This is a genomic window from Mammaliicoccus sp. L-M44, assembly GCF_022386355.1.
Classification (GTDB): Bacteria; Bacillota; Bacilli; order Staphylococcales; family Staphylococcaceae; genus Mammaliicoccus; species Mammaliicoccus sciuri_A.
In genome coordinates this window covers 1-57671 of the sequence record NZ_JAJNIU010000013.1, presented here as the reverse complement: position 1 = coordinate 57671, position 57671 = coordinate 1, and the positions used below count along the sequence as shown (strand labels likewise).

The 57671-nt window shown below is 31.0% G+C and carries 48 protein-coding genes, 1 pseudogene and 1 riboswitch (1 of these 50 running past the window's edge); of the genes and pseudogenes, 15 read left to right on the top strand and 34 right to left on the bottom strand.

Annotation, left to right across the window (positions count from 1 at the left end):
* A protein-coding gene (locus tag LQ611_RS08645) for a class I SAM-dependent rRNA methyltransferase (RefSeq protein ID WP_107565721.1) crosses the window boundary here: on the bottom strand, window positions 1-1171 show its 5' portion. 2 nt of this gene lie to the left of the window's left edge; the window shows 1171 of its 1173 coding nt (coding positions 1-1171); the start codon lies at window positions 1169-1171; the stop codon is cut by the window's left edge — 1 of its three bases falls inside, at window position 1.
* Between the two features lie 347 nt (window positions 1172-1518).
* Complete coding sequence (gene auxA / locus LQ611_RS08640) at window positions 1519-2817, bottom strand: lipoteichoic acid stability factor AuxA (protein ID WP_107572797.1); 1299 nt, start codon at window positions 2815-2817, stop codon at window positions 1519-1521.
* 147 nt (window positions 2818-2964) lie between these two features.
* On the opposite strand from auxA, the gene LQ611_RS14140 reads away from it, so the two are divergent.
* The 4 genes from LQ611_RS14140 to LQ611_RS08625 all read left to right on the top strand — a co-directional run bounded on the left by LQ611_RS14140 (window position 2965) and on the right by LQ611_RS08625 (window position 6242).
* The gene (locus LQ611_RS14140; protein ID WP_255201038.1) at window positions 2965-3090 is read left to right on the top strand and encodes a hypothetical protein; all 126 of its coding nucleotides are present in this window, start codon (window positions 2965-2967) and stop codon (window positions 3088-3090) included.
* A 184-nt stretch (window positions 3091-3274) separates the two neighbouring features.
* A riboswitch (TPP riboswitch) is annotated at window positions 3275-3379 on the top strand.
* A gap of 91 nt (window positions 3380-3470) precedes the next feature.
* On the top strand, window positions 3471-4046 hold the full coding sequence (locus LQ611_RS08635) for an ECF transporter S component (protein ID WP_025905194.1): 576 nt from the start codon (window positions 3471-3473) through the stop codon (window positions 4044-4046).
* Window positions 4047-4057: 11 nt separating this feature from the next.
* Window positions 4058-5461 (top strand): ABC transporter ATP-binding protein, encoded by a 1404-nt coding sequence (locus tag LQ611_RS08630; protein ID WP_119493940.1) that lies wholly within the window; start codon window positions 4058-4060, stop codon window positions 5459-5461.
* Window positions 5451-6242: an energy-coupling factor transporter transmembrane component T family protein gene (locus LQ611_RS08625; RefSeq protein WP_119493939.1), complete on the top strand. Its 792-nt coding sequence runs from the start codon at window positions 5451-5453 to the stop codon at window positions 6240-6242. The genes LQ611_RS08630 and LQ611_RS08625 overlap by 11 nt, the downstream gene beginning before the upstream one ends.
* A 92-nt stretch (window positions 6243-6334) precedes the next feature.
* Here the strand turns inward: LQ611_RS08625 and purD are convergent, their stop codons facing one another.
* The 11 genes from purD to purE are packed head-to-tail and all read right to left on the bottom strand — an operon-like array spanning window position 6335 to window position 17565.
* Entirely contained in the window at window positions 6335-7588 is a 1254-nt protein-coding gene (gene purD / locus LQ611_RS08620; RefSeq protein ID WP_107590766.1) for a phosphoribosylamine--glycine ligase, read from the bottom strand.
* 9 nt (window positions 7589-7597) lie between these two features.
* Entirely contained in the window at window positions 7598-9076 is a 1479-nt protein-coding gene (gene purH / locus LQ611_RS08615) for a bifunctional phosphoribosylaminoimidazolecarboxamide formyltransferase/IMP cyclohydrolase (RefSeq protein WP_107572801.1), read from the bottom strand.
* 18 nt (window positions 9077-9094) lie between these two features.
* Window positions 9095-9661 carry a phosphoribosylglycinamide formyltransferase gene (gene purN, locus LQ611_RS08610; protein ID WP_025905199.1) on the bottom strand — a complete coding sequence of 189 codons (567 nt, stop codon included), beginning with the start codon at window positions 9659-9661 and terminating at the stop codon, window positions 9095-9097.
* Window positions 9658-10692 (bottom strand): phosphoribosylformylglycinamidine cyclo-ligase, encoded by a 1035-nt coding sequence (gene purM / locus LQ611_RS08605; protein ID WP_107590765.1) that lies wholly within the window; start codon window positions 10690-10692, stop codon window positions 9658-9660. Before purM ends, purN begins: the two co-directional genes overlap by 4 nt.
* Window positions 10676-12172, bottom strand: coding sequence for an amidophosphoribosyltransferase (gene purF, locus LQ611_RS08600; protein WP_103361917.1), 1497 nt, complete (start codon window positions 12170-12172; stop codon window positions 10676-10678). Before purF ends, purM begins: the two co-directional genes overlap by 17 nt.
* Entirely contained in the window at window positions 12151-14340 is a 2190-nt protein-coding gene (gene purL, locus LQ611_RS08595) for a phosphoribosylformylglycinamidine synthase subunit PurL (RefSeq protein WP_239709527.1), read from the bottom strand. The genes purF and purL overlap by 22 nt, the downstream gene beginning before the upstream one ends.
* Window positions 14333-15004 carry a phosphoribosylformylglycinamidine synthase subunit PurQ gene (gene purQ / locus LQ611_RS08590; protein ID WP_025905203.1) on the bottom strand — a complete coding sequence of 224 codons (672 nt, stop codon included), beginning with the start codon at window positions 15002-15004 and terminating at the stop codon, window positions 14333-14335. The genes purL and purQ overlap by 8 nt, the downstream gene beginning before the upstream one ends.
* A complete protein-coding gene (purS, locus tag LQ611_RS08585) occupies window positions 15004-15264 on the bottom strand; it encodes a phosphoribosylformylglycinamidine synthase subunit PurS (protein ID WP_025905204.1) in 261 nt (86 codons plus the stop codon). Before purS ends, purQ begins: the two co-directional genes overlap by 1 nt.
* A 1-nt stretch (window position 15265) precedes the next feature.
* On the bottom strand, window positions 15266-15967 hold the full coding sequence (gene purC, locus LQ611_RS08580; RefSeq protein WP_107565711.1) for a phosphoribosylaminoimidazolesuccinocarboxamide synthase: 702 nt from the start codon (window positions 15965-15967) through the stop codon (window positions 15266-15268).
* A gap of 1 nt (window position 15968) precedes the next feature.
* Window positions 15969-17096 (bottom strand): 5-(carboxyamino)imidazole ribonucleotide synthase, encoded by a 1128-nt coding sequence (purK, locus tag LQ611_RS08575; RefSeq protein WP_107565710.1) that lies wholly within the window; start codon window positions 17094-17096, stop codon window positions 15969-15971.
* Window positions 17083-17565: a 5-(carboxyamino)imidazole ribonucleotide mutase gene (gene purE / locus LQ611_RS08570; RefSeq protein WP_107565709.1), complete on the bottom strand. Its 483-nt coding sequence runs from the start codon at window positions 17563-17565 to the stop codon at window positions 17083-17085. Before purE ends, purK begins: the two co-directional genes overlap by 14 nt.
* Before the next feature lie 206 nt (window positions 17566-17771).
* On the opposite strand from purE, the gene folD reads away from it, so the two are divergent.
* On the top strand, window positions 17772-18629 hold the full coding sequence (gene folD / locus LQ611_RS08565; protein ID WP_037587375.1) for a bifunctional methylenetetrahydrofolate dehydrogenase/methenyltetrahydrofolate cyclohydrolase FolD: 858 nt from the start codon (window positions 17772-17774) through the stop codon (window positions 18627-18629).
* 303 nt (window positions 18630-18932) lie between these two features.
* Here the strand turns inward: folD and LQ611_RS08560 are convergent, their stop codons facing one another.
* From LQ611_RS08560 to LQ611_RS08530, 7 genes are all read right to left on the bottom strand, one after another.
* Window positions 18933-20267 carry a GntT/GntP/DsdX family permease gene (locus tag LQ611_RS08560; protein WP_239709526.1) on the bottom strand — a complete coding sequence of 445 codons (1335 nt, stop codon included), beginning with the start codon at window positions 20265-20267 and terminating at the stop codon, window positions 18933-18935.
* Between the two features lie 53 nt (window positions 20268-20320).
* Window positions 20321-21046: a GntR family transcriptional regulator gene (locus LQ611_RS08555; protein WP_058611486.1), complete on the bottom strand. Its 726-nt coding sequence runs from the start codon at window positions 21044-21046 to the stop codon at window positions 20321-20323.
* Between the two features lie 6 nt (window positions 21047-21052).
* Window positions 21053-22069, bottom strand: a complete 1017-nt coding sequence (locus LQ611_RS08550) for a sugar kinase (RefSeq protein ID WP_107565707.1) — start codon at window positions 22067-22069, stop codon at window positions 21053-21055.
* Window positions 22062-22814: a 2-dehydro-3-deoxy-phosphogluconate aldolase gene (gene dagF, locus LQ611_RS08545; protein WP_374229785.1), complete on the bottom strand. Its 753-nt coding sequence runs from the start codon at window positions 22812-22814 to the stop codon at window positions 22062-22064. Before dagF ends, LQ611_RS08550 begins: the two co-directional genes overlap by 8 nt.
* Window positions 22811-23917 (bottom strand): DgaE family pyridoxal phosphate-dependent ammonia lyase, encoded by a 1107-nt coding sequence (locus tag LQ611_RS08540; RefSeq protein ID WP_107565705.1) that lies wholly within the window; start codon window positions 23915-23917, stop codon window positions 22811-22813. The genes dagF and LQ611_RS08540 overlap by 4 nt, the downstream gene beginning before the upstream one ends.
* Window positions 23895-24962, bottom strand: a complete 1068-nt coding sequence (locus tag LQ611_RS08535) for an amidohydrolase/deacetylase family metallohydrolase (protein WP_374229784.1) — start codon at window positions 24960-24962, stop codon at window positions 23895-23897. Before LQ611_RS08535 ends, LQ611_RS08540 begins: the two co-directional genes overlap by 23 nt.
* A gap of 169 nt (window positions 24963-25131) precedes the next feature.
* Entirely contained in the window at window positions 25132-26289 is a 1158-nt protein-coding gene (locus LQ611_RS08530) for a globin domain-containing protein (protein WP_119494821.1), read from the bottom strand.
* 187 nt (window positions 26290-26476) lie between these two features.
* Here LQ611_RS08530 and LQ611_RS08525 point away from each other — a divergent pair, with 187 nt between their 5' ends.
* The 7 genes and pseudogenes from LQ611_RS08525 (at window position 26477) to qoxD (ending at window position 32303) form a co-directional block, all read left to right on the top strand.
* Window positions 26477-26905, top strand: a complete 429-nt coding sequence (locus LQ611_RS08525; protein ID WP_107565702.1) for an RrF2 family transcriptional regulator — start codon at window positions 26477-26479, stop codon at window positions 26903-26905.
* Window positions 26906-27036: 131 nt separating this feature from the next.
* Window positions 27037-27348: pseudogene (locus LQ611_RS08520) on the top strand (immunoglobulin-like domain-containing protein); the annotation flags it as partial.
* Between the two features lie 120 nt (window positions 27349-27468).
* Complete coding sequence (locus LQ611_RS08515) at window positions 27469-27939, top strand: DUF5011 domain-containing protein (protein ID WP_258028110.1); 471 nt, start codon at window positions 27469-27471, stop codon at window positions 27937-27939.
* Between the two features lie 375 nt (window positions 27940-28314).
* A complete protein-coding gene (gene qoxA, locus LQ611_RS08510; protein ID WP_107565823.1) occupies window positions 28315-29418 on the top strand; it encodes a cytochrome aa3 quinol oxidase subunit II in 1104 nt (367 codons plus the stop codon).
* Window positions 29418-31412 (top strand): cytochrome aa3 quinol oxidase subunit I, encoded by a 1995-nt coding sequence (gene qoxB / locus LQ611_RS08505; protein WP_025905213.1) that lies wholly within the window; start codon window positions 29418-29420, stop codon window positions 31410-31412. Before qoxA ends, qoxB begins: the two co-directional genes overlap by 1 nt.
* Window positions 31405-32013 carry a cytochrome aa3 quinol oxidase subunit III gene (gene qoxC / locus LQ611_RS08500; protein WP_025905214.1) on the top strand — a complete coding sequence of 203 codons (609 nt, stop codon included), beginning with the start codon at window positions 31405-31407 and terminating at the stop codon, window positions 32011-32013. Before qoxB ends, qoxC begins: the two co-directional genes overlap by 8 nt.
* On the top strand, window positions 32010-32303 hold the full coding sequence (gene qoxD / locus LQ611_RS08495) for a cytochrome aa3 quinol oxidase subunit IV (protein WP_025905215.1): 294 nt from the start codon (window positions 32010-32012) through the stop codon (window positions 32301-32303). The genes qoxC and qoxD overlap by 4 nt, the downstream gene beginning before the upstream one ends.
* A gap of 431 nt (window positions 32304-32734) precedes the next feature.
* On the opposite strand, the gene LQ611_RS08490 is transcribed toward qoxD, so the two are convergent.
* The 12 genes from LQ611_RS08490 to LQ611_RS08435 all read right to left on the bottom strand — a co-directional run bounded on the left by LQ611_RS08490 (window position 32735) and on the right by LQ611_RS08435 (window position 49406).
* Window positions 32735-33016 (bottom strand): hypothetical protein, encoded by a 282-nt coding sequence (locus tag LQ611_RS08490; protein ID WP_103361564.1) that lies wholly within the window; start codon window positions 33014-33016, stop codon window positions 32735-32737.
* 146 nt (window positions 33017-33162) lie between these two features.
* On the bottom strand, window positions 33163-34488 hold the full coding sequence (locus LQ611_RS08485) for a glycosyltransferase (protein ID WP_107565824.1): 1326 nt from the start codon (window positions 34486-34488) through the stop codon (window positions 33163-33165).
* Between the two features lie 23 nt (window positions 34489-34511).
* Window positions 34512-35354, bottom strand: coding sequence for an ABC transporter ATP-binding protein (locus tag LQ611_RS08480; RefSeq protein WP_411814896.1), 843 nt, complete (start codon window positions 35352-35354; stop codon window positions 34512-34514).
* Window positions 35355-35412: 58 nt separating this feature from the next.
* A complete protein-coding gene (locus tag LQ611_RS08475) occupies window positions 35413-36624 on the bottom strand; it encodes a glycosyltransferase family 4 protein (protein WP_107565825.1) in 1212 nt (403 codons plus the stop codon).
* Between the two features lie 12 nt (window positions 36625-36636).
* Window positions 36637-37449 (bottom strand): ABC transporter permease, encoded by an 813-nt coding sequence (locus LQ611_RS08470; RefSeq protein ID WP_025905439.1) that lies wholly within the window; start codon window positions 37447-37449, stop codon window positions 36637-36639.
* 21 nt (window positions 37450-37470) lie between these two features.
* Entirely contained in the window at window positions 37471-39297 is a 1827-nt protein-coding gene (locus LQ611_RS08465) for a hypothetical protein (protein WP_107596807.1), read from the bottom strand.
* A gap of 30 nt (window positions 39298-39327) precedes the next feature.
* The gene (locus LQ611_RS08460; RefSeq protein WP_107565827.1) at window positions 39328-41961 is read right to left on the bottom strand and encodes a glycosyltransferase; all 2634 of its coding nucleotides are present in this window, start codon (window positions 41959-41961) and stop codon (window positions 39328-39330) included.
* The gene (locus tag LQ611_RS08455; RefSeq protein WP_025905442.1) at window positions 41961-42905 is read right to left on the bottom strand and encodes a hypothetical protein; all 945 of its coding nucleotides are present in this window, start codon (window positions 42903-42905) and stop codon (window positions 41961-41963) included. Before LQ611_RS08455 ends, LQ611_RS08460 begins: the two co-directional genes overlap by 1 nt.
* An 18-nt stretch (window positions 42906-42923) precedes the next feature.
* On the bottom strand, window positions 42924-44207 hold the full coding sequence (locus tag LQ611_RS08450) for a nucleotide sugar dehydrogenase (RefSeq protein ID WP_107565828.1): 1284 nt from the start codon (window positions 44205-44207) through the stop codon (window positions 42924-42926).
* A 210-nt stretch (window positions 44208-44417) separates the two neighbouring features.
* A complete protein-coding gene (locus LQ611_RS08445) occupies window positions 44418-46406 on the bottom strand; it encodes an acyltransferase family protein (RefSeq protein WP_119494841.1) in 1989 nt (662 codons plus the stop codon).
* A gap of 145 nt (window positions 46407-46551) precedes the next feature.
* Entirely contained in the window at window positions 46552-47718 is a 1167-nt protein-coding gene (locus LQ611_RS08440) for a glycosyltransferase (RefSeq protein WP_107565830.1), read from the bottom strand.
* 14 nt (window positions 47719-47732) lie between these two features.
* On the bottom strand, window positions 47733-49406 hold the full coding sequence (locus tag LQ611_RS08435) for a CDP-glycerol glycerophosphotransferase family protein (RefSeq protein WP_107565831.1): 1674 nt from the start codon (window positions 49404-49406) through the stop codon (window positions 47733-47735).
* A 135-nt stretch (window positions 49407-49541) separates the two neighbouring features.
* On the opposite strand from LQ611_RS08435, the gene LQ611_RS08430 reads away from it, so the two are divergent.
* Window positions 49542-50969 carry a glycosyltransferase family 2 protein gene (locus tag LQ611_RS08430; RefSeq protein ID WP_107566114.1) on the top strand — a complete coding sequence of 476 codons (1428 nt, stop codon included), beginning with the start codon at window positions 49542-49544 and terminating at the stop codon, window positions 50967-50969.
* A gap of 52 nt (window positions 50970-51021) precedes the next feature.
* On the opposite strand, the gene LQ611_RS08425 is transcribed toward LQ611_RS08430, so the two are convergent.
* The gene (locus tag LQ611_RS08425; RefSeq protein WP_107566115.1) at window positions 51022-54219 is read right to left on the bottom strand and encodes a CDP-glycerol glycerophosphotransferase family protein; all 3198 of its coding nucleotides are present in this window, start codon (window positions 54217-54219) and stop codon (window positions 51022-51024) included.
* The gene (locus LQ611_RS08420) at window positions 54216-55454 is read right to left on the bottom strand and encodes a CDP-glycerol glycerophosphotransferase family protein (protein WP_107566116.1); all 1239 of its coding nucleotides are present in this window, start codon (window positions 55452-55454) and stop codon (window positions 54216-54218) included. The genes LQ611_RS08425 and LQ611_RS08420 overlap by 4 nt, the downstream gene beginning before the upstream one ends.
* 485 nt (window positions 55455-55939) lie before the next feature.
* Between LQ611_RS08420 and tagD the strand changes: the two genes are divergently transcribed.
* Window positions 55940-56332, top strand: a complete 393-nt coding sequence (gene tagD, locus LQ611_RS08415; protein WP_107566202.1) for a glycerol-3-phosphate cytidylyltransferase — start codon at window positions 55940-55942, stop codon at window positions 56330-56332.
* An 87-nt stretch (window positions 56333-56419) separates the two neighbouring features.
* On the top strand, window positions 56420-57553 hold the full coding sequence (locus LQ611_RS08410) for a serine hydrolase domain-containing protein (RefSeq protein ID WP_204175553.1): 1134 nt from the start codon (window positions 56420-56422) through the stop codon (window positions 57551-57553).
* Window positions 57554-57671: the final 118 nt, after the last annotated feature.

The following is a 57671-nucleotide window of genomic DNA, read 5'->3' as shown; positions in this document are numbered from 1 at the left end:
AACCATTTATTTGTACGAATACGACTTTCAAGTATTTACTTGGTTTATAGTGTGGATGACTCTTGAAGTCTTTAGGTAATCCCATTACATCAGAGATTGTATAATCTACACCTAATTGATCTAATGTTTGATTAATCATTTTTTTGAATGCTTTTTGTGGAAAAGCACTTGAATTTGTACTTAACACTAAGTTACCATTCTCGTTTAATAATTCTAATGCACCTTCAATTAATTCAGGATAGTTTTTCTGAACACTAAAAGTCTTTTTCTTATTACGTGCAAAGCTTGGTGGATCAATAACGACAACGTCATAACTTAAACCATGTCTTAAAGCATATTTGAAATAATCAAATACATCCATAATAAATATATGGTTCTGATTAAGATCCATTGTATTTAAACCAAAGTTTGCTTCGGTTAATGGTCTAGCTCTATTAGCTAAATCCACACTTGTAGTTGAACGAGCATTTTCACTTGCTGCAACTGAAAATGCACCCGTATAACTAAATAAATTCAATATATCTTTATCTTGACTATAGTGGTCTCTTAATTTTTTTCTAACATCTTTTTGATCTAAGAAAATACCTGTCATAGGTCCGTCATCAAGATTAATATTATAGAACATATGGTTTTCTTCTATGACATATGGAAATTCTGGTGCTTCACCCGCTACGAAGTCTGACGCTGTTTCCATTCCTTTAAATCTTCTTTTCTCAAAAATTGATTTATAATCGAAGACTTCTTTAATTGCAGGTAATATTCTATCTTTCAATCGATATATCCCTACTGAGTACCACTGAACTAATAAATGACCATCATAATGATCAATTGTCAGTCCACCAATTCCATCGCCTTCAGCATTAAATAATCTATATGCATTGATACCATCTACATTTTCATAATATGCTCTATCATTTTTAGCTTCTTCAAATAACTTTACAAAAAAGTTATGATCAATCTTTTCAGTTGAGTCTAATGATAATACCCAGCCTATACCTTTATTTTGTTCACCATAATAAGCAGTTGCAATGAATCTTTTACCTGCATCAACAAGTGCAACTAATTCACCTTCATCCATTTTAGGCATATCAAAAACGTCGTCTTTTTCAACTAGAGGATACCCTCTTAAATATTTATCTTCTTTTCCTTTTTTGAGAATTAATTGTTTCATTATATATTAGCCATCCTTTCGAAATGTCTCACATATTATAACGTATATTATTCAAAACACCAAAAAACAGAGTATTCCCCTTTAGAATACTCCGTTAACCGAATTTTATTAATCAAAATTTCCCCCAGAAAGTTTTGATCCCCTTATATGTAAACGCTTACTAAAGTTAGTATAAAGGATAAGATTATTCCACGCAATACATTTTTTGAATAAATTCATTAAAATAGTTTACTTATTACATATTTAAACTTTTAAATACAGCAATTGCTCGTGCAAATTATAAAATAAAAGACACTTTATTAAGCGCATAGCGCTCAATAAAGTGTCTAATTATATCGTGTAAGATATTAAAATGATTTTTTCAAGTGAATGATAAATGCAGGTGTTACAAATAATAATAGTAAAAATGAAATTGGTGTGATAAATACGGAAAATTGTGACGTTTGAATTGCTGAAACAAAGAATGTCGTTGCAATTTCAAAGAATAATGCTGAAATAACAAACAATTTACCAAAATTATTTTTATTCTTATAATTTGTCGTGTAATTGAAGTATGCATATAAAATAATCAATAACATCATAATAAATAATGTTAACCATTCAAAAACATATTGAATTTGAGATAATTTCCATTCACCTGATAAGAATAAACCATTACGGTTATTAAACTCTATAAATGTAAATAAGAATAAAACTACAGTACTTATCCACTCTATATAGCTTTTCTTTAACCATTTCGGTCTTCTCATCCATCTTGGAATATCGTCTTCTTCGATTTTAATAATCTCTTTCCATTTTTCATTACGACGTTTTCTTTTAGCAATTGCCTCTTCAGAATTGAATTTTTCTAAAGTCGCTTGTTTGAAATTCTGTAATTTTTGGTAAAAACCTTCTGCTAAAGTATATATTTTTCTAGTTAAGCGGTTATTTTTAACTCTTGAATATCTTTCTTCATGAAATTGTTCAATGTCTTCATCACTTACTGGTAAAGATCTTCTTAAATATAAACTAATCCAAACTGACATTTGACTTAGACACCATAACAGAATGAAGAATAAGTTAACACTCATAACATCTAGAGGCTTTACATTTTGAGCATCGATATTATGGTTCATTGCAAATTGTGAAATGAAATAACATAATCCATATGAAATGATAATCCATAAGTAATGTTTCTTTCGATGCATTGGATTTAGCTCATTTTTATAAACGACATATCCCACATGAATTGCAAATGGAATAATAAATAAGAAAGATGCAAAACTATATACTTGGAACATGGTCATCATAATAACAATCATTAAAATAATTGTCAGTCCGATATAAAATACAGAAATATCATAATCGTAATGCGTCGTTCTTCTTAAAGTACGTCCTACTAATAATACAAATACACCAAATAGCAATACGATAATTGCTGCGATAACTGGAAAGTTACCAATATAATGGTGCAATATTCTTACTAATTCATCAAAAAAAGCTACAAAAAAGTCCCAAATGTTATTGATATGGATATTACTTGAATCCTTGATATTATAGTCTTTAATACGCGGCGCATTAAAAAGTATAAGTAATCCAGTAATCAAAAGAAATATACCTATAATTCGACTAAAATGAACTTCCCAGCTTTTTTTCTTTATAGCCATGTTCTTCACCTCATTGAACATTATAATTGTTTCATTTTCAATTGTCTTTAATTATATTGAAAATCAGTCCCAAGTACTAGCAAGAAGTTTAATACTTATATGTAGTTGGGTATATAATAATATCATACATTTTAAAGGAGTGTTATCATGACTCATAATGATAAGCATAAAGAAGAAGCAGAAAAAGCTAAAAAGAAAGAACAAGAAAATAAGCAAGACAACAACAAAGGTCAGGATGAAACAAAAGAAAATATACAAGACACATTTGAATAAATGAATTTCATTACCTATCCGGGAGCGAAATCGCAATGTATGAAAATTTGCGATTTCGCTCCCGATTTTATTTTGAATTTATTTTAATAACTTATAAATCATTTATTTAAGAAATTAATTTCAGTTTTATGATTTACTATTGACAAATAGATTAATAAGACTTATCGTATGGATAACAAATTAATAAATGCACTAGGGGTGTTTTGAAACTGAGACAGACATGAAAAGGTCTGAACCCTTTGTACCTGATCTAGATGATACTAGCGTAGGAAAGTGTTCGTAAATCATATAATATTCATTTTTAAATGATAACAATATTTTTGTGCGCTTCTATTTAGATATAGGAGTGCACATTTTTTTATTTAAAAGGAGAATTTAACATGTCAAAAAGATTAACCCTATCAGATATTTTAGTAACTGTATTAATTGGTGCTTTGTTTGCAATCATTTATAAGTTCTTATGGATACCTTATGAAATTTTAAAACCACTCGGTCTACACCTAGAACAATCTGTATACGGTGTATGGTTTATTGCAGCGATTGTCACTTATTTAATTATTCAAAAGCCTGGTGTTGCAATTCTTGCTGAATTTGCTGCCGGTGCTGGCGAAACGATTGTAATGGGTCAATTCGATATTCCAACATTTGTATACGCATTATTACAAGGTTTAGCTTGTGAAATCATCTTCTTAGCTGTTCGATATCAATCTAGAAAATTATCAGTTGCTGTTATAGCTGGTATGGCTGCAGGTATTATTACGTTACCAATTGATTGGTTCTATAATTACTTAGGTGACGTTGCTTTATGGAATGTTATTTTAATGTTTACGATTAGAATTTTAAGTGGTGCAATCGTTGCTGGTGCATTAGGCTATGCAATTGTAAAAGCACTTGACCAAACTGGTGTTACGAAATTGTTTAGACCAGCATCTAAAAAAGATTATGACTTATTATAGGAGTTATTCAATTGTTATCACTAAAAAATTTAAGACTAAAGTATCCTGATGATGAACGCATTATATTTAAAAATTTAAACATCAATATTAATGATAAAGAAAAAGTACTGTTACTAGGTCCAAGTGGATCTGGTAAAAGTACATTATTAAATGTATTAAGCGGTATTATACCGAGATCGATGGACATACCGATGAAAGTAGATTCAATCGATATCGATTCACTTCCGGGTGTTATTTTCCAAGACCCAGATACTCAGTTTTGTATGCCTGAGATTAAAGAAGAATTAGCATTTGTGCTTGAGAATATGAACATCGAACCTGATAAAATGGACGGATTTATAAAAAATGCCATGAAACAGGTAAATTTAAATGCTGACCCTTCACTTAAAATCAATCGTTTAAGTGGTGGTATGAAACAAAAATTAGCGATTGCTTCTATATTATTACAAGATACAAATACGTTATTTCTTGATGAACCGACAGCAATGCTTGATCATCAATCAACGACACAACTATGGGATTTGATTATGGAGCATTGGGATAATCAAACTGTTGTAATCGTAGAACATAAAGTTGATTATATTTGGAATTATGTTGATAGAGTCATTGTAATGAATGAAAATGGTGAAATCACACATGATAGTACACCTCAAGATATATTAGATCATCATACAGACATTTTAAATGAATACGGTGTTTGGCATCCTAACTCATGGCAATATGCCCCAAAATTATCTAAACAGACTGCTGAGCACAGTCCGTTGTTAAATATAGAGCAGTTAGATGTACTGCGTGGCTCCAAAAAACTAATTAGTTTAGATGAATTAGCGATTTCAAGTGGCGAATGGCTTACAATCACTGGCCCAAATGGAACAGGTAAGACAACATTTTTAGAAACGATGATGCAGCTCATTAAATATAATGGCCAAATATTTTACAAAAATAAACAGATCAAAAAAGTAAAAGATGCTTCTAAACATATGTATTTCGTATATCAAAATCCGGAATTACAATTCATCGAAACATCTGTATATAACGAAATATTTATCAATTATGCTTATCAAGATAAACAAACAGCTCATGACAAGACCCAAGACATGTTGACATTATTAAAACTTAATCATGTGAAAGACCAACACCCTTTCGAATTATCAATAGGACAGAAAAAAAGATTAAGTGTCGCAACTGCATTAAGTACGAATTCTGAAATTATTTTACTTGATGAGCCAACATTCGGTTTAGACAGTCACAATACCTTTGAACTCATCAAATTATTTTATGAACGCGTTCAACATGGTCAAACTATCTTAATGATTACGCACGAAAATGAGATTATTAATCGTTATGCTTCTAGAAGATTGACGATCAAAGACGAGCAATTACACGTAAACGGTGGTGAATCTCATGTTAACTAATTGGAAGAAATACCGTACTTTTATTGATGATGTGAATATTCTAACGAAACTTATATTAGGTATCACTCTATTTTTCTATGCGATATTTATTCATCAATTTGATTTCATGCTTTATTTAACGATTATTATGTTCCTTTATCTAATCTTCATGAGCGGCGTGAGATGGTTACCACTATTAATCGTCATTGCTATCACTTTATTTTTCGGACTCACCTCTTCCTTATTTATGATTTTTTATGGTGAAGGAAATGAAACAATTTTCAAGTTTGGTATTATTCATATTACAGAAGAAAGCTTTTTGAGAGGTATTCACGTAACCATGCGTACACTTGTCATTTCATTTTACGGCATGGTTATACCATTTACTTCGCAAATCATTTATGTGTTTTATAGTTTCATGCAACATTTAAAAGTAAAACCTAAAATCGCATATGCTTTCATGGCTTCTATACGCATGATACCTCTTATGTTTAGTTCTTTTATGCAGTTAAGACAAGCTTTAAAGATGCGTTATGCAGTTATAGATAAAAGTAATCGTAAAGGCTTAAAATGGATTCACCATTTACTCATTCCAACATTAAGTCAAAGTATAAGAAAATCTCATAGGTTAGCTGTTGCGATGGAAGCAAAAGGATTCATAAACGGCAAAAGAACTTTCTATTATAAAGTACCTTTCACTAAAAATGATTTATATTTCATCTTATTGACGATTGCACTCGTTGCTATCGCATATTTATTAAATGTTTATTTACCTATAACACACTTTTCAGATATTCGATAACATTGCGTTATATTTGACCATACCTTTCCCTAAAAGAATGAAATATAGCGCAATGAAAAGGCTGAGACAAACTTTGTTGTCTCAGCCTTTAATTATGATTTATATGCTTTTAATGCTTTATGTCCAATATCATTTCTATAGAATAATTGTTCACTTTTAATATGTTTGACTTGTTCATATGCATTTTTTTGAGCCTCTTCAATATTGTCACCTGTACCGATAACGATCATGACACGTCCACCATTATTTTCATACTTGCCTTCTGAATTCTTCTTCAGAGCACTCACAAAATATTGATCTACATGCTCTAAACCTTCAACTGAATATCCTTTATCATAGCTACCTGGATATCCTTTAGATGCTAATACGACACCTACAACACTTTCATCTTTCCATTCTAATGTTAAAGGTTCTTTATGATACACCTTGTTTAATATTTCAATAAAATCAGAATCTAATTTAGTCAATAATACTTGTGCCTCTGGATCACCGAACCTTGCATTAAATTCAATTACTTTTGGTCCTTCTTTTGTTAAAATTGCACCAATATAAATCAAGCCAAAATAGTTAATGGCTTCACTCACTAAAGCATCCGCAATAGGTTGTGCGATTTTTTGATTCGTTTCTTCCAATACATCGTCCGTAATATGAGGTACTGGACAGTATGCACCCATACCACCAGTATTCGGCCCTTTATCACCATCGAATGCACGTTTATGATCTTGGGCGATACAATCAAATGGAACTGCATATGATTGATTTACAAATGTCATAACTGAATATTCTTCTCCATCAAGAAACTCTTCGAATACGACTTTCTCATGAGGTGTTTGGTATAAAGTTTCTACGCCTTCTCTTGCTTCTTCACGTGTTAAAGCAACGATTACACCTTTTCCAGCTGCAAGTCCATCTTTTTTAAGTACAATAGGTATTTTACACTGCTCAACATAATTGATTGCTTCTTCTTTTGTTGTGATTGTCTTATATTCTGCAGTAGGTATATCATACTTTTCCATAATTTTTTTCGCAAATTCTTTAGAACCTTCTAATTGTGCTGCTTCTTTATTAGGTCCGAAGACTTTAGCATTTGTTTCCTCTAATACATCTGTCAAACCATCTATTAAAGGTTGTTCAGGTCCTATTATTACCCATTCAATATTGTTTTGTTCTACAAAAGATTTTATAGCTAAATGGTCATTTTCTTGAACATCCGATACGATTGTCGCAACTTCTTCCATTGCATCATTACCCGGAATGACAAAGACTTCATTTACTAATTTAGACGATTGACATTTTTGAGCTAACGCATGTTCTCTTCCACCTGATCCTATAACAAGTACTTTCATATTGACCTCCTAATGTTTAAAGTGTCTTATACCAGTAAATACCATACTGATGCCATATTTATTTGCCATATCTATTGAATCTTGATCTTTAATAGATCCACCTGGTTGGATAATTGTTTTAATACCTGCTTTAGCAGCTGTTTCTACAGTGTCACCCATTGGGAAAAATCCATCAGAAGCTAAGGCTACATTTTCATTCATTTCGATTGCACGTTCAATTGCTATTTTTGCAGAGCCCACTCTATTCATTTGTCCAGCACCTACACCAACAGTTTGGTGATCGTTCGCTAGTACAATAGCATTACTTTTAACTGAGCGGACAACTTTCCATCCTAGTTCTAAAGCTTTCCATTGTGCTTCAGTTGGTTCAACATCTGTAACGACTTTCATTTCTTCGCGCGTTAATGTTGCATTATCTTTATCTTGAACTAAGTACCCACCTGAAACTGATACAAATTCTTGTTCATCTTGCGTTTCTGTCATATCAATTTCTAGTAATCTAATATTCTTTTTCGCTGTTAATACTTCTAACGCATCGGCATCATAGCTTGGTGCAATAATAACTTCCAAGAAAATAGAATGTAATTTCTCAGCTAATTCCTTTGTAACAGGTCTATTTAAAGCGACAATACCACCAAATATAGATTGAGAATCCGCTTCATATGCATATTCGTATGCTTCTTCAATAGTTGCGCCTACACCAACTCCACATGGGTTCATATGTTTTACTGCAACAGCTGCAGGTTGTTCAAACTTTTTAATAAGTGATAACGTTGCATCGGCATCTTTAATGTTATTAAAGCTTAAAGCTTTACCATGTAATTGTTTAGCGCCAGCTAATGTATTCGGTTCATTAGAAGTCTTTACAAAAGTAGCATTTTGTTGAGGGTTTTCTCCATATCTTAATGTTTCTGATGTATTTCCAAAGAATTCAACAATCGCATTATCATAATCATTTGTATGTTTAAATACTTTTACCATTAATGATTTACGATAATCTTCATCTAATTTGTCAGAAGCAATACGTTCAATAACTTCATTATAATCAGAAGGATCTACGACTGTTGTAACAAATTTGAAGTTCTTAGCTGCTGCTCGTAACATAGTTGGTCCACCGATATCGATGTTTTCAATTGCTTCATCTTCCGTTACATCTTTTTTCTTAACAGTCTCTTTAAATGGATATAAATTTACGACTACTAAGTCAATTAAGTCGATGTCTTGTTCTTTCAATGCTGTTAAATGTTCAGGAATAGAACGATTTGCAAGAATACCTCCATGTACACCTGGATGTAAAGTTTTGACTCTTCCATCCATTATTTCTGGAAAGTTTGTTAATTCTGAAACTGAATAAACTTCAATCCCAGCATTTTCAAGTGCCTTTTTAGTACCACCAGTTGAAAAGACTTTATAATCATTTTCTATTAATTTGCTTGCGAAATCTTCTATATTTGTTTTGTCTGACACACTTAATATTGCATTCTTCATTTTGTAAAGACTCCTTTATTATTGAATAATTTCTTTCATAACACGTGGATATAATTCGTATTCTAAGTTCTGTATTCTTAATTGTAATGTTTCTCTCGTATCATCTGGATATACTTTACAGCTTAATTGATCGATGATTTCGCCAGTATCCATACCACTATCAACGTAATGAACAGTTGCTCCTGTAACACGTACGCCGTAATCTAATGCTTGCCCTACAGCGTCCTTTCCAGGAAAACTTGGTAATATTGATGGATGTATATTCAACATTTTACCTTCATATTGTTTTAATAATGTAGGACCAACGATTTTCATATATCCTGCTAAAATAACCCAACTTACACGATCTTGAGATAATCTCGTGAGTAGTGCTTCTTCATATTCTTTTTTACTATCATAAGTTCTTGGATCTATGATATAAACAGGTAAATTAAATCTTCGTGCTCTTTCTATACAAAAAGCATTAGGGTTATCTGTATACAATGCTGTTACTTCTATATGATCTAAATAACCTGCTTCGATATTTTCCATTATTTTTTCAAAATTTGATCCATTTCCTGATGCAAATACTGCTATTTTAATCATGATTGAACCCCCGTCAATTTGACCTGACCTGTTCCGTTTGAAATTTCACCAATTATATATGCTTCTTCATTTTGTTCTTTCAAGATATCTAATGTCTCTTGTGCATCTTCTTTATTAACGATAAGTACAAAGCCGATTCCCATATTAAACACATTATACATTTCCTCTGCTTCAATCTTTCCTTGCTCTTTTAACCAATGGAATATTTGTGGTACTTCATATGATTGAACATCGATATGCGCATCTTTATCTTCTGGAATCGCTCTTGGAATATTTTCAATAAATCCTCCACCAGTTATGTGAGACATACCTTTAACTTTTACTTTATCTAATACGGCAAGAACAGGTTTAACATATAGTTTTGTTGGTTCAAGAAATGTTTCTAAATACGTTCTTTCATCATCAAATGCATCATTTAAGTTAATTTGGCTTTCTTTAATTAAGTTTCTTACTAAACTGTAGCCGTTTGAATGAATACCACTTGAAGTAATACCAATTATGGCGTCACCTTCATCAACTTCACTGCCATCTATATAGTCCTCTTTTTCAACAGCGCCAACACAAAATCCTGCGATATCATATTCTCCCTCATGGTACATTTCGCCCATTTCAGCAGTTTCTCCGCCAATTAATGCACAGTTCGTTTCTTTACAACCGACAGATACACCTGAAACAATCGCTTCAATCGTTTCAGGATTTACTTTATTCGTCGCAATATAATCAAGGAAATACAAAGGTTCTGCGCCAGTCGTTAAAATATCATTCACACACATCGCAACTGCATCGATACCGATTGTGTCATGTTTGTTATAATCAATTGCGAGTTTAAGCTTTGTACCAACACCATCTGTTCCAGAAACAAGTACAGGTTTCTTCATATTTAATTGTGAAAGATCAAATGCAGCACCAAAGCCACCTAAACCGCCTAGAACTTCCTTTCTCATTGTGCTTTGAACATGTGACTTCATTCTATTGACCGCTTCATAACCAGCTTCTATATCTACACCAGATGCTTTATATGCTTTCGACATTAAGATTACCCTCTTTATCAAAGTATTGTTTATTACTAGCTAAATAAGCTTTTTGACGTGGACTTAAGTTTTGATAATATCTTTCTTCATAGTCATAAAGACCCGCTGGATAGTCACCAGTAAAGCTTTCTACACATAATCCGTGATATGGTACGTCTTTATCTAATCCTATTGATCGTATTAAACCATCAACTGATAAATAAGCAAGTGAATCTGCACCGATATAATCCCTTATTTCTTCAGGTGATTTATGTGCAGAAATCAGCTCAGCAGATGTTGACACATCAATTCCATAGAAACTTGGAAACATGAATTCTGGTGATGCGATACGTACGTGAACTTCATTTGCTCCAGCGTCTTTTAACATTCTGACGATACGTTTACTTGTTGTCCCTCTTACAATAGAATCATCAACAAGCACAATATTTTTACCATGTACGATATCTTTTACAGCTGATAATTTCACACGTACACCTTGTTCTCTTAATTCTTGTGTTGGTTGGATAAATGTCCGAGCGACATATTGATTTTTTACAAGCCCCATTTCATATGGCAAATGACTCTCTTCTGCATAACCAGATGCTGCTGAAAGTGAAGAGTTTGGTACGCCGATTACCATATCAGCATTTAAAGCTGGACTTTCTTGAGCTAGTTTTTTCCCAGATGCTTTACGAACTGCATGAACATTCTTACCTGCAATTGTAGAATCGGGTCTTGCAAAGTAAATATACTCCATCGCTGAAATTGCAGTCGTTGTTTCCGTTGTGTATGATTCAACTCTTATACCATCATCATTTATAACAATATACTCACCTGCATGAATATCTCTCACAAACTCTGCGCCAAGTACATCAATTGCACATGTTTCACTAGCAATGATATAAGCACCCGTCTTCATTCTGCCTACAGCTAAAGGTCTTATTGCATTTGGGTCAACTGCGCCATATAATGCATCTTTTGTTAATAAAGCAAATGTGAAACCACCTTTAACTGTATTCAAACTTTCTTTCAATGCTTCTTCGAAAGTAGGTGCTTTACTTCTTCTTATAAGGTGCATAATCACTTCAGTATCAGAAGAAGAATGGAAAATAGCACCTTCTTGTTCTAATTCTTTTCTTAAACTTTGTGCATTGACTAAGTTACCATTGTGGCAAACACCAACACTCATATCATAAAAGTGATATAAAAATGGTTGAATATTTTCAATTCCTTTATTACCAGAAGTTGCATATCTAACATGACCTATTGCATGTTGATTCCCTTTAAAACCTTCTAATTGCACATCCGTAATCGCATCAGATAATAATCCTAATCCTCTTTCACCTTTTAACTCGAAACCGTTTGAAGTTACAATTCCTGCACCTTCTTGACCTCTATGTTGTAAACTATGAAGCCCCATGTATGTGAGTTGTGCAGATTCTGGATGATTCCATATACCAAATACGCCGCATTCTTCATTTAAACTCTTGATTTCATGCATTGAGCTATTGCCCCTTTCAATTGCTCATTCAAATCAGATACATTGTATTTAATTTGAGCAGCATCATTTTTAATCGTAAATTGAGCATTATCAGTAACACGACCTATTTCAACGGCATCGTCAATATCTATAGATTGTCCTTCTTTAACGACAATAATATATCTACCTTGAGTTTCACTAAATAATTGAGCATTTGTTACTGGTAACGTCACATCTAATCCTAAGTTAAAGTGTGTAGCTATTTTTGCAAGTCCAATAGCAAGACCACCTTTACCAACAGCTTGTGTATGTGAAATTTTGCCTGAACGTATAGCATCTTTAATTTGTTCTCCACGTTTTACTTCTGCTGATAAATCAATTGAACTTGGTTCATGATTAACTTCTTTAAATAATAATTTTTCAATCTGACTACCACCAAAGTCATCTTTTGTTTCTCCAACTACGTATACACGATCATTTACTTTTGGTTGATAATCATTTAAATACGTCACATTTTCAATTAAACCAACCATACCTACTACAGGTGTAGGGAAAATTGAAGTCCCTTTTGTTTCATTGTATAAAGAAACATTTCCTGATACGACAGGTGTATTTAAAGCTTCACAAGCTTCAGCCATTCCTTTAGTCGAATCTGCAAGTTGTTGGTATATATCTTTCTTCTCAGGAGAACCATAATTTAAGCAATCTGTCATTGCTAATGGTTTAGCACCTACAGAAATTAAATTTCTATACGCTTCTGCAACAACCATTTTTCCACCTTCATATGGATTGTTATAAACATATCTCGCTTCTCCATCTATAGTAGAAGCTATCGCTTTATTTGTACCTTCCACTCTAACTACTCCAGCACTAATACCTGGCTTGATAATTGTATTGGCACCAACTTGTTGATCATATTGGTCATATGCGTAATTCTTAGATGCAATTGTTGGATGATTAATTAGTTTTTGGAATACTTCTTCTACTTTGATTTCATCATATTGATTATCATTGTGTTTAAATTCTTTTGCTTCACCTTCTAGAATATAAACAGGTGCTTCATCAGCTAAAGGTTCAACAGGAATATCAGCGTAGATTTCATCTTCATAAGATAAAACAAATCTATTTGTATCTGTTACTTCACCTATAACAGCAGAATCTAATTCATGATGATCAAATAAATCTAAGAATTTTTGTTCTGTACCTTTTTCAACTACTAATAACATACGTTCTTGTGTTTCTGAAAGCATCATTTCATATGGTGAGATGCCTTCTTCTCTTGTTGGTACTTTCTCTAAATGAAGATGGATACCACTTTCACCTTTAGCTGCCATTTCAGAAGAAGATGACGTTAATCCTGCTGCACCCATGTCTTGAATACCTACTAATTCAGGATAAGTAATTGCTTCTAATGTTGCTTCCATTAATTTTTTACCTACAAATGGATCTCCTATTTGTACAGAAGGTCTTTTACTTTCAGATGCTTCACTTAGTTCTTCAGATGCAAAAGTTGCACCGTGAATACCATCTCTACCCGTTTTTAATCCAACGTAGATAACTGGGTTTCCGATACCTTTAGCAGTACCTTTTTGAATTTTGTCATGATCTATAATGCCAACACACATCGCATTAACAAGTGGATTACCATCATATCTTTCATCAAATTCAATCTCACCTGCTACTGTCGGTATACCGATACAGTTTCCGTAACCACCGATACCTTTTACGACTCCACTAAACAATCTGCGGTTTGTCTTATTAGATAACTCTCCAAATCTTAAACTATTTAATAATGAAATAGGTCTTGCTCCGATTGATACGATATCGCGGATTATACCACCAACACCTGTTGCGGCACCTTGATAAGGTTCAATTGCTGAAGGATGGTTATGAGATTCTACTTTAAATACCACTGCTTGATTATCACCGATATCTACAACACCAGCACCTTCACCTGGACCCATTAAGACATGTTCTCCAGAAGTAGGGAATTGTTTTAAAAATGGTTTAGAATGTTTATATGAGCAATGTTCACTCCACATTACCGAGAATATACCTATTTCAGTAAAGTTCGGTTTGCGTCCTAAAATGCTTACGACTTTTTGATATTCTTCGTCTGTTAAACCCATATCTCTATATAAATATTCTTTTTCAATTTCTTCTATACTAGGTTCTAAAAACTTAGACATGTTGTTCCCTCCAACTTTCGATCATAGATTGAAATAATTTAACGCCACTATCTGAACCAAGTAATGTTTCCATGGCACGTTCTGGATGAGGCATCATCCCACAAACATTTCCTTCTTTATTCGTAATACCAGCTATATCTTTATATGAACCATTAGGATTATCATTGTAAGTTAAAATAATTTGATTATGATTCACAAGTTCTTCATATAATTCATCTGTACAATAATAGTGACCTTCACCATGCGCAACAGGATAAATGACAGTTTCATCTTTATCATACTGATGTGTGAATTTCGTTTCGTTATTTACGATTGTTAACGATTCATTTCTACTTACAAATAAATGACTATCGTTATGTAACAGTGCACCTGGTAACAAACCAACTTCTGTTAAGATTTGGAACCCATTACATACGCCAAGTACTGGTTTACCTTCACTTGCAAGTCTTTTTACTTCACTAATAATTGGTGCTACGCGTGCCATTGCACCTGATCTTAAATAATCACCAAATGAGAAGCCTCCAGGTATTAACACACCATCAAAACCTTCAAGAGAAGTTTCTCTATAGTCTACATACGCCGCTTCGACACCTGAACGTTTAGCAGCATTATACATATCACGATCGCAATTAGATCCTGGAAATACTAATACAGCTAATTTCATTATGCGTTCTCCTTATCTTCTAAGATTTTAAAACTATATTCTTCTATAACCGTATTGGCAAATAGCTTCTCACTTAAAGTATTAACGATATTCTTGATTGAATTTTCATCTGTTTCGTCAACAGTCATGTAAATCACTTTACCAACTCTTATATCATTGACTTGTTCATAACCTAAATCATGTACCGCTCTATTTAAAGCTTGTCCTTGTGTATCTAATACTTGACCTTGTAACGTAATATGCAATTCAATCTTTTTCATTTTATAGTTCCTCCAATTTTTTGTAGAAAGTTTCGTAAGTATCAATTAATGATCCTGTATCTTCTCTATATACATCTTTATCAAAGTTTTCTTTTGTTTCTTTGTCCCAAATTCTGCATGTATCTGGAGAAATTTCATCCGCTAATAAAATTTCACCATCAGTTGTTATGCCAAATTCGATTTTGTAATCTACGAGTATTAAATTCATGTCATTCATAATTTCACTTAATACTTTATTTACTTTTAATGCTTCTTTTTTAATAGTTGATAATTCTTCTGATGAAGCAATATTCAATAATGACACATGATCATCAGTGATAAGTGGATCATTTAACTCATCTTTCTTATAGAATAGTTCTAATAAAGGTTCTTTAAATTCATATCCCTTTTCAAAACCTAGTCGTTTACAAATTGAACCTGCAGCAACATTTCGTACGACAACTTCTAATGGGAAAATCTCTACAGCTTTAACAAGTTGTTCTGTTTCAGAAATTTGTTCTACAAAGTGACTCTCAACGCCTTTTTGTCGCAATATTCCAAATATTTTCGATGTGATTAAATTGTTTAAGCGACCTTTTCCAAGCATTTTATCTTTTTTAGCACCATTTCCGGCAGTCACTTCATCTTTATATTCGATTCTCAAAATACCTTCTTGATCTGTGTTGAATACTCTTTTAGCTTTGCCTTCATAAAGTAATGACATATTAATCGTTCCGCCCTTCAAATAATTGATTAAATTGGTTTTCATCTTTATTTAAATCTGTTGATAATTTCGTAATATGTCCCATTTTACGGTTTACTTTATTGACCTTTTTACCGTAAATATGAACGTGCCATTCAGGATGCTCACTAAATACTTCTTGTAAATTCAACACATCTTGTCCTAGCAAATTCATCATGATTGCTGGTTGTAATAAAGTAATCTTTTTCGGTAAATGCCATCCTGCAACTGCAAGTATATGTGTATCAAATTGTGAGTAATCACATGCTTCGATAGAGTAATGTCCTGAATTATGTGGTCTAGGCGCAATTTCATTCACATAAAGTTTATGATCTTCCGTTACAAAAAATTCAACTGTAAACGTTCCTACAAAATGTAACTTCGTCATAATTTTTTGAACTTCTTGAATAGCTTGTTCTTCTAAATCTACTCTAGCTGGAACGACTGTCTTATATAAAATTTGGTTTCTATGTTCATTTTCTTGTAATGGAAAATAAACTGTATGATCATATATATCACGTGTAGCTGTTATGGATACTTCTTTAAATAGAGGGAGATATTTTTCAACTACGCATGGTGTATCAGTAATTAAGTTCTTAGCTTCATCTAAATCTTCTTTAGATTGAATGACAAGCTGACCTTTACCGTCATACCCACCAAAGCGTGTCTTTATAATAAATGGATAGCCAATTGTTTCTATAGCTTCATTCAAGTCTTCTGTTGACTTAACTTCCATAAACGGTACAATTTGAACATTTGCACTTTCTAACGTTTGTTTTTCAGTTAAGCGATCTTGTAATAAAGCAACTGTTTGGCTCCCTTGAGGAATATTAAATTGATTGGAAAGTTTTTCTAACTGCTGTGCATCTATATTTTCAAATTCATAAGTTACAACTTTAGAGATGTCACCAAGCTTATTGAGTGCATCTATATCCGAAAATTCAGCGTTTATAAATTGGTGTGCTACAAATCTTGCAGGGCAATCTTCGTCAGGGTCTAAAACGGCAACTTGAAATCCCATTCTTTGAGCAGACTGAGCCATCATTTTACCTAATTGACCTCCACCGACAATACCTATCATGTCACCTGATTCTAGGTTATAATAAGTCATTTTGCATTTCCTCCACTTTATCGACTAAACTTTTTTCATAATTAACAAGTTGTTTTCTTACATTTTCATCTGTCATACCGATCATTCTTGCGGCTAAAATACCAGCATTTTTAGATCCGGCTTTTCCTATTGCAGTTGTCGCAACTGGTATCCCACCAGGCATTTGTACTATCGACAACAATGAATCCATACCTTTTAAGCTTTTTGATTCAATAGGTACACCAATCACTGGAACTGTTGTTAATGAAGCTACCATTCCTGGCAAATGTGCAGCCCCACCTGCTCCAGCAATAATAATATCTATATTACGATCAGTAACATTTTTCGCAAAGTCAACCATTTCTAATGGTGTTCGATGTGCAGATACGATCTTTTTCTCATATTGGATATTAAAAAATTCAAGCATATCGCATGCTTCTTTCATGATTGGCCAATCTGACGAACTACCCATTATAACTGCCACTTTCATGTAGGTCACCCTTTCAAATAGTTGAAATATTTAATCTTTTCTGTGTATATTACAGATATAGCATAACAATTGATCATGCTATTTTCAATGAAAAAACGAACATTTTATATATTTTTTACAAAAAAGTTTGATTTATGTTCGTATTAAGGGCATAATTTTCATTGTATCAATCAATATAGTTCGATTATTAATAGGAGGCAATTTTCATGGTAGCTAAGATATTAGACGGTAGAGAAATAGCGAAGACTTACAGAGCAGGTCTTCAAGCAGAAGTTGAAAAGTTAAAAGAACATAACATCGTACCTAAATTAACGGTCATACTCGTTGGTAATGATGGCGCAAGTCAAAGTTATGTTAATTCTAAGAAAAAAGCAGCTGAAAAGATTGGTATGATTTCTGAAATTGTACATATGGATGAATCATCTACTGAAGAAGAAGTATTATCTGAACTCGATAGATTAAATAATGACGATTCAGTAAGTGGTATATTAGTCCAAGTTCCACTTCCAAAACAAGTTTCTGAAGCAAAAGTATTAGAAGCAATCAATCCTGACAAAGATGTAGATGGATTTAATCCTATAAATATTGGTAGATTATATACTGGAGAAAGAACATTTATCCCATGTACCCCACTAGGTATAATGGAAATTCTCAAACATGCAGATATTGACTTAAAAGGAAAAAACGTAGCCGTAATCGGTAGAAGTCATATTGTTGGTCAACCAGTTAGTAAATTATTAACAGATCAAGATGCAACTGTTACGTTATTACACTCAAAATCAACAAATACAGAAGAAGTCTTAAAACAAGCAGATGTAATCGTAAGTGCAGTCGGACGCGTACACCTCGTTACAAAAGACTTAGTAAAACCAGGAGCAGTCATTATCGATGTCGGAAACACACCAGATGAGAATGGTAAATTAAAAGGTGACGTCGATTTCGAAGCCGTTAAAGAAGTAGCTAGTGCAATCACACCAGTACCAGGCGGCGTCGGTCCATTAACAATCACCATGGTATTAAACAATACATTATTAGCAGAAAAATGGAAAAACGGACTTGAATAAAAATATAATATAGAAAAAAAGCGGAACCCTATGACGGTTCCGCTTTTATTTATTGAGGTAGTTAGATAGGCGCTAACTTCCATTATTCTGAATTGTGGTAGTTAGAATCCGCTAACTATCATTATTACGAATTGTGGTAGTTAGAATGCTGTAACTTCCATTATTCTGAATTCTGGTAGTTAGAATCGGCTAACTTCCATTATTTCGAATTGTGGTAATTAGACGCGAACTCATTTACGGACATTTCTCGGAATTCTGTCCCTAACAACGCCATCTTCTCATCTACTTTATTGATTAAAATACTTATATGAAACTATTTAGTGCGAAGGCTATTAAGAAGGCAACTACTGATAACATCGTCTCCATAACGGTCCATGTCTTGAATGTTTCTTTCACATTAAGTCCTAAATATTCTTTTACCATCCAAAAGCCTGCATCGTTTACATGCGATAACATCAATGATCCTGCACCTGTTGCTATTACTAGCAGTTCTAAATTTACATCAGATATATTTTGAATAATTGGCGAAACTATACCTGCTGCTGTCGTTAATGCAACGGTTGCTGAACCTGTCGCAACTCGTATTAAACCTGCAACTAAAAATGCTAACAGTAATGGAGAAAGTGATAGATTTTCTGTCATTTGAGCAATCGTTTCTCCTACACCCGTTTCAATAAGAATTTCTTTAAATCCTCCGCCTGCTCCTATTATTAATATAATTGAACCTATTGGTAAAATACAATCTTCTACTAATCTTTTGATTGTATTTCTATTCATACCTTGCTTAAATCCAAGTAAATAGAATGCTACAAAGCATGAAATTAATAACGCAATGACAGGGCTACCAACAAATAATAAAGTATTTTTTAATAAGATTGGTAAACTACCTAAATACGGCGTGATGATTGATAATAGCATTAGCAATACTGGTAGTACGATGATAAAGAATGATACAGATACGCTTGGTAAACTCGTCGTTTCATTATTGACTTTTAAAATGTTTGGTGAATTTTCAGGAGTCAATCTCTTACTTATAAATTTACCAAGTATTGGTCCTGATATAATTGCAGTTGGTAAAGCAATAATGAGTGAATATAATAATACTTTTCCTAAATCTGCATCATAAATTCCAATAGCTGTCATGGCACCTGGATGTGGCGGCACAATACCATGAACGATTGATAATCCTGCTAATAAAGGAATAGCGATCAATAGTATATTCGTTTTCGTCGTCTTATGAATAGATATGACTAACGGTAATAAAATAACAATTCCAACTTCAAAAAATACGGGTATACCAATAATAAAACCAGACAACATCATTGCCCATGGTAATTTCTTAGGTCCCAATACTTTTATGAGATAATCTGAAATTTGCATCCCTGCACCTGAATCAGACATTAATTTACCTAAGATTGTCCCTAATGCTAGAATACCAACTAAATGACCAAGGACATCACCCACTCCAGATTCATAAGCAGTGACAATTTTTTCTGGGGACAAGCCTGCCATTATTGCCAAGAATAATCCAGCAACAGTTAAGCTAATAAAAGCGTGCCATTTCCATAAAGCAACTCCTAAAATAACAATTACAATTGACAGTAGCGTAATGATTAATAAATATATATTTGAATCCATTATTTTCCCCCCTATAATGTTAGCGCTACCATTAAATCACAAAAGTTAAAGCATCAATTGTTTAAGCTGATGCTATACTTTTTCAAATCACTATTATAATAGCCAATACTATATTCAACTGTTTCACTGTTATTATTAAAAGATTGACGTTCTCTAACTAGTAGTGATACAGATGGATCAAGTTCTAAATATTCTGAAGCCGTAATATCTTTTTTCACTGAAAAAGAATCTTCAGTATTGATAATTTCTATATTCGCTTCTTCTAATATTTTATATATAGACAGATCATTATTTTGTTTTTGCTTTTCATATTCATTCAAACTATGAAGTGGATATGGTAAATAATGATTAAATAATATATATGGTCTATTATTTAATAAGTACACTCTTGTAATTTTGTAGGCATTTTCGCCAAACATGTTATATAATTCACTATTTTTTAAATTGGATACGACAGCGATATCTTTAATAACTTTTTTAATTTCGTTACCTTCTTCAACCAATTTCTCTGTAAAGTTTTTATTTTTTGTAACTTTATTAAAAGGTTTATGGCTAATAACGCGCGTTCCTTTTCCACTTTTCTTTTCTAAATAACCTAATGCAACTAACTCTTTGATTGCTGCCCTAACCGTAACTTTACTCACATTAAATTCCTTTTCAAAGTCAGTTTCAGTTGGGATATTATTTCCAACAGTATAAATACCATGAATAATTCTATCTTCAATTATTTGTTTTATTTGTAAATATAATGGTCCTTTTTCTGATGATAGTACCGTCATAAATGATTACCTCTCAATATCGTTAATTTCGTTTTTCATGACTTTTATTATATCATCTACATTATATAAAGGGGTATCCCCTGATATTGTATGTGCTAATGCACAAGAAGCTGTTGAAAAATCTACGGCATCCTGTGGGTTCATGTTAGTTAATTCGGCATGAATAAGCCCACTTGTATATGCATCACCAGTTCCAATTCTATCTAATATCGTGACTTCATAATCTTTTGAGTAATACATTTGATTATTTTTGAATAAATAACCTTTGATAGTATTATGATTGCTACTATTAACGATTCTGTTTGTACCTGCAATAATAGGTATATGATATTTTTCTGATACTTTAGGTAATATATCCTCTAGTTGTTCTGCTTTTGTTTCTTTATCTGTCGTAATACCTAATGTATTAATTGCATCTTTTTCATTCATGAGAACGATATCCGCTTCATGTAAAATCGTCTCATAGTATGGTTTGGCTCTTTCATTTCCATCTTCACCCCAAAGAGATGGTCTAAAATTACAATCAAAAACGATTTGTATATTGTGTTCTCGAGCAGCTTTTACAATCTCAAGAATGTTCTGTCGCATCATTTCGTTCATTGCTAATGAGATGCCACAAATATGAAGAACATCTATATTTTCAAAAATTTCTTCTAAAGGATAGTCTGAAATATTTACTGTATTGAAACTACTTTCAGTTCTATTTGTATATGTCACACTACTTGAACGATTACCGAATCCTTCTTCTAAAAAGTACATTCCAAGATTTTGATTTCTTTTTAATATAAAATTACTATCTATTCCAAGTCTTCTAATCGCACTAATCGCAGCTGTACCGACTGAATTATCAGGAACAGCACTTATTAAGTTCGTTTCATATCCAAATTGCGCCATTAAACCTGTAACATTTACACCTGTTCCAGTAAAACTGTAATTTAATCTATCTGCTTGTCTTAATAGAAGATGATCCGGTACTGTTAACCGCATCATGATTTCACCATACGCAGCAATTTTCTTATTCATATGCATCAACTTTTTCTTTAATTTTATTATTTAACCATTCAACATCTTCTATTTTTGTCATACCTGTTTCTTTATCAATAATTGATGAATAAACATGTGGAATGATTTTAGGTACATTATTTTTTAATGCGATATCTAAAATTTCTTCAAAGTTATCTAATGTGATGCCACCAGTTGGCTCGAGTCCAAAATGTTCTTCACCACATGCTTTTGCAACAGCTTTATACTCTTCAATTGTTTGCAACCCATTCATAGGGAAAAATTTAATAGATGATCCTCCCATATCTTTTATTAAATTAATTGCTGATTTAATTGGAATGACAGCATGTTCTTCACCTGCACCACTAATTGGACCAGTAGATATATTTACATATCCAGGTTTACCAGAAGGAGATACTAATGAATTCACCCATGTTGTATTTCCAGAATTAGCAAATGTTTGGCCAACACTTGTAAATACTTGATTGATATGTGACCCTTGGTAATGTTTCGCAATTTCAGAAACGACTTTAGCTTGCTTGTTATCGCCTGCACCCAATCCAATTGAAATTGCATCTTCTACATTGCTTCCAAAGTCTTTCATTGCATTAACAGCATCATTTACATTATCAAAGTCTTTTGATAATACACCGATAACAACATTTCCTTCTGCCGTTTTATATATTTCTTCTATATTCTCTTTTCCTTTAGCCAAGACGTTCAAAGAAACGCGATTTTTATAAAATCTATCAAGTATTTTCATTATATTTCCCCTTCCAAAATTTGTACCATTGTATTGTAAATCGTATCTATTTCATTTTCTTTTAATGGTCTTGGATCTATATCAAAATGACCTTGTTTTACACCATAATCTCTTGTATAAATTGCTGTTTCAGCATTTTTTAATTTATTCACAACTTCTTCAGCAGTTAAATTAATCATTGAACTGTCTACTTTTATACGACTTCTATAAATCTCTCTCCCCGCTTCATCTTGTACAATACTGACGTTAATTCCATCATATTGATTTAAAGCATCTAGTTTTGTTAGCGTTTCTTTCTCTTCTTTTGAATGATCAACTTTTTCATAGTATTCATCTATCGCTTGTAACAAGCCAAAAACAGATTCTTTACCAACTTTCATACTTCGTCCAATAAAATGTAACTGTACTTTTACAGAATCAATCCATTCTTTTTTACCTGCGACGATTCCAGTTGTTGGTCCTTGTATCGCCTTTGACCCACTGTAAATTGCTAAATCAGAATGCTGAATGTATTTTTCTAAATCTTCTTCTGCAGCTGCATCGACAATTAATGGAATATTATTTCTTTGTGCAACTTCATATATTTCTTCAACTGATGCCATATTTTTTTGTACTGCATGATGAGATTTAACAAATAGTATCGCTGCAGTATTTTGATTAATGGCTGACTCTATATGCTCTTCTTTTCCTTCATTTGCATAGCCAACTTCTACTAATGACCCACCTCCTAAATAAACCATTGTTTCTATTGGTGCTCCGTATTGCACATTATGTCCTTTAAATAAGATGATTTCATTTTGCTCAATACTTTGATTGTGTAGGCGTTGACTTTTTCTTTTGTCTCCTTTAGTAACAACAGAAGCAACAGATAAAGCGATTCCACTTGATGCAGAATTTACGACCACAGCGTCTTCTGCCTTTATTTTTTGAGCAATGTATTGTCCAGATTTGTCTACTAAATCAGCTATTTCTACATAATTCTGTCCACCAAATTTCATAGCATCCATGACTGTATCTGTTGGTGATGAAACACCTAATATGCTCATTCTTCCACTAGCATTAATAACTTGCTTTAATCCGTATTTATAATTCAAAGAATTCTCCATTTGCTAATACGCCTCTTTCTTTAATGAGTTTTGTACCTTTTAATATTTTTCTATCTGAATCGATTAACTCCACTTCTTTATCCGCCACATCAAATATTGTTAAATTAGCAACTTGACCCTCAGTGAAGTCTGATAAATATTTTTTATTTATGATATGTGCTGGATTGATAGTTACTGCATTTATGACTTCTTCTAACGAATAACCTAAATTAATAAACTTTGATAAAACATTAGATAAACTAAATACGGGTCCTTCTAATCTGTTCTTCTTATATATATCAGTGCTTATAGTATTAAAATGAATGTCATGCTTTTTAGCTGATTTTGCAACTTCAAAAGAGAAACTTGCATTACCATGACCGACATCTAAATTCACACCTCTAGAAATTGCATCTTTTAAAACATTTAAAGGATTGCCATTATTGTCAAACAGATTATTTTCTTTACCATTCAAAAAGTGCGTAATAATATCGCCTTTCCTTAGTAAAGGAATAACATCTTCAATTTTAGGTGGTGCAGATCCTATATGCGTCATAATCGGCAATTTCAAATCATTACCAATTTCAACTGCCTTCTGTAATGGTGTAATGCCATTACCTTTTACAACACTACTGCTAATTCTTGCTTTCAAACCAATGATCATGTCTTTATATTTATGAACTGCATCATGACATGCTTCAATATTTATCCAATCTAAATTGGATAACTCATCTATTCTTTCCAAACCAATTCTTGAAATATTTAAAAATGAAAATACATTCGTCTTACTCGATTGAGCTCTGTTATATAGTTCATCTATTCTATTTGCACCACAGCTTCCTGCATCAACAATTGTTGTCACACCTTGTTTAATACCGATGTCGTCGATATTGTCACCATAAGGAGAAAAATCCGAAAAACCATGTACATGCAAATCAATCCATCCTGAAGAAATAAATGAATACTCACCATTAAACAACAATTCGCCATCAATTGAATTTGGTGCAGCAATTTTCTTTATAACCCCTTTTTCTATTAAAATATCTACTTTCTTACCACCAACCATTTCGATATTTCGTATAACACCTGTACTTTTCAAAATGATCACCTCTTTGAAAAAGATTATAACATTATAATGTTTAATAACGCAAACATTATAATGTTATAAAGTTTATATACAAAAACCACCACCCCATTATGCTGATCATAATGGAGTGGTGGTTTAAATTCCTATATTATACGTTTGTAATACTCATTTTTGGACCGAATGGTTCGAAATGAACATCTGCTTGGCCAATATTTAATTTTTCTAGTTCATCAAATATTGTATCCATAAATGTGATACCACCACATAAATAGATGTCGACGTCTTCATTAATCCAATTGCTTAATTCATTGCTTGTTAAATATCCGTCTCTTTCTTTTAAATGATAAGTAACTTCTACATTTTCGTTCATTGCATTTAATGCGTCTACTTCTTCTTTAAATGGTACGTCTTTTTCTGCTTCATTTACATGTACGAAATGAACATTTCTACCTTTATATGCTTCATCTTCTAACATTGCTAGCATTGGTGTAACACCTGCGCCTGAAGATAATAGTAATAATTTTTTGTCTTTATCTGATTCTACTTTGAAATCACCTGCAGGAGCTGAAAGTTCAATAGTATCTCCAACTGAATATTTATCATGTAAATCATGAGATACTAGACCTTTTTTCTCGCCTTCTCCTTCGCGTTTTACAGCAAATCTTATTTTACCGTCATTTTTTACAGAGTAAATTGAGTAATGTCTTAATGCTAAATTATCATCGTTTGTTGGTTTAATACGTACAGTGATATATTGACCTGCAACAAGTTCAGGAATTTTAATGTTATCTACCGGTTCAACTTCAAATGATTTCATTGAAGTACCTTGATCTTCGATATTTGTAATTTTAAATGATTTAAAGTCATCCCAAGCTGCTTGTTCGTACATTGCTTTTTCCATTTGGATAAATACGCCTGCAATTTCACCATATGCTTCTTCCCAAGCATTCATAATATCATCTGTAGCTGCATCGCCTAGAACTTCTTTAATTGCTTTTAGTAAGAATTCACCAACAATTGGATAATGTTCTTCTTTAACTTGTAATGCACGGTGTTTATGTGCAATTTGATTTACGTTAGGAACGATTGCTTCTAAATGATCGATATGTTTAGCTGCTGCTAAAACTGTTTGTGCTAAAGCTGTTTGTTGTTTACCTTGTTTTTGGTTAGATTTATTAAATATGTTCAATAATTCTGGATGAGCTTCAAACATTCTTTGATAAAAGACTTTTGTAATTTCATTTCCGTATTGTTCTAATACTGGTACTGTTTGTTTTACGATTTCTTTAGTTTGTTCTGATAACATCAGAAGTCCCCCTCTAAAAGATATATTTTAAATACATGTTTAATTGTAAATAATTTCACAATGTTTATCAATACAGTTCGCAAAAAGTTTACAAAGTTGTCACTCTTTTAAAAATACATATATTGATTGATTGTTTTTTAACCTTCAAATTAAGTATAATTAATATATTATAAGGAGGTTGAACTTTATGAAGCTCACCCAATACACGGATTATTCTTTACGTGTCCTCATGTATTTAGCTCAACAAAATAAACAATCTCAAATAGAAGAGATTTCAAACTTTTATGGCATATCAAAAAATCATTTAACAAAAGTCGTACATCAACTTGTTAAGTTAGGATACTTAAAATCTATAAGAGGAAGAAATGGTGGCATAATCCTCAATCAGTCCCCTAGTGACATTAATATAGGTAAACTTGTTAGACAAACTGAAGATCATTTTGAATTAGTAGAATGCTTTAATATGGAAACAAATACTTGTCCAATAGCATTAAATTGTGGATTAAAAGGTGCACTCAATCATGCTTTAATGGAATACTTACGTACGCTTGATCAATATTATTTAAGTGATATCATTCCTAAAAACACCCTAAAAGACACTGTTTACACTCTTTAAGTTGGGAAATCGGTCTAAAGGTCGATGTAAATGTGAAAATATTACGATAATATATCATTTAGTAAGGAAATGAAAAACGACACATGTTATTCTTTCCTTATAGCTTACAACAAAGGAGTACATAAAAAATGATGAATAAAATATTACAATCACTTACAGTACTTGGTGTTTCTGCTTCACTTGTTACACCTTCATTAACTGCGAGTGCTACTGGAAACAGCCTTCCACAAATTAAAGGTGTCGAAGGTGACGTTGTTGAAAAAGGTGCTGACTACGATTCATTAAAAGGCATAAAAGCATATGATAAAGAAGATGGAGACTTAACAGATAAGATTAAAGTAACTGGTGACGTTGATACTTCTAAATTAGGTAAATACAAAGTACAATATAAAGTCACAGATTCTGATGGCGCATATAGAACGAAATGGCATTATGTATATGTTGTCAAAGAAGGTTCATTAAATGGTTCTAAAGACAACGATACTAAAGATAAGAATAAAGATGAATCTAAAGCTGAAGTAGCATCTAACAAGAAGACATCTACTAAAGATTTAGATGAAAATATGCCACTTATTACAGTGCCAACTAAAGATTTAGTTTATCAAGGTGACCACTTCGATCCGATGAAAGGTGTTAAAGCATCTGACAAAAAAGACGGTGACATCACTGATAAAGTAACTGTTAAAGGTGATATTGATACTTCTAAAACAGGTTTACAATATATCACTTACCACGTTAAAGATTCTGATGGCTACTACTACACATACAAAAGAGGCGTTTACGTAAACGATGCAGATTTAGCACCTAATCCTGAATTATCAGGTATTAAAGATGTTACAATTAAAAAAGGTCAAGACTTTGACTTATTAAAAGGTATAAAAGCTAAAGATAAATCAGGTAAAGATTTAACATCTGACATTGTTACAAGTGGTGAAGTAGACACTAGCAAACCAGGTAAATATAAAGTCGGCTATGCAGTTTCTGATGCTGACGGTCATATCTCAGCTGAAGGTAGAACAATTACAGTAAAATAATCATATATAAACAAACCAAATGAAATCATTCATTTGGTTTGTTTTTTTATATTTATCAAAAGTGTAATTTTTAAATTTCCGTTTCATTTAAGTGCCTATTTAAGAATATTAAAAATATTTTGAACTATTCTTAATAACCTGAAAACTCAATGTTTTTAACAATTTAAAGATGTTTTTTCGTTTTTTTAAATATTTTTAAAATGTACACAAAAATTTAACAATTAGAAAAAAACGCGTCATATCAAAGTTAATTAAATACATTTTTATATTATAACGCTTACACCCTATTTTATAGCCTTGTAAATATGTTTAAATCCTTTAAAATTAAGGTCTAGCCATATATATAGGTATATAGAAAATTGGGAGGTAAAAAACGTGGCAAAGTTAAAGTCAATACTTCTCATGTCAACATTAGGTATTTTACTTAGTGGTTGTTCAAATTTAGAAGTATTAAACCCCAAAGGCCCTATGGCTGAAGATCAACATTTCTTAATTATCTTTTCAATTATTATGATGGTCTTTATTGTTATAGTGGTCTCCGTTTTGTTTTTAATATTTATTATTAAATATAGAAAAACAAAAAATGAAACATCTGGTACGATGCATCACAACGTCGTTTTAGAAGTTGTATGGTTTATTATTCCAATCATCATACTTGTGATATTAGCCGTACCAACAATTAAATCATTGTACAATTATGAAGAAGCACCTAAGTCTGAAGAAGACCCAGTTGTTATTTATGCAACAAGTGCTGGCTTTAAATGGTTCTTTAGTTATCCTGATGAGAAAGTCGAAACTGTCAATCATGTAACGATTCCAGAAGGTCGACCAGTTCTATTTAAATTACAATCTATGGATACAATGACAAGTTTCTGGGTACCTCAATTAGGTGGACAGAAGTACGCTATGACTAGCATGACAATGGATTGGACATTGCAAGCTAATGAAACAGGTACATTCAAAGGAAGAAACTCTAACTTTAATGGTGAAGGGTTCTCTAGACAAACCTTTAATGTTAACGCTGTAAGCAACGAAGATTATGATAAATGGGTTTCTAAATCTCAAAAACGTAAAACAATTGATCAAGATACATTCGATCATCAACTTTTACCTACAACTAAGAATGAGGAACTTACTTTTAGTGGAACACACTTAGCATATGTAGATCCTGCTGCGGATCCTGAATACATTTTCCATGCTTATAAACGTTTCCGCTATGAACCAAAAGATCCAAACTTCTATGATGAAAGCGAAGGCGTAACAGAAAAACCAGTATTACCTGCACGTAAAGTGACTGTTACAAACCCTAACTATGAACGTCATGGAATGAAACCTATGATTCTTAAAAATAACGAAAAATATGACAGTGACTTCAAAAAAGAAGAAAAACATCATATGGACGAAATGGAAAAAATGCAAGAAGATGCAAAATCTGATGATGAAAAATCTTCAGATAAGAACCATGGAGGTGACAAGTAATGAATTTTCCATGGAATGAATTTATCGTTCAAAGTGACTGGATGATAACAATGGCGCAAGTATTACTTGTATTAACAGGTATATGCGTTGTTGGTGGTCTAACATACTATAAAAAATGGAAATGGCTTTATACAGAGTGGTTAACTTCAGTTGACCATAAAAAAATCGGTGTAATGTATATTATATCTGCAATCATTATGTTCTTCCGTGGCGGTGTAGATGCACTTCTTATCCGTTTACAATTAATGACACCTGATAATACATTACTTAAATCTCAGCACTATAATGAAATCTTTACAACACATGGTGTAATCATGATTATCTTCATGGCAATGCCGTTCTTAATCGGTTTAATGAACGTTGTTGTTCCTTTACAATTAGGTGCTCGAGATGTTGCATTCCCTATGTTAAATAACTTAAGTTTCTGGTTATTTGCTGCCGGAATGGGATTATTTAATATTTCATTCGTACTTGGTGGTGCGCCAGCTGCTGGTTGGACAAACTATGCGCCACTTGCAACTGACTTCAGTCCAGGTACAGGTATTAACTATTATTTAATTGCAATTCAAATTTCTGGTATTGGTACGTTAATGACGGGTATTAACTTCTTCGTTACGATCTTAAAATTACGTACTAAATCAATGAAATTTATGCAAATCCCAATGTTCTCAATGACAACATTAATTACATCATTATTAATTATCTTAGCCTTCCCTATTTTAACTGTCGCACTTGCTTTAATGACTTTCGACCGTTTAATGGGAACAAGCTTCTTTGAAGTTGCTAATGGTGGTATGCCAATGTTATGGGCTAACTTCTTCTGGGTATGGGGTCACCCTGAAGTTTATATTTTAGTATTACCGGCATTCGGTATTTACTCTGAAATCATCCCTACTTTTGCTAGAAAAAGATTATTCGGACATCAAAGTATGGTTTGGGCAACTGGTGGTATTGCGTTCTTAAGCTTTATCGTTTGGGTTCACCATTTCTTCACTATGGGTAGTGGTGCATTAGTTAACTCATTCTTCTCAATATCAACTATGTTAATTGCCGTACCAACTGGTGTTAAAATATTCAACTGGCTATTAACCTTATATAAAGGTCGAATTACATTTGAATCACCTATGTTATTCGCATTAGCCTTTATTCCAAACTTCACATTAGGTGGGGTTACAGGTGTTATGCTTGCTATGGCAGCAGCGGACTATCAATATCACAATACTTATTTCTTAGTGGCACACTTCCACTACGTTATTATCGCTGGTGTTGTATTCGCATGTTTCGCAGGTTTAATATTCTGGTATCCAAAAATGTTTGGTCACAAATTAAATGAAAAGATTAATCAATGGTTATTCTGGACATTTACTTTAGGATTCAACTTATGTTTCTTACCACAATTCCTATTAGGTTTAGATGGAATGCCACGTCGTTTATATAAATACACTCAAGCAGATGGATGGTTCTCATTAAACTTCATCTCTACAATTGGTGCATTCTTGATGGGTATTGGTTTCTTAGCTCTAGTATGGAACGTCGTATACAGCTTTGGTAAAGCGAAACGTGAAGCAACTGGTGACAACTGGAATGGTTTAGGTAGAACATTAGAATGGGCTACTGCTTCAGCAATGCCACCACACTACAACTTCGCTATTACACCAAAATGGTATGATACTGAAACATTTGTAGAAATGAAACAAAATGGTAAACACTATCTTGACGATAGAGATTATAAAGATATTCATATGCCTAACAATACACATGTTGGATTCTGGATGGCAGTATGTTTCTTATTCGGTGGATTCTTCCTAGTATTTGAAACATATATACCAGCAATTATCTTTGGTATTGGCGTATTAGCATGTATGGTTTGGAGAAGTTTCGAAAAAGACTACGGCTACCATATTCATGCTGAAGAATTAGAAGAAAATGAAGCAAAATTACGCGAATTACGTGAACAAGAATTACAGGAAAAGGAGGACAATAAAGATGAGTAATGAACACCACAATACAATTGATACTGTTAATGAAACAGGACAATTAAATAAACTCGGATTTTGGGTCTTTCTTACTGCTGAGGTTGCGTTATTCGGTACATTATTTGCAACATTCTTAGTATTACAGAAAAGTGGTTCATACGGTGGTTTCACTACACCAGAATTATTTGAATTACCATTAGTTATGATTATGACATTCCTATTACTTGTAAGTAGTTACACTTGTGGTATCGGTGTTTACTACATGCGTAAAGAAAATGTCAAAATGATGATGGTATGGATGATTATTACACTTATCTTAGGTGCCGGATTCGTAGGATTTGAAATTTACGAATTTACTCACTATGTTCATGAAGGTGTTACACCTCAATTAGGATCATTCTGGTCTTCATTCTTTATACTTTTAGGAACACATGGTCTCCATGTTACTTTAGGTATATTCTGGATTTTAGGTGTATTAATCCAAATCCTTACACGTGGATTAAATGAACACAATGCACCTAAAGTATTTATCGGAAGTTTATACTGGCATTTCCTTGATGTTGTATGGATCTTTATCTTTACATTAGTTTATCTTGTAGGGATGGTGAGTGGATCATGAATAAAACAGTCGTTACACATACAGTCGGTTTAATATTCTCAATTGTATTAACATTAGTAGCTGTTTATGTCATGTTATACACTGGCATGTCACTACAAGTAAGAACATCAATCATTATTGGATTTGCTTTCTTACAAGCATTAGTTCAATTACTAATGTTCATGCATTTAACAGAAGGACCAGATGGACGCGCAACTGCATTCAAAGTACTCTTCGCAGTAATTATTACTTTATTAGTAATAATCGGTACTTATTGGGTTATGGTTGGCGGACACAGCGCCCATATGTAAAACCTATATATTTAAAGCTGTTATTAAAGTCAGAGACTTTAATAACAGCTTTTTTATTTTGAATAGAATTAATTAATGGTATGGAGAGTGAGTTGGTTGGTTAGATGGGGATTGGTCAGTATTGGTTGGATGGCTGGGGATTTGGGATTGTATTGAGGTTGCTATGTTGCTAGTTTGGTCAGTCTTGCAATATTCGGGGGCTCTATGTTGCTAGTCATGCCCCACTTGCAATGTTCAGACCCTCAATATTGCTAGTCATGCCCCACTTGCAATATTCAGACCTCCTATTTATCTAGTTTGATGAGTCTTGATAAATACAGAGCTCCTATTTATACTATGAAAACAAAATCAATTCTACTAATAAAAAAGTACCTTCCTCAAAATTATTTTCTGGAAGGTACTTTATATTATATCTACTTTACAGCTAAACTCTACAAGATCAGATTTTCAAAGTTACGACTGACTTGGGATACTTTTTCTTGGTTTCCGACTTCTCTATAATATAGGATTGCTTTTTGATACATTTCGATTGCTTTTTTTCTGTTTTTTTGTGATACGTATATTTCAGCAAATTTGTTAAATCCGTCTCCCATTATTTCAAAATCATATCTTACTACATTTGCTTCTAGATCTCTTAGTAACATCATTGCTTCTCGTTCATTACCTACTTCAATAAAATTGCTAACGCGTTCTATACTCTTTTTAATATACATCTTACAATTACTCCTTCTACCGTTACTATCATAATTATATAATTGTAATCCCAATATTTACAAAACACAAGTTACTAAATATAATTGATGACTACTTCAAAACACATAAAAAAGGTCTTCCATGCCGAGGCATGGTAGACCTTCTGTTATTTTGTATCAACTTGAGTTATTGAATGCTCCAATGGTACAAATTGATTATAGACTTCGAGTAATTTTGATTTTTCATTATTCCAATTGTAGATTTCTTTAGCTTGTTTAGTGTTTTCACTTAATTGATTTCTTAAGCTTGTATCTTTTACAAGTTGATTCACTGCATTAGCTATTTCTGAAGCGTTATGTGAATCCACAACTAAACCGGTATTAGTTTCTTCAACTACTTTCTTAATTTCTGGGAAGTCACAACTGATAACTGGTACGTGAGCCATCATATATTCAAATAATTTATTTGAACTTGCTGAATAGTGATTGAAGCAAATGTTCTGTAACACTTGGAACCCAAGATATGCTTCACGCGTATATGATGGTAATTCTTGAAATGGTACTTTATCTAAGAAATGAATTCTATCAGCTTGTTTGGAAGCTTCGGCTTGTTTTTTTAAAGGTTGCGTTAACTTCCCTCCACCGATAAATAGTAAATGCCCTTCTTCAATTTCATCCATCGCTTCTATAAGCAATTCAAGTCCTCTTCCTTGTTGAAGTCCGCCTTGATAAAGTAAAATTTTCTCATCTTCATTGATGCCTATTTTCTTATGTAAATTGATTTGTGGCTTTTCTTCAATATTGTATTTCTCTGAGTAGTTATATAATGTTTTAGGATAGAATCCATATATATCTTCATTGTATTTTGCTCTTGTATGATTTTCTACAATCATTTGATCTACAAATTTTAACATAAACGACTCAATACGCTTAATTGTCTTTGGATTATAACCAGTTCTGTCAGATTGAACTTCATGACTATCATAAATTAAAGGTTTTGGTTTTAAGCGCAATTTAGAACATACGATAGCTTGAGGCAATGTATTTAAATCATTTGCATGATAAATATCAGCATTTTGTATATAACCTTTTACAATCATTCTCGTAATAATTACACCATTTATAAACCATTTTCTTATTTTTTTAAACTTTATCATACCTGCAGCAACCACGAGTGATAACAGATAAGCTGCCATTAATGTGAAACTTATATAGAAAAGACTTGGTATAATAACAACTTGTACACCAGCTACAACTAATAAGAATTTCTTACCATGATCTTGATAAGCTTGCAATAACCATGTATATCTCTTCACTCTATGAACTTTAAATGTGTTAGATATTTCTTCATAAGCTGAAATAGCAGGATTTTTCGGATCATTTATCGCAATTAAATTTACATCATATCCATTATCCGCTAAAGTTGTACACTCTCTATTGACTCTTGCATCATTCGTAAAATGATTCCATACAAACATTGTGACCTTTTTCATTTGATAACCTCATTCCATGCAATTTATAGTATCCCTACTTGGAATAGTAGTATATATATCCATGCCACACTCATGATCCCAATCATCGCTAATAAACTTGTTGGTCTTTTTTCTTTTTGTATGACTGAATCATCAACTTCTTTATTACGTTGTTGTTGGATTTTAATACGTTTATATTCTAATTGTTCTTTTTTCGATTTCTTTTTTACTTTCTGAATGAGATTAACGTACCTCGCCACGATATCATTGACTTCACCATATGCAACCATCTCACCATAATGTATCCAAATCGCTTTTTTACACATTTTTTTAATTTGTCCTGCTGAATGAGATACAAAAAATATTGTTTTTCCTTGTTCTTGTAAATCATGCATTTTATCTATACATTTATTCGAAAATGTTTCATCACCTACTGACAATGCTTCATCGACAATAAGTATATCTGGATCTGTATGAATCGCAATTGCAAAGCCTAATCTTGATTTCATACCACTAGAATATGATTTTAAGGGTTGATAAATAAATTCATCAAGCTCACTAAACTGAACAATATCATCAAATTTTTCATTTATTTCTCGTTGCGACATACCGTGCATTAAACATTTATAATGAATATTTTCTTCACCTGTAAATTCAGGATTTAACCCTGCGCCAATCGCAATTAGCGACGGCTTACCATTTGTATAAACTGTTCCAGAAGAAGGTTCAACAACACCGCCTAGAATATTAGATAAAGTTGATTTACCTGAACCATTCAGTCCAATTATGCCTACAGAAGTCCCTTCTTCTACTTCAAATGAAATGTCATGTAAAGCATAATAAGGTTTAGATTTATAACTTAATCCAAAAGTAAATAAAGATAGCAGCTTATCTTTTCTGTTTACATTTAAGTCGTAAACTTTCGAGACATTTTCACATTTTATTTTATAAGTTTTTGTCATCTCTATCACCTTTTCTTAAAAATGTCATAAGCTTTTCAATATTATCTTCCCAAATAAGGTGTTCATCACGATATTCACGTGCATTCTTGGCTTTAATGGATAATGCTTGTTCATCATGTTTTAATGATTCAATTTCGTTTACGATTGTATCTATTGAAGCTTGTTTTCTTGCAAATCCTAGATTATATTTTTGAATAATGGCTTCAGTTGGACCACTAATATTAGATATAGGAGGTGTTCCAACACCAATAGCGTCAACAATTTTTCCAGGCATCACATTCATAAACACATCTGAAGATTCTAAAATTGAAAGTGAAATATGATGTTTAGATATTTCAGTTAAACAAGCTGTACGATCCATAGGCTTTTTCACTTGAATATACTTACAATCTCTCACAGCTTTTCTAAATTTGTCAGCTTGAACACCATAAACAATCGCTGTAACATTGATTTGTTTATCATTTAAAGCTAAGCATATAGAAATAAGTTTATCTACATCTTGGGCATATCCAATATTTCCTGTATAAATAACACTAAAATCATTATATTTTTCTTCACTTATCAGTTCATTTCTTGAAATGCCGTTTGGTAAATAAAATATAGGCACTTTTCGCTGTAATCGCTTCTGAATATGTGACCTAAATGCTTCATTATTAATGACAATTTTATCTGCAGAATTATACATTTTTTTCTCTAAATATTTTAACAGTGGCATAAATAAACTTATGTTAATATGCTTTAATCCATTTACACTGTCTGGCCATAAATCTCTAATTTCTAATACATATGTCGGATGTTTCGCACTTTTAAAAAATAGCGTCGCCCAAGCTAGAAATATATTTGGACTAGAAACATACACAATATCGTAATCGTCATTGTGCATTTTCAAGAAGACTCTTAATCTAACGTATTGTTCTATATAATAGACTAACCTCATGATAAAATTACTATTTTGCTTATTACCATGCATTTTCATTCGAATAATTTTCTTCTTTTCTAATTTATTTAAAGATTCATCTGTAAAATAAGATTGGTCTTCAAATAAACTTTGGTTAGGATATGTTGGCTCAGTTGTTAACATTGTCGGGTCTGAACCACTTGAACGAAAAGCTTTGAACATCATTTTCATTCGATTTGCGGCTGACCCAAGTTCTGGATAAAAATTTTGTGAAATCATTAATAATTTCTTTGTCATATTATGAACACCCTATAAGTAGTCTAGTAATTTCCGTTTAAACCTTGAATGAACCAATGAACCTATTAATAATAATATAATTGTTAAAAGCCAAAAATATAAATGATCATGCCATTGTCCGTACACAGATACGTTATCATGCACAAATGCCGTACGATAAACACCTACTAAATATGCAAATGGATTTAGACTTGCTAACCTTTGTAAAATACCATGTGCTTCTTCCATCGCCCAAAAGATAGGTGTCATAAAGAATAGCATTCTTATAACATTTTGTAATAAATTTTTAGTATCGCGAATAACAATAATTAATGTACTCATAATTAATGAAATACCGAAAATAATTGCATAAGATGCGACTAAAAAGTATATAAACCAAAAGTAATGCCACCAAGGTACATAGCCATTAATAACAGATATGACAAATAAAATGGCTGATGTAATCATTAAATTAATCATATTATTTGTTAAAGCTATAGAAATAAATATTGAAGATGGGAACTTCATTTTTGATAAGAGTCCTACATTGCCTTGAATTGCAGATGCACCTGTATTGATCCCTTGTGATATAAATAACCAAGGAAACAAACCTGAAATAAGATGTACTAAAAATGGTACGCCTACTACTTGTGCACTCGCATCTCCTCTTAAACCTAAACCAAACACAAGATAATATACAGCAACTTGTAAGATGGGTTGTAATATATTCCAAAATACACCAAGATAATGATTGGCATATTGACTTTTCATATTATAAATTGCAAGTTTAAAAATTTTAGGTAAATTATTAAATTGTTCTTTAAAGATTTCAGTAACTATCTTCATATATAACGACCTACTTGATTTTTATTTTTCAATAAGTTCAAATTGTGAAGCGCTGATCCATGATGTTTTCTCAATTTTTTTACTTGCGTAGACAGAAATTGTAATTGATGATTGTGGTTCTATCATCAATTCCAAATTGTTTTTACTCAAATCTACTAAGTCGATTGGCTCACTTTCAATATCAAAGTACACCGTATTTCTGCCATTTTTATTATGATAAAATGTTCTCAACTCAAGTGTAATCGTGTTATCCTGCGTATTCGTTAAAATCATTTTCTTTTGATTTTCATTACTAAATTTAGGTGTTAATGCACGAAATAACTTTTTTTCATTTTGTATGACTTGATAGAAATCTTCAGTTTGAATCATTACATGAGCCAAACTCTCAACATCTCTATTTGTGTCTTCTTCTAATTGAATTATTCTATACTCTAATGTGTTCATGTCATTGATTTGAAAATAATTTAAAATTGGCCAATGATGTTTAATCATCAATTTATGTAACATTTGGTTTTGCTTATCTTCCTGCTCAATACTCATAAATTCGAATAAGATATGCCTCGTATTGATTAAGCTAAACACGTCTAAATAATCATCACTTTCTTGAACAATACAGCTATGCCAACCGTTCATTCTAGATTCGTAATACAACGTTTCGTAAGGATGATAACCTAATTCAATCGTCTTATAGAGCTCATTTCTATTAATAAATTCTATTAAATAATCGTGAGATAATTGATCTAGCGGAAAATCTTTAGCCCATTTTTTGATTGCATTTTCATACGGTAAAAATGAGTCTGTTCGTTGTATCCGCTTCGGAATAATGTTTTTAGCAAGTTCAAAGATAGTAGACTTTAAATGTATACAATGATTAAACGACCTATTCTCATGATAATAATTAATTAAATGAATACTATGATCTGTTTCGTATAACCGATATCTATCGATCAAATTTGAATTGACTGCTAGTTGATCCATATTAAATAGCGTATGCTTTAAATTTAAATTATATGCCATTTTTTGAGAGATATATTCATCTATACGATAAATACGAGCAGCATGTTCATGTTCTAATTCATCTATATTTTTTGTATAAGTAAAGAAATTCACATCATTGATATGTTCTTTAATATAAGATAAGGATACTTTAGAATCATGACCAGCAGTGATAGAACAAATCACTTTTTGATTAAATCGAAATAAATAATCAACCGCTGCTTCAATTTCATGGTTAACGATACTATATACTTCTTCTGCTGATTTCTTAACACATGGGTTGATTGGATAAATTCTTTTAATTGTATGGTCTGTTATATTAAATCTTGTATTGGCATTGAATTTATAAACATCTTTATATTTACTATAGTCTAAAAATCCATATGACTTATGTGCGATTCTTTCACAAGTCTTATCAAAACATAACTTTACGAGTTGATTCACTAATTCAGAATGACTAGCATATAAATCATGAGATGCATGATAATACAATGATAAAAATGACGTTGCATCATTATATAGTAGCAAACGTCCATTATACTCTATTAACATAACATACCTGCCATTATAAAAACTCATCTCTTCAAGAAAAGCATAAGAATCTATTTCGTGAGATAATAATTGGGCGCATATTTCAGGATATTTTAAATCGACATGTTTCGTATGCACAAAATGACCTAATATGACTACTTTGATATCATTCTTTGTATACTCATAAGCACTTAAATCATTTGAAAAATAAATCGTAAAGTCAGTAAATTGAACATATTGACGATAGTTTTTATCTTCAATTGAAATTTGTCGAGGAACGATCATATATGCTTTGTTAAAATTTATGAACGTATTATCCATCATACACACCCCCTTATATCAATCATGCAATTATTGCTGAACTTCTTGCTTTAAATGTTCAACATATTGATTTAAATCATGGTCTTCTGGACGTTTATATTGATCATACAAACTATATATTTCTAAAAATCGTTCTACCGCTTCTTTTCTTTCTTCTGGTTTTACTTTTTCTAATCTTGGCAAATACCAGCCTTTAACGTAAAAATTAAATCTATGTTCTAAGTAGGATGTTAACAATCCATGTTTTTCGTAAAATGGAATTCTTTCAATTTCTAACGTGTAATATTTATCAAATAGCTTCTTAGAAATCGAATTTGTAACTGATCCAGACACAGCAGCATAATACATATGAATAACATCTGTTACAGCTTGTACTTTTTTAGAATGAATCATTAATTCTTGGAAGAATAAAGTATCTTGGCCAGCAGCACCTTCAATCATTCGAATATTATTGTCTTTAATAATTTGTGATTTAATGATTAAAGCTTGAATACTTTGAGCACGCAGACCACATTTTTTCATATATTTTTTAGGGTCTTCGATTAATAATTTTCCATCGTTATACTTCATAACTGTGCCAGCATAATTAAACAATGCTCTGCGCTTATTATCTTCTTTAATAATATTACCGATAACCATATCGACATCTTTATTCGATTCTATTTCTTCTAATAATGTTGCATAACCATCACCAGTAGCTTCGTTATCAGGATCTAAATAAGTAATATAATCTGTAGAAGCAAGTTCAGCACCTTTATTTCTAGGTCTTGAAGCACTACCTGATCCCTCTTCATATGCATAGTAAACGATATCTGGGTATCGTCTTCTTAATCGATTAATAATAGATATCGTTTCAGAATCCGTACTACCATCATTTACGAATATAATTTCCATATCTTTAAATATTGAAGATCTTCTTAAACTTCTCATACACTTGTCTTCTAAATAAGTACCATTATTATGAATTGGAATAATGACACTTAATTTTTTCTTACGGTTACTTTGACCATATAAAGATGCGTCATAAATTTCTGATTGATCTAAATTATAGCCATTTTGAGATTGTGTAATATTCAATTGTTGATCGAATATATTTTTATGATACATTGTTACATATTTATTTTGAGCTTTTTCAATAAATTGATGTGCTTCATGTTGTTTATCTTTCGTAACAAAATCAACATCTACATATTTAAATGCTGTTAATAAATCTTCTAAATAATATTCTTCATATTCGATTGAATCTTTCATGTAAGTTATAAAATCATATTGTGATGCATCTTCTATCGTATCTTGCGCTTCTATAACATCAAACTGAACATGTAATTGTCGATATAGAATATCTTTCATTTTATCGGTTAATGCATCAACAACTACGAGTATTTGTGATTCTTTTTGAGTCGGTTCAATGCCAATATATGATAGAACTTCATCTAAGCGATGATACGTTGTACAGTTTCTCATCACACTACGTATACTTTTAGCCTGCATATCTTCTATTTCATATTCTTGATATTGGTTCATAATTGGTGCCACATCAGTTTTATGATTAATCATAAATACATTTGGAAATTGATTATTAACACCTACTGAATAGTTAGATAAGATTAAATTCCCAAAAGCTTGTAATTCAAAGATTCTATTAGCAAACATCGTTTCTGAATATTTTACTGAATTGACATTTACTGCCCATCTATATACTTTATGCAATTTCATTAGTTCTTCATGATCGATTGGCATAGTTAAAAATGGGATATATTTCATTGGGAATTGGTAACGTCTTCTTCTTAACGGTAAGTTTCTATCGACAATTGTTAAGTCATTTTCATTATTGATTAATTCATCAAAGATTCTTGCAGATTCTTGGTTTCTAACAGGATATTTCTCAGTCCAACTTCCTGCAAAAATAACATCGTTTTTAAATGATTTATTATATGGATTTCTCGTACCTACTGGATTATGGTAATGAGGATTAATACCAAATTGAAGTACATGTACTTTATCATTTTGACAATACTCTTTATAATCTTCTACCACTTCCGCAGCAGATGTCAGAATAATATCGCATTCTGTCGCAATATCTTTGTATAAATGGAAATTGACAGGGTCTTCTTTAGAATAAAAGACTATCGGTATATTGAATTTTCTAGCCTTTTGAATGCCTTCAATGAGCATTCTTCGTTTCTCACTATTTACTGAAGCTAACCCTGTCCAACTTCCGTCTATACCTCTCCATGCTGTCGCAACAATCACAACATCCATATCTCTAGTTAAATCCGTAAATTCACTATCTAAATAAACGATATTACCTATATCTTTAAATGAGTTATATAAAAATTCATCAGCAATGAGACCAACTTTGTATTTATTTTTAATAAATACACGTGACGTATCAGAATTTACAAGTTTTGATAAATGTTGTTGGTGATTTTCAAGGAAATCTAATTTTGCTTCTTCTGCTACTTTTTTATAGTAATTATGATGATTTGTATGATCTTTAACCTTTTTTAATTTATATAGTCCATACATATAATCTTGTTCAACAATATCTAACACTTCTTCTAATTGTTCAACTTTTGTTTTATCATCAAAATTAACTAAAGCCTCTTTAGTGGATTCGATATTACTATTTCGATTGATATTTGTTGGCATATTTGAAGACATTATGATTTCCTCCTATTTCTCCAACTCCAGTATTTCGTTTGAATCTTTCCTAATTTAGAATTTTTCAAATTCATATATAGTCTTTCATACTGCGCTTTTTCTTCTTTTTTATTTGTTTTTTGTAATGAGATATTTTCGTTTATCAAACGAACAATTGCAGATTTTGATTCTTTTCTTTCTTCTTGAAAGTTTGTAATCATATCCAGCTGTTCTAGTGTTAACTCGTTATAATTTTCATATTGCTTAGCTTCTAAATCTTGAATTATACTTTTATCTTCTAAATCATTTAAGCTAATCCAATATTTTTTCTTTTTAATTATGATCCTTACCGATTCTGCCTTTAAGAAAACCATATCAATCGAGACGTTATTGAAATCAAATTGTTCTTCATCCAATGATAAATCGATTGATTTGTGCAATGCACTATCTTGATAAAAAATTGTAGATTCTTCTATCGATACTTTTTTATTAATAGGAATTGCTCTATCTATATCTTTCGTAGGCACAAACCCTGTAAATGTTCCTTTATTAAATACAGCTTCTAACACTTCACCTTCAATTAAATACAACGCTCTAGATGAAAAGTTCTTTTCTTTAAACAACAAATTATAATCAACTTTAAATCCTAGTTCTCTATTAATTTGTGGTGTAGAGAAATGACGTAAATCCACTCTTATCGTATCAATAGGTTTCGAAATTAATTTGATAGAATGATTTAATCTTGTCCATCCTATAATATTCGTACCTCTTACAATTAATCCATATAGTTCACTTTCTATCTCTTTTACAGAAATAACTTTTAATGCTTTATTTAAATAGTCAGACGCATAGCCGACTGTAAGTTCATCATCATCTACATCAAATATTTCTTGATTTTCTGGTTCTCTTAAAATAATTTGAAAGCTCAATCCGCTTTGAATAATTGGACTTTTAACATCTATCATATGAAGACCCCTCAATCTTTACTTATTAAATGAAAGTGCAATATCTTTTCCGAAAGTATATAAATTACCGTAGTTGTAATATTTAACTTGCTCAAATTGTGATTGAACAACATTTTTCGTATCGAAAATGACTTTGTCTTTCATACCTTCAAAATCTTGATCTACTAAAGTTTTGAATTCTGAATGGTCACTTAAAATCAATACAAGAGATGCATCTTTAACGGCTTTTTGAATATCTTTTTGGACAAAACCTAGCTCAACATGTGGATCATATGCTTCTACTTGAATATCATTTTCTTTTCTCAAATCATTATATATATCAAATGCTGGTGATTCTCTGACATCGTCTACATCACCTTTATAAGTTAATCCAAATACAACAACCTTATGACCATTTAAAGTTTCTAAAATTTTCTTAGACTCATTAATAACATATTGAGGCATTGAACGATTAATACGTCTACCTTCTTGAATGAGGTTCGTCGTTTCTGGATCTTTAGCGATAATAAAGTATGGATCAACTGCTAAACAATGACCGCCAACACCTGGACCTGGTAAATGAATATTCACGCGTGGATGTTTGTTCGCCATCTTGATAACTTCTAATACGTTAATATCTAAATGATTACATACCATCGCAAGTTCATTTGCTAGCGCAATATTCAAGTCACGGTAAGTATTTTCCATTAACTTACTCATTTCGGCTGTCTTAGCATTTGTTTCAATCATTTCACCTTGTACGAATGTTCCATATACACGTTTACCCGCTTCAACACATTCTGGTGTTATACCACCAATTATTCGATTGTTATGAATAAGTTCATGTAATATTTTTCCTGGTAACACTCTTTCAGGGCAATGTACTAAAAATATATCTTTACCAATTTCAAATCCTTGGCTTTCAAGATATGGTTTAACATGATCGTCAGTTGTTCTTGGTGCTATCGTAGATTCTACAATGACCGTATTACCTTTTTCTAAAAATGGTACGATAGATTCAACTGCACCCATTACTAACGAAATATCACATGATTCATATTGATCATCATTATTTGGAGTTGGAACTGCAATAATAAATGCATCTGCTTTTTCAGGTTGCATACTTGCTTTGAATTTATTTTTAGCTAACACTTCTTCATAAGCTTCTTGTAAGCCAGGCTCTTCAATATGAATTTGACCATTATTTAATTTATCTACTGCTTCTTTATTTATATCGACACCTACAACATCTACACCATGTTTCGCAAACATAATTGATGTTGGTAATCCAATGTATCCTAAACCAATAGTAGTTAATTTCATATTTTATCCATCCTTTAATAATTAATTGTTAAGCTATTACTTTCGTAATGTTAAATATATTGTAACTTCTATGAATACAATAAACAGGCGTTTAACAGATACTTAAGGAAGGGTTTACACTCTTTTATCATTGTTTACAATTGCTCAATATTTCGTGTTAAAAATAGCCCCTCGCTCATATAAATTCATATGATTGAGGGGCTTTATAGATTAATGATTAAGTTCTTTAAAGTATTGTTCGATATCTTTCTTTATTTTAGGACCAAACGTTTTAGAGTAACTATTTGATATATGCCCTTTATCCATATATACAATGACGTTACCTATAACTGGCGCAAATTTTCCATCTTCTTTGAAATACGATGTATAGTCTACATATTTTGTATTTGCTGGCTTTTGTTCAAGTTGATCCCATTTAGATACTTTTGGCAAACGTTGTTTAGCATTCATCTTCTGTATCGTTTCTTGTTCTCCGAATTTATCTAATGTTTCTGGGACATTAAACTCATATCTCGGATTATCTCTTATTGCCATAATCGGTGTTTTTGTATTTGTAATGTTTTGATATTGTTTTAATTGTAATGGATCGATTTGTCCATTTACATCTGTACTTGAATCTGCAGTTGTTACAACTAAATCGACGTCTTGTTTATCAAGTTCTTTAATTAAATTTTTATTCCACTCTGTACAATCTCGGTCACTGTCTTTTGTTGTTAATACACAGCCACTTTTCGTCATGCTTAATACTCTATAATTTCCTTCTTCAGCTGCTTTTTGAAGTGCGCCTAACCAATGTTGTGCGTGAGAGCTCCCTACTAAAGCGATTGTCTTATCATAGTTTTCTTTTTTACCGTACTCTCCTACTAGAACTTTTGATTCACCTATTTTTTGATGTACTTTGTCTCTTGTAGAATCTGGTGATTCGTTTCTGATTTTTGAAAACTCTGGAATTGCTTCTACACCTTCTTTAACTTTTACATGCTTTTCTGCAGCCATTGCACCAGGATAATTTTCACTCAATGCTACCTTTTCTTTTTCAAAAGGATTATTAAAGATAACGAAATATAAAGATGCGATTGCCAATAACTGTATCGCTAATCCAATTCCTAATTTTTTGAATGCAATTTTATCAGAAGATGCTGTTCTGATTGGCTTTTCAATATAACGTGTCATGAAATATGATAATAACCATGATAGTAAAATCATACAAATACCTAATACAATTCCAGGTCGTTCATTATTATGGTACTGATAAAATGATAAAATCACCCAATGCCATAAATATAAGCCAAATGACAATCCGCCAACTTTAACCATTATAGATGAGCCTAAGAATTTCTTAACACCATATTTAGTTTCATAGTTACCAGAAACGAGTATAAATACGGCACATAACATTGGCCATAGTGCAATATATCCAGGAAACATGGTTGATACATTAAAAATAATGCCTGTTAAGATCAAGCCAATTAAACCTAACCATCCAATTAAACTTGCTACTAGGCGGTTAATTTTAATTTTATTAAGGTTGATTGCTAATAAGCCACCGAGAGAGAATTCCCAAACTCTTGTAAATGTATGGAAATATGCCCAAGGTTGATTGACGTGCGTTAAATAAATAGAATACGATAACGAAACGATAAATAATGTACCTAAACAAAGGTTTATGACATTAATAACTTTAAGGTTGGTGTATTTTTTATATAGCATAAAAATCAAACTAAAGATGACAAACCAAATAATATAGAATTGTCCTTGAATCGACATTGCCCAAAAATGTTCAACTGGCGTCTTCATTTGATCTTTATTTAAATAATCTGTACTCGATAAAGCGAGTTGCCAGTTTTGATAATAAAATAAAGAAGCAAAGATTTCTTTTATCGTTTTGCCAAGTATTGATTCTGGCAATAAGAAAAAGCTTAAGATAACTGTTACGAGTAAAACAGTTATAACAGAAGGAAATAATCGTTTAATTAATCCTGTTATGTAAGGTATAAATTTAAATGACCCTGTTTTATTGTATTTAGAAATAATGGAAGTGGTAATTAAGAATCCTGAAACAACGAAAAATACATCGACGCCACCAGAGACTTTTCCAAACCAAATATGATATATCGCAACTAATAATGCTGCAATAACTCTTAGCCCTTCAATTTCAGGTCTAAATTTTTTGTCTAGATTAATAGGATTTGTCTGCATATAAAAATCTCCTTTAAGTATTATACAGTTGTAAGTATATATATAAGGATATTTATAAGAAAGATAATTAATTAATATTTACAATATCTTAACACCCTATTAAAAATTCCCTAACAATTGTCTTGTTAGGGATTGAGGTTGTTGCTTATTTAAAATGCTTGTTTAAATCTTTCATGAATTGCTCATAAATGACATCACCGTCGAAATCGTTACTTCTTTCTAGACCTTTTTGTATGACATTTTGAACATCATGATGATGATAATTTTCAATGACATACGCAAGTTGCTTTCCATATTGTTTAGCATCTTGGTAGTCTACTAAATAACCGTTTTTCTGATTTTCAATTAAAAATTCTGGACCATAACATCCTTTATAACTGATAACTACATTTCGTTGATACATAGCCTCTAATATAACAAGTCCAAAACCTTCAACTCTAGATGGAACAGCCGTAATTTTACTTTCAGCTAATACTTGTGGTAACGCATTAGTAGTAGGCTTAAGCTTCACAATATCTTGAATTTTATATTGATTGATCAATTGATGGAATTGTTCTTTTTCTTGTCCATCTCCATATAATTCTAATTGAAATTGGTATTTTCGCATTGTGTCTTGAATTAAATTGATACTATCTAGTAACAAATCAAAACCTTTTTCATGCTCAAATCTACCTGCAGCAACAATTGTATTATGTTTCTCTACATTATATTGAGTTTCATTTAGTATATTTGGAACAATAATCACTTTAGTGTGTGTTAAACCTTGTTGATAATCTTGTTGGTCCTCTTTAGTTAATGTCGTAAATAAATCTAGTTGTTCATAACTTTTAAGCATATCTTTTTGATATTGCTCATCATGCGCATGTAAATACATATGTTCCATCCCAATTTTAAATACCGACTGACTTGCATATTTACTAACAAGTATATTGTAACTTGCACGTGTACCTACAATAATATCTGTATTCACATTCTGAATGGCTTTAACAATTTGTTGCTCAATATGACTTGAAAATTGATGAAGTCCAGGTTCAGACGGATGAATAATTTTAGGACTCAAAAAAGGTGTGTACTTATTGATTCTATTTACAAATATATTTTTCAAACCTTTAATGGTTTTGTTATATTCAATAATGGGTTGAATTTCAATATTTTCATGCAACTTAAAATAAGGTTCATCGCTCGCTTTAAATACTGACAATATTTTTACAGAGTGACCTTTTTCACTTAATTTATTTGTCAGATTAGAAATCGATTTCGTCGTCCCACCCATATGATAAATATTGTGAACTAAAAATGTAAAAGATTTCATATAAATCCCCCTTTTCAGTCCATAGCTTGTTCTATCAATTGCGTGATAGTTTCGTATGACTGATTATTTTTGTTGATAAATTGATCACTAATCGTATGATAATGGTTATTCATAATTGCATTAAACAATAATGACTGTTCAAAATATTGATTATCATTGATTGTTTCATAAACTTCTTTATATAAACCACGGTTATAATCATAATTATTAAAATCTGGTGTATATAAATATACTTTTTTATCAATTGTTAGTGCATCAAACACGATTGAAGAGTAATCACTGATTACAATGTCAGAAACAAGTAGTAATTGTTGTGTTTCAAACTGTGTTGTATCGATATAATTATGTTGTTTATTGGCATGATCTTCTTCGTGATATTTATAAATAATGTTATATTTCGCTTTCATCTCATCTGTAAATTCTAATAAAAACTCTTCTTCTTGATTATCTCTCCATGTCGGCGTATACAGAATTGTTGCTTTTTCAGTATTTAAATTTAACTGTTGTTTGATTTTATTTATTTCATTTGAATTTGAGTGTTGCTCTAATAAATATTGATTTCTTGGATAACCACATGCAACAATTTTTGTTTCTTCTAATGGAAATGCAGATTTAAATACACCATTGATAGAATCCACATCCGTTATAAAATAATCTTGTTTAATTAATTTATTATATTTACGTGCTCGATAATTATAAATATCAATATTTTGTTTAGGTTCTTTGCTGTCTAAGAATAGTCGTTTTAAAGGCGTACCGTGCCATAACTGAATGATTGTACCATTAGGTTTATAATGATCTGGCAAGTAGCTTTCAAGTATCACTACATTTGCTTCTTCTATAATTTGTTTCGTATCAGAATGAGATGGTGACACAAAGTGATCACCCTTTTCTTGGTCCGTAATAAAGTAAACCGTATATTTAGGGTGTTGCTTTATTAAATATTCAAATAAATATTTTGAATTACCTCTGTAACCATAATCGAAACCTAAAAATACAATATGTGGCTTAATTTTCGACTGATCTTTGTCATATATATTAATTGCTTTCATTTGTTTTTGTAATGCCGTATTATTTAATTTTTGATACGCAACTTTAGGTAATTGAAAATGTGATTTTAACATGACTTTATCAATTGTTCTTGCGATAGATGGAAGGCGTGTTTCTTTCGCCTTAAATATTGGTGTTATGCCATTTAAAAGTGCATTTTTGTTTAAATAGAATTTTTCTTCAAAACTGAGACTTTCATTTTTAAATGCTGCTAAACAGCTTGCACTTGGTTTACTTTGATGAACATAATCAAATATAACGTGAGGATCAATCTTAATTTCATCCAAGTGAAAAATCGCATTTAATGTGATATCAAAAATCGTTTCCCACTTATAATTAGAAATTATCCATAATAGCTCATCTTTTTTGAAAATAATATTTGGTTGAAGCGTTATATTATTAAACCAATCAGCAACTGTTATAAATGCCTTTCCCATATATCTACTATCGTTTGTATAATAACCATTGTTTGTATAATCAACAATATAAGATTGGTTATCCAATTCTAAATTGTTTAATACTTCTTCCCTAACTTGCGTATATTTATCTATTAAAATAATATGATTTTCTTCATGACATTCTGTAATTAAATAATTCTTTAAATTATGCTGGTCATGAACATTTATAATTTTAATCATTTTACACCTCATATATTTTAATTTAATACAATAAATTGACTCATTGTCTATTCATATTATATTATATTAATAATGTGAGACAAATATGCCGCATTGTATATATTTTTTATTTTTATAAACGAATGGAGTTAATTTATGTTATTCAAAAGTAAAAAGCTTTTTTCTATTATTATCACATCTTATAATAATGAAACTAAAATAGAACGCGCAATCGATTCAATATTAAATCAATCACTAGATAAAAAATATTACGAGGTTATCATTGTAGACGATCATTCTACAGATAATACTCAAAACTTAATTAAAAACTATGAAGCTAAAAATATCAAATTTATCATTTTAGATGAAAATTCAGGTGGACCTTCAAAACCTCGTAATACCGGTATTAAAGAAGCAACAGGTCAATATATTTATTTTCTAGATGCAGATGATTATTTAGCAACAGATATATTAGCAAGAATTGCTAATGACGATAAACTTCTTAAATCAGACATGATTGTTGGTAGAACGTTACGTCAAAATGACCATTCTTTAACTGTACATGCTAGATTCATGAGTAACGATAATCGTTATAATTATAACATCAATGACATCCCATATATATATAATCACTTTGGTCCGCCATCAAAATTTATTAAACTGAGTTATATTAAAAAACACAATATAAAGTTCCCGGAAAACTTACGTTTTGGGGAAGATAAAATGTTTTTCACTTTCTTAAGTCCTTTTATTAATAATGTATCTACGGTGACAGATAATTGTTCGATTATTGACAGAACCACATCTAATGAATCACTTACTAGAGGTATAGATTTTTATGAAAAACGGGACTCAGATTTAGAAATTATTCATCATTTACTAAAACAAGAATCAAACGCTAAAAACATTCGATTGTTAAATCGTTTTTTCGAGTTTGATCTACTGAAAAGTTGTAATAGTCACGTATTCCTAAATAGTGATGAAAAGCAACAAGTTCATTATTTTAAACAACTGAACGAGCTTTTCAATCAATCATTTATAAAAACAGATATCATTCAAACAATCAGTCAAGAATATACAGACGCAATTACGTTTATTCAAAATAATGATTTTGAGTCATTTATCAATTTCTTTACTTGGTTGAAAAAACAACCTAAAATCATTCAAAAGCAGCAACAACAAACAATATTAACTGATGCTAATGAAAGATTCACAATACCATTTCAACAGGCAACGCTATTAAACATAGCTGAAGTAGACAAATCCATCAAAATACAAATTGAAATAGATGGTATAGATACTGACAAAATACGTAACTTGTCTCTTATGTCTCGTAAAGATTACAAAGATGATATCGTTATTGAGAATATAGATGTCCAAGATAACCTCTTAACCATCTCAGTACCTAAAACTGAAATTAATATTAAACCAGCAGCAATTTATAACTGTATCATCGTATATGATGGATTTAAGCATTTAAATATTAAATTTGGTTATGATAAGAAAATTAATTTAACGGATAAAAAAGGTGTTTTCTACCCTACTATAAATGGCAATCTTTCTTTAAAATTAACGAATAAATAATAAAAAGCAGAACTGACACACAATTACAGCGTCAGTTCTGCTTTTTGCTTATTTAAAATAATTTATCGACAATTTGTTTCGCCGCTGTTCCTTTTTCAAATGAACAGAATTTCTCATAGAATTTATCATATTTATCTTTATATGATTCATTAACCGTTTCTATATTTAGAATAGCATCTATTAAGCTTTCATTGTCTTTCAACAATGGACCTGGTGCTTCATCTTCGAAGTTCATATAGAATCCTCTTAAATTGTCTTTATAATGTTCTAAATCATATGTGAAGAATAGTAATGGTTTCTTTGTATTAGCATAATCAAACATTACAGATGAGTAGTCTGTAATACAAATATCACTAATTAAATATAAGTCACTAATATCTTCATAGCTCGCAACATTATAAATAAAACCTTCTAATGATTTATCGATAATAATATTATTACTAATAATGATATGTGGTCTTAAGAGAAGCACGTACTCGTCTCCAAGTTTTTCTTTCATTTGATGTAAATCTAATTTTAAATTAATTAAATGTTTTTTCGCAGATGATACTTCGTCATCTCTAAATGTTGGTGCATATAATATCACTTTTTTATCTTTAGGAATTGAAAGTTTACGTTTGATAATATGTTGTTTTTCTTCAATATCACTTTCATTTTCATAGAAGATATCATTACGTGGATAGCCCACTTCTAGCATTTCTTTTTTAAAGTTAAATGCAGATTTAAAACAACTCGTTGCGTACGGACTTGGTGAAACTAAATAATCCCATCTTGAAACTGAACGATTAATTCTATCAATATAACCTTCATCTCTACCTTTAAAGTCATCAACATCATTTAACATTTTTTTCAATGGCGTACCATGCCATGTTTGAATATATGTTGTGTTTTTCTTTTTCTCGATATAGTGTGGGAAGTTCTGATTATTGATCCAGTATTTAGCTAATGATAAATATTTATAATAACTTGGGCTTAAACGTTTCACTGTTATTACATTTTCATCATCAAATGGATATATTTTGTTGGATACCCATACGATCTTATAACCTTTATCGAGCGCTTTAATTTGATCGTAAATCATTTTAGGACTATCTGTAACTTGTTTACCTAAGTTACTTTCTATCACAATTAATTTTTCATCTATTTTCCCAAATCTCACTAGGAATTTATTCATATACGACATAATATCAAAGTATTTTTTATGTCTTCTAAATCGTTTAAACACATGTTGTGAAAGAATATCATATTTTAATGCATCTTTAATGATATTTCTACGTTTAAATGATTTAGCTTCTTCATATATACGTTGTGAATTGTTTGTATCTTTATATGCTACAAAGTTATTAGCTTTATTGATAATTTGTTGTTCATTCTTGAAGTCGTTATCAACATAATGGTTAGCCGCTTCTATAACTGCTTCAACATTATCAACAATTCTACCAGGTAGTTCTTTATCAAGATCTAAATGTGATGGTAATCTTCCGATAAATCTATCTCTATCAAATTGATAGTAAATAACTGGTTTTTCTAAGAAACTAAAGTCAAATGCAACACTTGAATAGTCTGTAATCATCAATTTACTTTCTTTAATAAGTAATTGAACATCTACTTCACCTTGTCTAATGACTTTAATGTAATCAGGTATATCAAAATACTCAACAAATGCTTGCATATTAGGATGTAAACAGAATATGATGTCTACATTTTTGGATTGAGCAATTGTTTTCCATTCTGGTCTATTCAATAAGTCATTATAATTTTGTAGATAATCAGATTCTAGAAGACTATTAATATTTGTTATCCAGTCACGCCATGTAGGTATAATTAAGATTTGATTTTTAACTTCTACGTTTTCCTTAAATAATTCATCAAATCTTGAAAGACCTGTAACTTTCGCCTGATATGAATCAAATAATAAATCTCTATTGACGATTTGTTTTTCTCGATTAGAGCTTGTTATAAACATATCAACGTTAAAGTCTTTCAATTGTTTACCATTAATCTGCGTTAAGTTTTTAGCACCTAACACACCATGTTGTAAAAAGACGCGTTTAGCTCTAATTTTTTTCACATAACTTGCTTCATGACTTGGGAATAATAATTCTGTGTGATGTGTACTGCAAATCACATCTGCTTTGATCATAACTTCAAAATGTTCTTTTGATTTAAAATCAATTACATTTCCATATGGTTCAACATTTTTTCGTTCTTCAGAGTTTTTATCAATAACATAATATACTTCTTCGTTAGGATGTTCAGTTCTCATATATTTAAAGAAGTGATAACCATTATCTTGAGCTTTATATGATTTTTCACCAATTACCCAAACTTTATTTTTATTCAAATTATTCTTAATTAATGTTGGATAGTCATGCATTAATTTTTTATACGCTTCATAGTCTTCTTTTGCATATTCATTAATTCTAAACGATAAGTTTCTACCTTTCATCGTGAAATATGGTATAGCCGTTTTTACTGTTTGACCAAGATCAATTGATACTTCACCTTTAGCAAATCTTTCTACCATAATTCTAGGATTACCTAATTTTACATCAATTACATTTTTAAATTCTTTTACTTTTATACTTAGGAAGATATCGATAATGTCTTCTGAATCAAAATCATTTTCTAAATACTGCTTAAGTTCATTTAAAATATCAATTTCAAAATCATAACTTGTAGAGTTTAGTTTCTTATATACATTAAATACAGTAGGTTCTAATGGGATCTCAATTACATTTTCACTTAACCTTGAAGTAATTCTTAAATGAGCATATTCAAGTGTTGAATTTTGAATCGAGAACTTACCTTTTAAAAAGGCTTGTTTATTATTAATAACAATTTTATCTATATGTCTTCTAGCAAAGTAAGTAGAAATCGGCAATTCTGGCTTTAAGGTAAATTGTATAATACCATTTTTAGTAATATACGGTGTGATCGTCGTTTCATCATTAATGATTGTTTCGAAGTTTTGAATATAATATTCATATTTTTTTATATTTATTTTTTGAATAGATTGCGTAATGCCATCAGATTTTTCGAGTAGAATAAAGATAGTTTCTCTATCATATTGTGAAAATTTCTCCAAGACTTCATTTAAATTAATTTTAAATTTATTTTTGATGTTTGATTGTGGAACCATTATTTCATCAAATTCATTTTTTATATAAACATTTTTAATATTATCTAATGTTTGATCAAACTCGAAGATTAATAATTCACTTTCTTGATAAATATTTAATATTTTCATTGTTCATGAAACTCCTTTTCTTTATCTAGAGTACGTATGATTTTTTCACTTACTCTTTTAGTTGCTTCTCCATCATCAAGTTGATTATATTTATGATTAAATGTTTTATAAGTGTCTGATTGAGGAATGTCTACATACTGCATTGATTTAATATAATCAATTAATGTTTCACTTGTTTCAAAGACTGGTCCTGGTAGATCTGATTCATAAGGTAAATAGAATCCTCTAATATCATTAGCATATTCATCTTTATCATATGCAAAAAATAAGATTGGTCTACGCAAATTAGCATAATCAAAATAAACAGACGAATAATCTGTGATTAATACATCACTCATTAAGAATAATTCATTGATGTCATTAGCATCTGATAAATCATACACATTTTTATAATCATCTAAATTTAAATGATCTGATACTAAATAATGTGCTCTTATGAGTAATACATATTCATTAGATAACTCTTTACTAAAAGCATCTAAATCAAGCTTCAGTTTAAAATTGTATTTACCAATATCTGTACGATCATTATCTCTCCAAGTCGGTGCATACAATATAACCTTTTTATCAGAAGGAATATCATATTTTTGTTTAAGTTGATGAATATATTTTTCATCATTTAACTGAACTAAGTCATCATTTCTTGGATAACCTAGCGTCAACATCTGTTCTTCTTTTAAATTAAAAGCAGATTTAAATCGTTCAGTTGCAGTTTCACTTGGTGATATGAGGAAATCCCATCTACTTGTTTCTTTATTAAAGCCATAAAGATATTCTTCAAGTGTGACATCTGGTATTGAAATAACCGTTTGATCATTAGCTAATTTCTTTAAAGGTGTACCATGCCATGTTTGAATATATAGTTGATTATCTTTCTTTTCTATCTGTGGTGACAACCTCGTATTAGCAATCCACACTTTAGCTTTTTGATAGATTTTAAAATATTGCTTTGAATTTTTCTCAACAGTATCAATATTTAAAGCTCTTAGTTTTTTGTCTAATTCCTTATTGTCAGTTACTACAATATGCTCATAATTTGGTAGATTTTCGCTTAAGTATAAATAAAGCATTCTTGGAGAATCTGTAAATGATTTACCATTAAATGATTCATATACAATTGTTTCTTCTAATTTACTTGGGAAAATATCTGTAGCATAATGATTAGAACGGATTGTAGATAAATATTTACGGAATTGGGAAATCATATAACTATATTTATATTCCCCACGTTCCATAGCTTTAATCTCCATATATTTAAATACACTTTTTATAGAAGTGTTATAATTAAGTTTTCTTAACAAAATTGACAAACCACTTCTATTTTTTAGTATAAAGTCAAATTTATAAGGAAATAGAGGATTGAAAACTTTGTTAAAATAATAAATTAACTTCTCTACATCTTTAGAATTAATTTCTTCCTTATTATTAAAATATGTAATCGTACTTTTAAATGAGTTTTCTGTCATCAGAAATAATTTTTCTTCCATAAATACTCCTCTAATTCTTAATTTACACTAAATTAACATATTCTATTATAATACACTACTGATTTATAAATTAAAACTAATGACTATACAACGTATTGTAAAATGACTTTTATAATTATTTTTTATACCATTGTCTTAAAATGCCTTTAAATTAAATTTACAAACTTTTCAAACTATTTACAATAGTACCTATATATATTAATATTAAACATATAAAATAATGAGGTGAAAAAATGCGTAGAGTACTTACTTATGGAACTTATGATTTACTACATTACGGTCATATAGAACTTTTAAGAAGAGCTAAACAATACGGAGATTATCTAATTGTTGCTTTATCAACAGATGAATTCAATAAGTTAAAAAACAAAAAGTCATACTACAATTATGAACAAAGAAAAATGATGTTAGAATCAATTAGATACGTTGACTTAGTTATTCCAGAGAATAATTGGGAACAAAAAACAGATGATGTGAAGAACTTTAAAGTAGACACATTTTTAATGGGTCATGATTGGGAAGGCGAATTTGACTTCCTAAAAGATTATTGTGAAGTGATATACCTTAAGAGAACAGAAGGTATTTCAACAACTCAAATTAAAAAAGAACTCTACGGTAATGAATAGAACACTTAATTGTGTTCTTTTTCATGATATTAAATGTAAATATTTTCAATTCGTGGTAATATAATGTAAAAACATCAGGAGAAAAACATGAAGAAAATATATAAACTAATATTAGGTTTACTCGTCATATGTCTTATCATTGTTGTAAAAGATATTTATCAATATCGTGAAGCAAAAAAAGAACAAGCACAGTCATATATCCATAAAAACCAAACCCAGAATAAACAAGCTCAAAAGAAACAAACATCAACTAAAAGTTTTCATGAATCTAACGATATTGATAAATACTTAAAATCTAAAGGATTTAATGGAAATATAACGATTTATAAAAACAACCGCCCCATTATGAGTAAAGGATATGGTTTTAGAGATGTTGAAAATGGTGTTGAAAATGATGCTAAATCGATGTATCTTCTTGGGTCAGCTAATAAATTTATAACTGGTTTAATGTTGAGAGAATTAGAAGAACAAGGTGTTATTAATATAAACGATAATGTTAATAAATATATTCCGAATTTCCAAAATATATACCCCATAACTATTAAGGATTTGATGTTGCATAGAAGTGGCTTAGCTAAAGTAAATTTCCCACCTACCGTTAGAGGATTAAATGGCGCGATAGAAAGTATTAAGCTAAATGGCGTTGTCCCTCAAAATTATCATAAATATTTTTACAATGATGCTAATTACATTACAATAGCTAAAGTTATAGAAAATGCTACACATAAATCTTATAAGCAGAATCTAAATGAGCTCATTATTAATAAAGCTCATTTAAAATATACTGCTCGTTTTGACTCTATCAATCACCAACAGTATATGGTAAATGGTTATAAATTAAAAAATAATCAGTATATATATTTCTATCCAGCAACTTTAGATAAATATGATGGCGCTGGAAATATATACATATCTACAGATGATATGGCAAAGCTTGTTAATCAATTCAAAAGTAAACAAATATTAAATGGATCATCTACTGATATTTTACTTTCAAAAATTGACACGCATATTTTTCCAAGCTCATATAGATATGGATTTTATAGATACCCGTATCATCAAAGATATAGAGGTATATTCTATCAAAATGATTTTGTGACATACTCTAACGATCAATATATCGTATCAATCGCAAGTAATGTATTAAAAGATCATTATAAAAATGATACTGAAGATATGCTAAAACATATATTTAAAGACATACTCAAACAAAAAATATAAAAATAGAGAGCGGACTTTGTCCACTCTCTCAGAGTGTCGACAAAGTCTTAGACTTTGCCGGCATTTTTTATGCGCATGCTTTTCGCGGGCATGTTCTCAGCCTGTAGTCTTCGAATCA

Coding starts and splice junctions, on each gene's coding strand:
- auxA (WP_107572797.1), bottom strand. CDS start 2,817: ATGGCTATAAAGAAAAAAAGCTGGGAAGTTCATTTTAGTCGAATTATA.
- LQ611_RS14140 (WP_255201038.1), top strand. CDS start 2,965: ATGACTCATAATGATAAGCATAAAGAAGAAGCAGAAAAAGCTAAAAAG.
- LQ611_RS08635 (WP_025905194.1), top strand. CDS start 3,471: ATGTCAAAAAGATTAACCCTATCAGATATTTTAGTAACTGTATTAATT.
- LQ611_RS08625 (WP_119493939.1), top strand. CDS start 5,451: ATGTTAACTAATTGGAAGAAATACCGTACTTTTATTGATGATGTGAAT.
- purD (WP_107590766.1), bottom strand. CDS start 7,588: ATGAAAGTACTTGTTATAGGATCAGGTGGAAGAGAACATGCGTTAGCT.
- purH (WP_107572801.1), bottom strand. CDS start 9,076: ATGAAGAATGCAATATTAAGTGTGTCAGACAAAACAAATATAGAAGAT.
- purN (WP_025905199.1), bottom strand. CDS start 9,661: ATGATTAAAATAGCAGTATTTGCATCAGGAAATGGATCAAATTTTGAA.
- purM (WP_107590765.1), bottom strand. CDS start 10,692: ATGTCGAAAGCATATAAAGCATCTGGTGTAGATATAGAAGCTGGTTAT.
- purF (WP_103361917.1), bottom strand. CDS start 12,172: ATGCATGAAATCAAGAGTTTAAATGAAGAATGCGGCGTATTTGGTATA.
- purL (WP_239709527.1), bottom strand. CDS start 14,340: ATGTCTAAGTTTTTAGAACCTAGTATAGAAGAAATTGAAAAAGAATAT.
- purQ (WP_025905203.1), bottom strand. CDS start 15,004: ATGAAATTAGCTGTATTAGTATTTCCAGGATCTAATTGCGATCGTGAT.
- purS (WP_025905204.1), bottom strand. CDS start 15,264: ATGAAAAAGATTGAATTGCATATTACGTTACAAGGTCAAGTATTAGAT.
- purC (WP_107565711.1), bottom strand. CDS start 15,967: ATGTCATTACTTTATGAAGGCAAAGCTAAAAGAGTATTCAACACAGAT.
- purK (WP_107565710.1), bottom strand. CDS start 17,096: ATGACTTATTATAACCTAGAATCAGGTGACATGATAGGTATTGTCGGT.
- purE (WP_107565709.1), bottom strand. CDS start 17,565: ATGAAAGTGGCAGTTATAATGGGTAGTTCGTCAGATTGGCCAATCATG.
- folD (WP_037587375.1), top strand. CDS start 17,772: ATGGTAGCTAAGATATTAGACGGTAGAGAAATAGCGAAGACTTACAGA.
- LQ611_RS08560 (WP_239709526.1), bottom strand. CDS start 20,267: ATGGATTCAAATATATATTTATTAATCATTACGCTACTGTCAATTGTA.
- LQ611_RS08555 (WP_058611486.1), bottom strand. CDS start 21,046: ATGACGGTACTATCATCAGAAAAAGGACCATTATATTTACAAATAAAA.
- LQ611_RS08550 (WP_107565707.1), bottom strand. CDS start 22,069: ATGAATAAGAAAATTGCTGCGTATGGTGAAATCATGATGCGGTTAACA.
- LQ611_RS08540 (WP_107565705.1), bottom strand. CDS start 23,917: ATGGAGAATTCTTTGAATTATAAATACGGATTAAAGCAAGTTATTAAT.
- LQ611_RS08535 (WP_374229784.1), bottom strand. CDS start 24,962: ATGGTTGGTGGTAAGAAAGTAGATATTTTAATAGAAAAAGGGGTTATA.
- LQ611_RS08530 (WP_119494821.1), bottom strand. CDS start 26,289: ATGTTATCAGAACAAACTAAAGAAATCGTAAAACAAACAGTACCAGTA.
- LQ611_RS08525 (WP_107565702.1), top strand. CDS start 26,477: ATGAAGCTCACCCAATACACGGATTATTCTTTACGTGTCCTCATGTAT.
- LQ611_RS08515 (WP_258028110.1), top strand. CDS start 27,469: ATGCCACTTATTACAGTGCCAACTAAAGATTTAGTTTATCAAGGTGAC.
- qoxB (WP_025905213.1), top strand. CDS start 29,418: ATGAATTTTCCATGGAATGAATTTATCGTTCAAAGTGACTGGATGATA.
- qoxC (WP_025905214.1), top strand. CDS start 31,405: ATGAGTAATGAACACCACAATACAATTGATACTGTTAATGAAACAGGA.
- qoxD (WP_025905215.1), top strand. CDS start 32,010: ATGAATAAAACAGTCGTTACACATACAGTCGGTTTAATATTCTCAATT.
- LQ611_RS08490 (WP_103361564.1), bottom strand. CDS start 33,016: ATGTATATTAAAAAGAGTATAGAACGCGTTAGCAATTTTATTGAAGTA.
- LQ611_RS08485 (WP_107565824.1), bottom strand. CDS start 34,488: ATGAAAAAGGTCACAATGTTTGTATGGAATCATTTTACGAATGATGCA.
- LQ611_RS08475 (WP_107565825.1), bottom strand. CDS start 36,624: ATGACAAAGAAATTATTAATGATTTCACAAAATTTTTATCCAGAACTT.
- LQ611_RS08470 (WP_025905439.1), bottom strand. CDS start 37,449: ATGAAGATAGTTACTGAAATCTTTAAAGAACAATTTAATAATTTACCT.
- LQ611_RS08465 (WP_107596807.1), bottom strand. CDS start 39,297: ATGGATAATACGTTCATAAATTTTAACAAAGCATATATGATCGTTCCT.
- LQ611_RS08460 (WP_107565827.1), bottom strand. CDS start 41,961: ATGTCTTCAAATATGCCAACAAATATCAATCGAAATAGTAATATCGAA.
- LQ611_RS08455 (WP_025905442.1), bottom strand. CDS start 42,905: ATGATAGATGTTAAAAGTCCAATTATTCAAAGCGGATTGAGCTTTCAA.
- LQ611_RS08450 (WP_107565828.1), bottom strand. CDS start 44,207: ATGAAATTAACTACTATTGGTTTAGGATACATTGGATTACCAACATCA.
- LQ611_RS08445 (WP_119494841.1), bottom strand. CDS start 46,406: ATGCAGACAAATCCTATTAATCTAGACAAAAAATTTAGACCTGAAATT.
- LQ611_RS08440 (WP_107565830.1), bottom strand. CDS start 47,718: ATGAAATCTTTTACATTTTTAGTTCACAATATTTATCATATGGGTGGG.
- LQ611_RS08435 (WP_107565831.1), bottom strand. CDS start 49,406: ATGATTAAAATTATAAATGTTCATGACCAGCATAATTTAAAGAATTAT.
- LQ611_RS08430 (WP_107566114.1), top strand. CDS start 49,542: ATGTTATTCAAAAGTAAAAAGCTTTTTTCTATTATTATCACATCTTAT.
- LQ611_RS08425 (WP_107566115.1), bottom strand. CDS start 54,219: ATGAAAATATTAAATATTTATCAAGAAAGTGAATTATTAATCTTCGAG.
- LQ611_RS08420 (WP_107566116.1), bottom strand. CDS start 55,454: ATGGAACGTGGGGAATATAAATATAGTTATATGATTTCCCAATTCCGT.
- tagD (WP_107566202.1), top strand. CDS start 55,940: ATGCGTAGAGTACTTACTTATGGAACTTATGATTTACTACATTACGGT.
- LQ611_RS08410 (WP_204175553.1), top strand. CDS start 56,420: ATGAAGAAAATATATAAACTAATATTAGGTTTACTCGTCATATGTCTT.